The 42,639-nt window shown below is 60.0% G+C and carries 44 protein-coding genes and 2 pseudogenes; 16 read left to right on the forward strand and 30 right to left on the reverse strand.

Annotated features, from left to right (window positions below; translation table 11 throughout):
- Positions 1-17: 17 nt before the first annotated feature.
- Both VF672_RS08285 and VF672_RS08290 read right to left on the reverse strand, forming a co-directional pair.
- On the reverse strand, positions 18-611 hold the full coding sequence (locus tag VF672_RS08285) for a nucleotidyltransferase domain-containing protein (RefSeq protein WP_331103601.1): 594 nt from the start codon (positions 609-611) through the stop codon (positions 18-20).
- A gap of 161 nt (positions 612-772) precedes the next feature.
- Positions 773-1,409: pseudogene (locus VF672_RS08290) on the reverse strand (LysE family translocator).
- 314 nt (positions 1,410-1,723) lie between these two features.
- On the opposite strand from VF672_RS08290, the gene VF672_RS08295 reads away from it, so the two are divergent.
- The gene (locus VF672_RS08295; RefSeq protein WP_331103518.1) at positions 1,724-2,803 is read left to right on the forward strand and encodes a diguanylate cyclase; all 1,080 of its coding nucleotides are present in this window, start codon (positions 1,724-1,726) and stop codon (positions 2,801-2,803) included.
- Positions 2,804-2,805: 2 nt separating this feature from the next.
- Here VF672_RS08295 and VF672_RS08300 read toward each other — a convergent pair whose 3' ends face one another.
- The 9 genes from VF672_RS08300 to VF672_RS08340 form a co-directional block, all read right to left on the reverse strand.
- Positions 2,806-3,696 carry a hypothetical protein gene (locus tag VF672_RS08300; protein ID WP_331103520.1) on the reverse strand — a complete coding sequence of 297 codons (891 nt, stop codon included), beginning with the start codon at positions 3,694-3,696 and terminating at the stop codon, positions 2,806-2,808.
- A 536-nt stretch (positions 3,697-4,232) separates the two neighbouring features.
- The gene (locus VF672_RS08305) at positions 4,233-4,943 is read right to left on the reverse strand and encodes a hypothetical protein (RefSeq protein WP_331103522.1); all 711 of its coding nucleotides are present in this window, start codon (positions 4,941-4,943) and stop codon (positions 4,233-4,235) included.
- A gap of 189 nt (positions 4,944-5,132) precedes the next feature.
- Complete coding sequence (locus VF672_RS08310; RefSeq protein ID WP_331103524.1) at positions 5,133-5,405, reverse strand: LuxR C-terminal-related transcriptional regulator; 273 nt, start codon at positions 5,403-5,405, stop codon at positions 5,133-5,135.
- A gap of 393 nt (positions 5,406-5,798) precedes the next feature.
- Positions 5,799-7,118, reverse strand: a complete 1,320-nt coding sequence (locus tag VF672_RS08315) for an MFS transporter (RefSeq protein ID WP_331103526.1) — start codon at positions 7,116-7,118, stop codon at positions 5,799-5,801.
- 114 nt (positions 7,119-7,232) lie between these two features.
- Complete coding sequence (locus VF672_RS08320; RefSeq protein ID WP_331103528.1) at positions 7,233-9,404, reverse strand: TonB-dependent siderophore receptor; 2,172 nt, start codon at positions 9,402-9,404, stop codon at positions 7,233-7,235.
- Positions 9,405-9,534: 130 nt separating this feature from the next.
- Positions 9,535-10,800, reverse strand: coding sequence for a type II toxin-antitoxin system HipA family toxin (locus VF672_RS08325; protein ID WP_331103530.1), 1,266 nt, complete (start codon positions 10,798-10,800; stop codon positions 9,535-9,537).
- On the reverse strand, positions 10,800-11,135 hold the full coding sequence (locus VF672_RS08330) for a helix-turn-helix transcriptional regulator (RefSeq protein ID WP_331103533.1): 336 nt from the start codon (positions 11,133-11,135) through the stop codon (positions 10,800-10,802). The genes VF672_RS08325 and VF672_RS08330 overlap by 1 nt, the downstream gene beginning before the upstream one ends.
- Positions 11,136-11,380: 245 nt before the next feature.
- A complete protein-coding gene (locus VF672_RS08335) occupies positions 11,381-12,577 on the reverse strand; it encodes a PQQ-dependent sugar dehydrogenase (RefSeq protein ID WP_331103535.1) in 1,197 nt (398 codons plus the stop codon).
- Positions 12,578-12,618: 41 nt separating this feature from the next.
- A complete protein-coding gene (locus tag VF672_RS08340) occupies positions 12,619-12,960 on the reverse strand; it encodes a hypothetical protein (protein ID WP_331103603.1) in 342 nt (113 codons plus the stop codon).
- 416 nt (positions 12,961-13,376) lie between these two features.
- Here VF672_RS08340 and VF672_RS08345 point away from each other — a divergent pair, with 416 nt between their 5' ends.
- The 3 genes from VF672_RS08345 to VF672_RS08355 all read left to right on the forward strand — a co-directional run bounded on the left by VF672_RS08345 (position 13,377) and on the right by VF672_RS08355 (position 15,937).
- Positions 13,377-14,213 carry an AraC family transcriptional regulator gene (locus VF672_RS08345; protein WP_331103538.1) on the forward strand — a complete coding sequence of 279 codons (837 nt, stop codon included), beginning with the start codon at positions 13,377-13,379 and terminating at the stop codon, positions 14,211-14,213.
- 54 nt (positions 14,214-14,267) lie between these two features.
- Positions 14,268-14,870 carry a LysE family translocator gene (locus VF672_RS08350; RefSeq protein ID WP_331103540.1) on the forward strand — a complete coding sequence of 201 codons (603 nt, stop codon included), beginning with the start codon at positions 14,268-14,270 and terminating at the stop codon, positions 14,868-14,870.
- Between the two features lie 65 nt (positions 14,871-14,935).
- Complete coding sequence (locus VF672_RS08355) at positions 14,936-15,937, forward strand: diaminopimelate epimerase (RefSeq protein ID WP_331103542.1); 1,002 nt, start codon at positions 14,936-14,938, stop codon at positions 15,935-15,937.
- 7 nt (positions 15,938-15,944) lie between these two features.
- On the opposite strand, the gene VF672_RS08360 is transcribed toward VF672_RS08355, so the two are convergent.
- The 7 genes from VF672_RS08360 to VF672_RS08390 form a co-directional block, all read right to left on the reverse strand.
- A complete protein-coding gene (locus tag VF672_RS08360) occupies positions 15,945-16,382 on the reverse strand; it encodes a nucleoside deaminase (RefSeq protein WP_331103544.1) in 438 nt (145 codons plus the stop codon).
- Between the two features lie 63 nt (positions 16,383-16,445).
- A complete protein-coding gene (locus VF672_RS08365; protein ID WP_331103546.1) occupies positions 16,446-16,964 on the reverse strand; it encodes a hypothetical protein in 519 nt (172 codons plus the stop codon).
- A gap of 124 nt (positions 16,965-17,088) precedes the next feature.
- A complete protein-coding gene (locus VF672_RS08370) occupies positions 17,089-17,622 on the reverse strand; it encodes a GNAT family N-acetyltransferase (protein WP_331103548.1) in 534 nt (177 codons plus the stop codon).
- A gap of 82 nt (positions 17,623-17,704) precedes the next feature.
- Positions 17,705-18,718 (reverse strand): ABC transporter substrate-binding protein, encoded by a 1,014-nt coding sequence (locus VF672_RS08375; RefSeq protein WP_331103551.1) that lies wholly within the window; start codon positions 18,716-18,718, stop codon positions 17,705-17,707.
- Between the two features lie 71 nt (positions 18,719-18,789).
- A complete protein-coding gene (locus VF672_RS08380) occupies positions 18,790-19,299 on the reverse strand; it encodes a sigma-70 family RNA polymerase sigma factor (protein WP_331103553.1) in 510 nt (169 codons plus the stop codon).
- A 117-nt stretch (positions 19,300-19,416) separates the two neighbouring features.
- The gene (locus tag VF672_RS08385; RefSeq protein ID WP_331103555.1) at positions 19,417-20,196 is read right to left on the reverse strand and encodes a phosphate/phosphite/phosphonate ABC transporter substrate-binding protein; all 780 of its coding nucleotides are present in this window, start codon (positions 20,194-20,196) and stop codon (positions 19,417-19,419) included.
- Between the two features lie 14 nt (positions 20,197-20,210).
- Positions 20,211-21,152, reverse strand: coding sequence for a fatty acid desaturase (locus VF672_RS08390; protein WP_331103557.1), 942 nt, complete (start codon positions 21,150-21,152; stop codon positions 20,211-20,213).
- 121 nt (positions 21,153-21,273) lie between these two features.
- Between VF672_RS08390 and VF672_RS08395 the strand changes: the two genes are divergently transcribed.
- Together VF672_RS08395 and VF672_RS08400 are read left to right on the forward strand one after the other, a co-directional pair.
- A complete protein-coding gene (locus VF672_RS08395; protein ID WP_331103559.1) occupies positions 21,274-21,690 on the forward strand; it encodes a GNAT family N-acetyltransferase in 417 nt (138 codons plus the stop codon).
- A gap of 112 nt (positions 21,691-21,802) precedes the next feature.
- On the forward strand, positions 21,803-22,633 hold the full coding sequence (locus VF672_RS08400) for a methyltransferase (RefSeq protein ID WP_331103561.1): 831 nt from the start codon (positions 21,803-21,805) through the stop codon (positions 22,631-22,633).
- A 92-nt stretch (positions 22,634-22,725) separates the two neighbouring features.
- Here VF672_RS08400 and def read toward each other — a convergent pair whose 3' ends face one another.
- From def to VF672_RS08415, 3 genes are all read right to left on the reverse strand, one after another.
- On the reverse strand, positions 22,726-23,265 hold the full coding sequence (gene def, locus VF672_RS08405) for a peptide deformylase (RefSeq protein WP_331103563.1): 540 nt from the start codon (positions 23,263-23,265) through the stop codon (positions 22,726-22,728).
- 60 nt (positions 23,266-23,325) lie between these two features.
- A complete protein-coding gene (locus tag VF672_RS08410) occupies positions 23,326-24,336 on the reverse strand; it encodes a YihY/virulence factor BrkB family protein (RefSeq protein WP_331103565.1) in 1,011 nt (336 codons plus the stop codon).
- Between the two features lie 267 nt (positions 24,337-24,603).
- Positions 24,604-24,795: a CsbD family protein gene (locus tag VF672_RS08415; RefSeq protein ID WP_331103567.1), complete on the reverse strand. Its 192-nt coding sequence runs from the start codon at positions 24,793-24,795 to the stop codon at positions 24,604-24,606.
- A 256-nt stretch (positions 24,796-25,051) separates the two neighbouring features.
- Between VF672_RS08415 and VF672_RS08420 the strand changes: the two genes are divergently transcribed.
- A complete protein-coding gene (locus tag VF672_RS08420) occupies positions 25,052-25,432 on the forward strand; it encodes a hypothetical protein (RefSeq protein ID WP_065992698.1) in 381 nt (126 codons plus the stop codon).
- A gap of 61 nt (positions 25,433-25,493) precedes the next feature.
- Here VF672_RS08420 and VF672_RS08425 read toward each other — a convergent pair whose 3' ends face one another.
- Positions 25,494-26,330, reverse strand: coding sequence for a CvfB family protein (locus VF672_RS08425; RefSeq protein ID WP_331103571.1), 837 nt, complete (start codon positions 26,328-26,330; stop codon positions 25,494-25,496).
- Between the two features lie 370 nt (positions 26,331-26,700).
- Between VF672_RS08425 and VF672_RS08430 the strand changes: the two genes are divergently transcribed.
- The 4 genes from VF672_RS08430 (at position 26,701) to VF672_RS08445 (ending at position 29,393) form a co-directional block, all read left to right on the forward strand.
- Positions 26,701-26,880 carry a hypothetical protein gene (locus tag VF672_RS08430; RefSeq protein WP_037012170.1) on the forward strand — a complete coding sequence of 60 codons (180 nt, stop codon included), beginning with the start codon at positions 26,701-26,703 and terminating at the stop codon, positions 26,878-26,880.
- 186 nt (positions 26,881-27,066) lie between these two features.
- Positions 27,067-27,552, forward strand: a complete 486-nt coding sequence (locus tag VF672_RS08435) for a hypothetical protein (protein ID WP_331103574.1) — start codon at positions 27,067-27,069, stop codon at positions 27,550-27,552.
- 161 nt (positions 27,553-27,713) lie between these two features.
- Positions 27,714-28,457, forward strand: coding sequence for a TorF family putative porin (locus VF672_RS08440; protein ID WP_331103576.1), 744 nt, complete (start codon positions 27,714-27,716; stop codon positions 28,455-28,457).
- A gap of 63 nt (positions 28,458-28,520) precedes the next feature.
- Positions 28,521-29,393 carry a DUF6279 family lipoprotein gene (locus tag VF672_RS08445; protein WP_331103578.1) on the forward strand — a complete coding sequence of 291 codons (873 nt, stop codon included), beginning with the start codon at positions 28,521-28,523 and terminating at the stop codon, positions 29,391-29,393.
- Positions 29,394-29,410: 17 nt separating this feature from the next.
- Here the strand turns inward: VF672_RS08445 and VF672_RS08450 are convergent, their stop codons facing one another.
- Together VF672_RS08450 and VF672_RS08455 are read right to left on the reverse strand one after the other, a co-directional pair.
- On the reverse strand, positions 29,411-29,734 hold the full coding sequence (locus VF672_RS08450; protein ID WP_331103580.1) for a transcriptional regulator: 324 nt from the start codon (positions 29,732-29,734) through the stop codon (positions 29,411-29,413).
- 125 nt (positions 29,735-29,859) lie between these two features.
- Entirely contained in the window at positions 29,860-31,212 is a 1,353-nt protein-coding gene (locus VF672_RS08455; RefSeq protein ID WP_331103582.1) for a DEAD/DEAH box helicase, read from the reverse strand.
- 179 nt (positions 31,213-31,391) lie between these two features.
- Between VF672_RS08455 and VF672_RS08460 the strand changes: the two genes are divergently transcribed.
- The gene (locus tag VF672_RS08460; protein ID WP_331103584.1) at positions 31,392-32,702 is read left to right on the forward strand and encodes a mechanosensitive ion channel family protein; all 1,311 of its coding nucleotides are present in this window, start codon (positions 31,392-31,394) and stop codon (positions 32,700-32,702) included.
- A gap of 114 nt (positions 32,703-32,816) precedes the next feature.
- Here the strand turns inward: VF672_RS08460 and VF672_RS08465 are convergent, their stop codons facing one another.
- The 3 genes from VF672_RS08465 to VF672_RS08475 all read right to left on the reverse strand — a co-directional run bounded on the left by VF672_RS08465 (position 32,817) and on the right by VF672_RS08475 (position 34,607).
- Positions 32,817-33,053: a hypothetical protein gene (locus VF672_RS08465; protein ID WP_331103586.1), complete on the reverse strand. Its 237-nt coding sequence runs from the start codon at positions 33,051-33,053 to the stop codon at positions 32,817-32,819.
- Between the two features lie 152 nt (positions 33,054-33,205).
- Positions 33,206-34,072 carry a carboxylate/amino acid/amine transporter gene (locus VF672_RS08470; protein WP_331103588.1) on the reverse strand — a complete coding sequence of 289 codons (867 nt, stop codon included), beginning with the start codon at positions 34,070-34,072 and terminating at the stop codon, positions 33,206-33,208.
- 220 nt (positions 34,073-34,292) lie between these two features.
- A complete protein-coding gene (locus VF672_RS08475; RefSeq protein ID WP_065992674.1) occupies positions 34,293-34,607 on the reverse strand; it encodes a 3-phosphoglycerate kinase in 315 nt (104 codons plus the stop codon).
- Positions 34,608-34,657: 50 nt separating this feature from the next.
- Between VF672_RS08475 and VF672_RS08480 the strand changes: the two genes are divergently transcribed.
- The 3 genes from VF672_RS08480 (at position 34,658) to VF672_RS08490 (ending at position 38,938) form a co-directional block, all read left to right on the forward strand.
- On the forward strand, positions 34,658-35,584 hold the full coding sequence (locus VF672_RS08480; RefSeq protein WP_331103591.1) for a LysR family transcriptional regulator: 927 nt from the start codon (positions 34,658-34,660) through the stop codon (positions 35,582-35,584).
- Between the two features lie 776 nt (positions 35,585-36,360).
- Complete coding sequence (locus VF672_RS08485; protein ID WP_331103593.1) at positions 36,361-36,918, forward strand: peptidylprolyl isomerase; 558 nt, start codon at positions 36,361-36,363, stop codon at positions 36,916-36,918.
- 187 nt (positions 36,919-37,105) lie between these two features.
- A complete protein-coding gene (locus VF672_RS08490; protein WP_331103605.1) occupies positions 37,106-38,938 on the forward strand; it encodes an ABC transporter ATP-binding protein in 1,833 nt (610 codons plus the stop codon).
- Positions 38,939-39,141: 203 nt separating this feature from the next.
- Here the strand turns inward: VF672_RS08490 and VF672_RS08495 are convergent, their stop codons facing one another.
- Positions 39,142-40,269: a GNAT family N-acetyltransferase gene (locus tag VF672_RS08495; protein ID WP_331103595.1), complete on the reverse strand. Its 1,128-nt coding sequence runs from the start codon at positions 40,267-40,269 to the stop codon at positions 39,142-39,144.
- A gap of 278 nt (positions 40,270-40,547) precedes the next feature.
- Here VF672_RS08495 and VF672_RS08500 point away from each other — a divergent pair, with 278 nt between their 5' ends.
- A complete protein-coding gene (locus tag VF672_RS08500; protein WP_331103597.1) occupies positions 40,548-41,879 on the forward strand; it encodes a putative porin in 1,332 nt (443 codons plus the stop codon).
- An 11-nt stretch (positions 41,880-41,890) separates the two neighbouring features.
- On the opposite strand, the gene VF672_RS08505 is transcribed toward VF672_RS08500, so the two are convergent.
- The gene (locus VF672_RS08505) at positions 41,891-42,166 is read right to left on the reverse strand and encodes a hypothetical protein (RefSeq protein WP_331103599.1); all 276 of its coding nucleotides are present in this window, start codon (positions 42,164-42,166) and stop codon (positions 41,891-41,893) included.
- A gap of 290 nt (positions 42,167-42,456) precedes the next feature.
- Positions 42,457-42,639 (reverse strand): annotated as a pseudogene (locus tag VF672_RS08510) (IS110 family transposase); the annotation flags it as partial.

A 42,639-nucleotide genomic window follows, 5' to 3' on the forward strand; every position in this document is an offset into this window, starting at 1 on the left:
TTTTCCAGCGTCATAGGTCACTCCTTGTGAGGGCTCAGATCACCTTCCGAGCCGATGACGAACAGCTTAGGCTTGGCCATCAAATCGCGCACGAAGCCGCCCCGCTCTGCTAACAATTGGAACCACTCTTGCTCCGGGTACTGCTTGGGATTGATTTCTCTGCCCAAGACTTCCTGTAGTGGATAAAGGTGGGTGATGAGCTCGCCGAAATTGACCTCTCCTAAGACTAGAAGGTCGATGTCGCTATTGGCTGTTGCCTTGCCCGTGGCCATAGACCCGAAGACGAAAGCCGTTTTGATTCTGTCGGATAAGGGGGCCAAAGCATCAGCGATGGGCGTGACCAAACCGTCGGTCTTGCGCAAGATGCCGACCAGCTCGGGGAAAATGACGCAATCCTGATTTGCCTGGTACTGCATTTGGTTGCCGACCGGAGATTTGAGCAGCAATCCCGCTTCGACCATCTTGCTCAACTCGCGACTCAGCGTTCCCGAGATCGTCCCGGTCAGCCGCGCAATCTCGCGTTGATGGTACTGACGTTCGGGGTGTAATAGCAGCAACGTCAATACCATGCGGCGATAGTCAGAGAACAGGAACTCGCCAAGCGTCATCATCGCCACCGAAGTGCTGCTTTAAAGGCAGCAATTGAAGCCTTAAAGGCAGCATTTTTCAAGCGGTCAGTCTTGTTGGCCGCTGTGGACCTGATATGCTGCGCGCTCGCAGGTCATCGCCAAGGCGTCCCAAAAACGGCGCCATCCCTCGCTAAACTTCACTATCAGCGCCTGCCCTCAACTGCCATCCGCACCGCAAACCCGAACAACACCGTGCCCATCACCCAGCGCTGTACGGTCGCCCAACCGGGTTTTTTGGGTCAGCGTCAGCGCGATGGAGCCCGCCGCCATGACGACCATCGCATTAACGGTCAGACTCACCAGAATCTGCGCGCTGCCTAATACCAGCGACTGGGCGAGCACACGGGTGCCGTCGCCGACGGTGATGAACTGCGGCAACAGCGACAGGTAAAGGACGGCCACCTTCGGATTGAACAGGTTGGTCATCAAGCCCATGAGGAACAGCTGCCGGTTGCTGTCCTGCGGCAGGTGCTTGACCTGAAACGGCGAGCGGCCGCCGGGTTTCACGGCCTGCCAGGCGAGGTACAGCAAATACACCGCGCCGGCCATGCGCAGCGTGTCGTACGCGTAGGGGACCGCCATCACCAACCCGGTAATGCCGAACGCTGCGCACAGCATGTAGAAGACGAACCCGACTGCCACGCCGCCGAGGGAGATCAGCCCCGCCTTGCGCCCTTGTGAGAGGGATCGCGAGATGACGTAGATCATGTTCGGCCCCGGCGTCAGCACCATCCCGAGAGCGATAAGGCAAAAAGCGATGAGGTTTGAGAGTTCGGGCATCGTGGGCTCCTGCCGGCGTGACGAAATACGCATCCGGACAGCGCCGAACGGCCGTCCCATCTCAGCCAACCTGCGCAAAACGGTCTATACACAGATGGGTGGAAAACCGCCCATGACAGACGCGGCCTGCTGCTCTCTCGGCCCGAACCTTCAGAGGATTGAGCGGCATCGACCTCTGGCCAGGCCTGTATGGATTATTTACCGAATGGTGGCAAAAAGCCCTTCCCAGCATCACGTGGGCAAGCGACACTCTCAGGCGCAGGTCATGGCCGATGTCGCAGTCGGGATGCAGCGTTACAACCCGGTGAAGCGCGATGAACACTTCGGTCCAAAAGGGTATCTCCTTCGCCAGGCGCATGTACCTGCCGCGCAGCATCGGCCAGGGCATTGGTTTCTTCGCGGTGGCTGCAGCGCTGTACCCGTCGCATCCGCCGGTCTGGGTGTGGGTGGCGATGATCGTTCATGGCTACGTCTGGCCGCACATCGCCTATCAATTGGCCAAACGCTCGCCCCAGCCATACGCCGCCGAACGCCGTAATCTGATTTACGACTCGCTGGGCGGCGGGTTCTGGGCCGGCGCGATGGGCATCAGTCCGCTGCCTACCGTGACCGTGCTGTCGATGATGGCGATGAACAACATTGCCACCGGTGGCTTGCGGCTGTTTGTACTGGGTTCACTGGCGCAGGCGACGGGTGCGCTGGTGGCGTACACGATTTTCCTGCCACCGTTGTTTTCCCACGTGACGCAGACTCAGGTGTTCGCTTGCCTGCCGATGCTGGTGATCTACCCAATGGCCATCGGACTGGTCTGTTATCGCGTCGCGGTGCAGCTGTCGAGCAGCAAGAAGGCACTGGAAAAACTCAGCGTCACCGACAGCCTCACAGGCCTCATGAACCATGGAGCGTGGAAGGACCGTCTGGCGCTCGAATTCGACAAATGCCAGACGCAAGAGCGCGAGCACAGCGTAGCGCTGATCGATATCGACCACTTCAAAGCCATCAACGACACCTACGGCCACATCACCGGGGACAATGTCCTCAAGCAACTGAGCAAAGCGCTGTCCGCCAACCTGCGCCAGACCGATCTGGCCGGCCGTTATGGCGGCGACGAGTTTTGCGTCATCCTGCCTGATACCCCCCTCGCCCAGGCCACCGCCATCCTCGAACGCCTGCGCCGTACCGTCCACGATCACGCCCACTCAACCCTGCCCGACCTCAAGCTGAGCCTGAGCATCGGCGTCGCTGCCTACGGCCCCCACCAGACCGACGCCGGACTGTGGCTGCACGAAGCGGACATGGCGCTGTATGACGCGAAAAGCGCCGGGCGTAATCGGGTGACTCCGGCGCGCCCCTGCAGCAAGGTCGGCGCGCGTGAGGGTGCGGCGGTGGGGTGAGTTCAGCGCTTCATGCGCATCAACGTTTCGAACAACGTAGGAACACCTGTTTCCTTCAGGTAGGCAGCGATTATCTCGCGAAGCGCGCGTGAAGGCTCTGCTCCCATAGCGGCCGCCTCAGTCGCCGAGTCACGCGTCGCAAGCGCGGCACCGCCATCAGATTTCGTGCCCTTTAAGAACGGCACGGTGGCTGAAAGGTCATATATCTGCACTGAAACGTTCTTGATCCAGTTCTTTTGATCAAGGGAAAAATGATCGAACTGCCGGCCAAAGCCCGCCGCCGCTTCCCCTCTTTCAGAAAACTTGTTGACGACCTGCTCCAGGAAACGAAAATCCAGGCTGCTCATCGGGCTGTAATCGACATCCAGTGCAAAACGCAGAAAGCCGCGATCTACGGCTGTCGTACTGAGAGCACTTCCATTCAATATTCGATGGGCCGTCTTGGCGCTTTCCTCATTGAAGGAATAAGACACTTCGTGCCCTTCAGTATCAAACCGTTTGAGAGGCCGCTGCGGGATGATTTCGCGTCCATTGTCCGATTTCCGGTAATAAGCAATGGACCAGGCCAGATCGTCCACGTAGGCAAGGTCGGCGCCTTCTGCATTTGCGAATTCGTAAACTGCAGAGAGTAGATACCGATCTTCGGGTAACAGGAACAGTGTGGGAAATAACGTCGATAAGTTGGGATCGTATCCCACTGTGGCGGGCTCAACCGCATGCCCCTTGAAGAGTCGGGACATCATCAGTCCCCTTCCGCTGAGAGAGACAGGCGATTCGGGTGTTTGCTGCACATCACGAAGCGAGGCGCCTGCAGCCTCATTGATTTCGGGTTGGGCCACCTTCAGCAAACAGGCGGAGTGAACATTGATTTTTTCTGGGATTGAAATATTCATTGAAATACTCCCGAAGAGGCCGTCCTCGCCTGGGCGAAGACGGCATGAGTGCTATTCAATTACATTGAATGTGATCCTATCTTGGCCGGAGGGGCGACTATTCCTTTGTCCTCCTTCTTTTGTCTTATGACGGATGTTCACTCCCGCGCCTGGAAAAAAGCTTTCGCCTTGAAAGTCATAACTTATGCCAGACGTTCCAGGCGCGATAAGAACACAAGGGGTCTCACCTTTATACACCCGAAAACACAACTCTACTTCTTCGCCGACGCTTTGGGGATAGGATGTTGTACTCCATTCAATAGATACAACCTTACCAGACAGCTGCCTCCGTGTCTCACGACTACCAATTGAGTATACGGAAAGACCCACCCCTCCCGGAACAGTGATCCGATTCGGGGTATCCACCATTGTCACCGAATACTCCCCTGCCATTGCTGACATTGATGTAAACATCAATACCAACAATAAATACCTTACGTCCATACCAAATATCCTAATCTTCTTTTTGCGTTAACCGGGACAAGGTGCCCCGGAAATCATGGAAGCATTTCTGCCGAATTATGAATCTGGTTGAGCAGTTCTTTAGGTGTGACTGTTTCAAATATCGCAACAAGGCTGTCGCCCAATATCAGCGGCCCATACAACCCTTCTTCCCGACCCAGATGCGTTTGCTGTACGTCGCGGTAGGCCTCAGGGTAAATGCTTTTTTCGATCGGCAGCAGGCGGTCGTAATGTTCCAGCAAACCGCGAAAGACAATGCGCCGCTCAGTGACGCCGCGAGTGGTGGCGATCAGTTTGATGAAGAAATCCGAGTCGCTCTGGCGCATGGCCTCGTACGCGGCGTACCGCTCCGCCAGGGTGTACGCGCGGGACTCGTCGAATACTACGCAGCACAGGTCCTGACGCGAGCGTGAACCGAAGGGGTTGTTAACCGCGCGCCGGCGATTGCTTTGCGCCAGCGCGAAAGCCACCGCCTGTTCGGCCTCGTTCATGCGCTCCGCGCTGCCGAGGCTGGAGAGGTCATCCAGCGCGGGGGCCTGACGCCCCAATCGCTCGACCTCTGCGCTGAAGGTGGCAAACACGCCATGGGGCCCGAGCCATTGTTTGTGCAGCTCGCTCAACTGGTCTCGCGACAGTTGGCTTTGTTCATCCACCAATTGCTGAAACGCGGTTGAGGCGTCCACATCAAAGTCTGCATCGATGCACTGTTGCTTCAAGGGCTCAGACGCTGCGATTTGAAGGGTCATCGGTTCCATCCTTATTATTGGTTGTTATTTTAGGCGCGCCATCACCAGCACTTTGATTTAAAAAATAAAAAGCACTCACAGCGAAGTCTTTAGGCAGAAAGCCGCGCATCGAAAAACGAAATTCACCGCAGCGAATCACACTGACGACAGATTGAAAGTTTAGGCTATCAAATTGGGTTAATTATGCACTTACCGGTCAACGAAACAATCCGTCAGATGTAGGGGTGAAAGCAGCTTTTTCTGTCGCGGCGCCGTGATGTGCAGCGCAATGAGCTGTGCGCGGTTCTTCACCTCGTTCTTTCGCAGCAACGCCGAAACGTGATCGCGGGCCGTGTAATCACTGATCCCAAGCCGTTGCGCGATGCCCTTGTTGGTATGCCCCTGCAGCAATAGAAGCAGGACTTCCTGCTCTCGGGGAGTGGTTTTATTTAACCGCTTGCGCTTGCGTTCTTCTTCCAACATTGGCCCTCAACCATCTCCGCGACTTGCCGACCCAGGCATTACCTCTGCCTGGCTGTGACATTGTTTTTATTGATATTCAGGTTTTAATGCTTTACTCATTCACACAGTCAAGCAGGTTAATAACCGAACAACAAAAAGTAAACTTTCCTACAGATATTGCGAGTATCCCTACTCAAACACGCAGACAAACTATTCGAACACGACCCAAGTGCAGGCCAGGTGAATATATAAAAAGCGGGTCAGTTGTATAGACGGGGACAATAAACGCTGCAAATGATAATTACAATCATCTGTTACAAATCAGCGGGTCAATCTCGTTTCAAATGCTGCGTATTGTTAATCCGCGACATTGAGCCACAAGAAGGAGCGTCATTGCGACGCCCCTTCCCCCTCTCAGTGTCCGGCCTGCGCCACGCGAACATCGTCGACCTGCATGCCCTTGCGCAGACCAAAGAACAGGGCCGTCGCCAGACCGACCGCGCCCATGATCACGCAGTAGCCCACGCACACCCACGGGCTCCACGGCATCAGGGCGATCAGCGCCAGCGGCGTGGTGCTTGCCCACAGCGCATAGCTGATGTTGTAGGTCAGTGAGATACCGGAGACGCGAATGTTCGCCGGGAACAGTCCGACCATGACCGACGGCACAACGCCGACGATGCCGCAGGCCAGACCGGCCAGGGCATAAGCCAGGCCGAGCGGCAACCAGTGACTGACCAGGCTGGCATAGAGCAGGCCAACGCCGACCGGCAGCAACAGGCTGTACAGCACCACGCCGCGCCAGGCGCCAATGCGATCGACTAGCATGCCGGCCAACACGCAGCCGATGTTGAGAAAGACGATGCCGACGCTGCTCAGGGCGAAGGTGTCGCTGGGGCTCATGCCGAAGCGCTGTTGCATCACCGTAGGCGTGATGACCACCAGCGTCACGACAGCCGAGGTCAGCACGCAGGTCAGTAGCGCAGCCGGTAACAGAGATTGTCGATGCTGGCGCAGGACAGCGCGCAGTGGCAGTTCAGTCATCCCCTCCCGCTGGGCATGCATCGCCATGAACACTGGCGTTTCACTGAGCCAGCGTCGCAGCCAGACGCCGATGACCCCGAACACACCGCCCAGCAGGAACGGAATGCGCCAGGCGTAATCGAGGATTTCCGCGTGGCTGAAGACCTTCGCCAGCCAGGTCGCGGTCAGCGCGCCGATGAGGTAGCCGAAGGTCAGCCCGGCTTGCAGCACACCGAGCGCGTAACCGCGATGGCCCTTGGGCGCGTGCTCTGCCACGAACACCCAGGCGCTCGGCACTTCGCCGCCGACGGCCGCGCCTTGAAGGATGCGCAGCGCCAGCAGGATCAACGGTGCCCAGTAGCCGATTTCGGCGTACGTGGGCATCACGCCAATGAGCAGACACGGCAACGCCATCATCAGGATGCTGAGGCTGAACACGCGCTTGCGGCCGAGTTTGTCGGCGAAGTGCGCCATGAGAATCCCGCCGAGCGGGCGGGCCAGGTAACCGGTGACGAAAATCCCGAAGCTCTGCAACAGGCGCAGCCACTCGGGCATTTCCGGCGGGAAGAACAGCTGACTGAGCGTCAGGGCGAAAAATACGAAGATGATGAAATCGTAGATTTCCAGCGCCCCGCCCAGTGCCGCCAGGCCAAGGGTTTTGTAGTCTCCCCGGCTGATGGGTTGTGGGCGTGGTCGAAGAATGGCTGTCATGAAAGACCCCAAATCACAGGTTGAAACGCACTCAGGTGCGACAAAGGCGCGCAGGATAACAAAGCTGACGGATTGAGGGCGGGTCGCTGACGGCTGGCACGCTCAGCGATCCGTTTAAAAACTCACCGTCGCCGACACCCGCGCTGTACGCGGCGCGCCGAGGAACAGGTAATCGTCACCCAGGTATTCGCCCGCGTCGCGCCAATAACGCTTGTCGAACAGGTTGTCGACCGTCAGGCGCAAGACGGTGTCGTAGCCCTCGATTTTCGTGCTGTAGCGGCTGCCTGCGTTGAACACCGCGTAGTCGTCGACCTTCACCGAGCCTTCGCGGTTGGCGTACTTGCTTGAGCTGTATTGCACGCCGCCCAGCAGCGCCAATCCCTGAATCGGCAACGTGTAATCGGCTGACAGGCTGCTGCGGAGCTTGGGCACGTTGATCGCCTGATGGTCTTCGTAGAGCGCGGTGCCGCTGTCTTCCACTCTGGCGCGAATGGCCGCGACGCTGGCCGACAGTTGCAGCTGCGAGGTCACGTAGCCATTGGCGCTCAGCTCGATGCCGGTGTTTTTCTGCTGGCCCTGCTGGACGAAGGTCAGGCTGCCGTCGTCGTTGGGTTTCGAATACTGATAGGCCTGACGGGTTTGAAACACCGCCGCCGTGAAGCTCATGCGGCGCCAGTCGTATTTGATCCCGGCTTCCAGCTGGCGAGAGGTGGTGGGGGCAAGGATTTCCCCGACATTGCTGTCGAACACCGACGCCGTGCCGCCCAGCGACAATCCTTTGCTGTAACTGGCGTACAGCGAAACGCTGTCGATCGGCTTGTAGATCAGCGCGGCTTGGGGCAAGAAGATCGACCGCTCGGTGTGGCGGTTTGCGCTGCCGTCTTCGTTGTAGGCCTTTTCATCGAGCTTCACTTCACGCCCGCCGACGATTGTCTGCCAATGTTCATTGAAGCTGATGCGATCTGTGGCGAAAAGCCCGTACTGACGACTGTCCAGACGCCGTTCGGTGTGGCCCACCGACAGGTCCGACGGCGCGAAAGTGTCGGGCGTTTCATGGATGTTGCCGGAGCCGATGTATTCACTGAAATACGGGCGGGTGTCGACCGTGCGGCGCAACGCGCTGGTGCCGAACGTCAGCTCATGCTTGAGCCAGCCGGTGTCGAACAGGCCGGTCATCGACGCCTCCACTTCGTCGTTGCGCCGCGTGTCGTCCGGGCTGCGGAAGTCGTAGATGTCGTAGCCGCCGCTCGGCGTGAAGTGCCCGGTCAGCGGCTCGGCTGGACAATCGCTCTGGTAATAGCAGCCGTAGGCGAAGGCGCTGTAATCGTCGATGACCACGCGGCTGCGTGATGCGCTGAGGCTGGCTTTCCAGTCGTCGCTGAGGCGATATTCGTAACGGCCGCTCATGTTCAGCGAATCGATGCCCACCGGATTCGAACCGCTTTGATAGCCCAACAGCTTGCGCGGCGAGGCGTCGTGGGGCAGCTCGGTGCCGCCCAGCAACTGATAGCCCGGCACCGAGCGCTGCTCTTTGGTTTGGTATTCCACGTCGAGCTGCAGGGTGGACTGGTCGTTAATGTTCCAGTCGAAGGCCAGCGAGGCAAAATCCCGTTGTCCATTGGCGTGCTCGACGTAGGAGCGAATGTCCTCGTGGGCGACGTTGGCGCGCAGGCCGAACTGTTTCTCGCTGCCGAACCAGCCGCCGACGTCCGTAGCGATGTAGCGCTCGCCCTGCTCGTTGGTCGAGACCGTCACCGAGCGCACGTCTTCCGGGCGCTTGGTCTTGTAATTGATCACGCCGGCAGGCTCCGACACGCCGCTTTGCAGGCCCGACAGCCCTTTGAGCAGCTCGACCTGCTCCTTGTTTTCCAGCGCCACGTTCTGCTCGCCGGTGATGCTGCGGCCATTGATGCGGTAGCTGTTGGCGGCATTGAGTGAAAACCCGCGCACGACGAAGTTTTCGTAGTAGCCCACCGGCGCGTAGCTGTCCCCCACTGAAGCGTCGTTGCGCAGGACCTCGCTGAGCAGCCTGGCGTGCTGGTCTTCCAGCCGTTGGGCGGTGAACACCGATATCGACGCAGGCGTATCGCGCAGCGGCGTTTCACCAAAACCGCCCACCGACGCCCCGCTCGCCTGATAAATCGAGTCCTGCTCACCGGTTACGCGCAGCGCATCCAGCGTCACCGGTTCTGCCTCCTGAGCCGCCAGCCACGGCGAAGCGAAGGCGATACTCAACGGCAACAGTCGACGCGTAAGGCCGGCAGCGGGACGGGAGGGAATGATCATCGGCGGGTGTATTCCTGGTGATGGGCAGTCGGGCAATGAAAAACGCAGGCGGGTTCGGCGGCGCCTCTTTTACGTTCTGCGCTGACTTTTTACAACCGGGATCGATGTGAGGTGTGGACATCGCGAAGGGTCATTCGATACGAAAGTCTGGATGCAGAAGCCTCCAGTGCGCGCGCAAGGCATCCTGCTGCCGATCTGGCATTGGGCTGTCGGTTAGAGCACCGGGCCAAAGGGTACGCGCGCTGTCTATCGTGGCTTTCAGGTTATAGAGGACCGGTCTCCAGGGAATGTCGCCGTATTCGGCCCACTTCTGGAAGTGCTCGAGTGACATGTCATACCAGCTCCTGGCCTTGGCCATATTCAGGGCAGGCTTGGACTCATCGACAATGTAGGCCTTGGTCGTGACAATGTCGTAGGCGGGTGAAAGCTCGGCGTTTCGACCGTCGCGGTACATCATGCTCCAGTTCTTGAGGTGCGCATCGCCGTTGGCCAGCAGCACATTGACCAGCAGCCGCCTCGCCATCTGTATGGCATCCCGCTGCGCGTGGAGCGAGTTCCGGTAAACCAGCTTGCCAATCTGATCGGAGCTTGCGCTGCGGTATTTATCCTGTGCGTAAGCGAAGAATATTTGCGCAAAATCTTCGGCATGCACCCGCGCGTTTCCTGGCAGACGGTCGAACCGACGTATGCCGTAAGCATGCGTTTCGTCTGGCAGGTTTATGTTCGGCAGCGCTTCAATATCGGCCATCGGGATCAGTCTGATTTCCGGAATGTCGACACCGGCAAGCGCAGCCAGCGTCATCGCCGTGTATTCATTCAGCGGAACGAAGGGGTGAATTGTGGAAGGCGTCTTGATGATCCAGTCGCCAGGCGCCTCCGGATCCCCGGTGATGTACCGCCCATCTCTGTCGCGCATGGAAAATTTCATTTGCACCCCGGCCAGCGAGAAATGCGCCTGGCTGTCAGGGATGTCGATGACGGTAGCGTCGAGTTTTCCACGATGCTGCAGGCCCAGCCCAGGGATCTCTGCAGCGTCCATTCGCTGCGCTATCAAAGCGCCCGGCAAGTCGCGACCCAGCCATGTCAGCAGCGGAAATTCGTTATCGCGGTGGACTTTCATTGCTTGAGAGAGGAAATCCCGCAATGCCCCCTCCGGCAGGAGATTGCTCAAGACGGGATGTAGCTTATGTGCGGTGATATAGGGATGCCGTTTGGCCAATTGCTGCGCGAATGCCATCGGATCGGTGTGCGACAGCGTCAGCGGAAATCGGTCCTGATTCTCGATGTACTCCGGCGCCAGGGTAAAGACGTTTTTGCCATTGGAATACCCCGCAACGTAACCCACGCGCGCTCCCTGAAGCGTTAGCTGCAAGGCGGCGACCGTTTCATCAGCCATCAGAGATCACCCCACGGACTCTCATCGGCCTCGTTGACGAAAAGCTCTGGCCGCGCGGCATCGTTCGCCTGCGCGGCATAGGGGCGATCGCTGTTGGGTGCTGCCTCGCTGTCGAGAACTCTCTGTACAGCGGCGAGCTTTGACTTGGGAACCAGGAGCAAAGTGGCGTCGAGCCCTTCTGCGATCTGGTCAAGTGTCGTCAAACGCGGGTTACCACCCGCTTCGATCTTGCCGTACTGCTGACGGGTCACGCCCGCACGCAGGGGCATTTCCTGTATTTGCAGGCCTAACGCCAGTCGCCGCTTGCGAATCTGGTCCAGCAGGGTGGTTTTCATGGGTGCCTCACCGTCGAGCAGTGAGTATGTAATGTATATGGCTCAGGTCAAGTCTGATGAGCGTTATAAGGCTCATTTCCGTCTAGGGAGCCATATAGCCTACATCCGCCAATGGATGAGCCATATACCGCTCATTGCAACTCATGGAGCCTTATACGTGACATAACAGCGCCACCTCGTTGAGCACTTCGACAAAACTCTCACCCAAGCCGCCCGCACGTCCGAGCGGCGACGTCAGCCCTGGATTACTGCTCGACCTTCAACCCGACCTTCAACAGCTTTCCGTTTTCCTCATCGGTCAGTACGTAGACGTACCCATCCGGCCCTTGTCGCACGTCGCGGATGCGGGACTTGAGTTCGCCGAGCAGGCGCTCTTCGTGCACCACCTTATCGTCCTTGAGCTCCAGACGAATCAGGTCCTCGGAGGCCAGCGCGCCAATGAAGACGTTGTGGTCCCATGCTTTGAACGTGCTTGAATCGTAGAAGGCCATGCCGCTGATGCCCGGGGATTTCTCCCACACATGGAACGGATTCTTCACGCCCTCGACGATCTTGCCTTTGGACTCTGAAATCGGCTCGCCGCTGTAATCGATGCCGAAGGTCGAGATCGGCCAGCCATAATTGCCGGCGCGTTCGATGATATTTATTTCATCGCCGCCACGCGGACCGTGTTCGTTGGTCCACAGCGTGCCGGTCCAGGGGTTGAGCGCAGCGCCCTGCTGATTGCGGTGACCGTAGCTCCAGATTTCCGGGCGCACGTTTTTCTGGCCGACAAAGGGGTTGTCTTTGGGCACGGTGCCATCCGGGTACAGGCGCACGACCTTGCCCTGCAGTTTGTCGAGGTCTTGCGCCGTGGCTCGGTCGTTGTTTTCGCCCAGCGCGATGAACAGGTAGCCGTCGCGATCAAAGACAATGCGCGAGCCGAAGTGGTTGCCCACCGACAATTTGGGCTGCTGCTGGAAAATGCGGGTGAAGCCTTCCAGTCGGGTCATGTCCTCAGAGAGCCGCGCGCGGCCCGCCGCGGTGCCGCCGGTCTTGCCGTCACTGGCCGCCTCGGCGTAGGTGAGGTAGACCATGCGGTCCTTGGCAAAGTCTGGCGACAGCTCGACGTCCAGCAAACCGCCCTGCCCTTGCAGCCAGACCTTCGGCACGCCCGAGATCGGCGCCGACAGCTTGCCGTCAGGCATTACCCGGCGCAGGTTGCCGGTGCGTTCGGTCACCAGCATGCCCTGGGCATTCGGCAAGAACGCAACCGCCCAAGGGCGTTGCAACCCGCCGGCGACCTCGTCGACCGTCAGGGTGCCGTTTTCGCTCTGGTAGGTCGCGGCATTCCCTTGCACGGAGAAACCCAATAACGCGGACGCGCATAAGGTCGCCAGTAAGCTCTTGCAAAGAGTGCTCTTGCAAAGAGTGCTCTTGCAAAGAGGGGTGGTACGCAACATGGGCGATTCCTTGTGAAATAGAAGGGATGCGGGCAGTCGTATCAGTTGCTGCGGCGCTGGGCGTCGTTTGAGGGGCGAGCAGGTGCTTGACGGGTCGGATACCCATTGCCGATGCCACCGTTTTCAAGGGTCGGCGGACGGGGCTGGGCAGGTCCCAGGTTCGGACCACCGACTCGCGGTGCGGTCGACTCGGTGCCCTGACGGCTGTTGGGGTTGGCGCGGCGGATGGCGCCATTGTCGGGCACATTGATGGAGCGGTTGGGATAGCCGGCAGCGGCTATCAACGGCGGGGAGCCCGCAGTGGGATCATCGGCTTGCGCCAGCCCGGCGGACAAGAGCCCGCCGAGCAAGACGACGGCGAGGCGACGCGAAAAACTCTTCATCATTTACCTTCTGTGGAATGGGTAACGATTCCGGTCTTTGATAGCGATCAGGCATGTAGGTTCGCGCCGTGACGGTGGATGAGCAACGTGTAGGACCTTTCGCTTTGTAACAAGAATAGTCGCGGGTAAGGCGAAAGAGACGGATTGCACAGGCCATTCAATGCCGCGGGCTCATGCAATCCCTGCAGGAGCCGGCTTGCTGGCGAACGCATCAGTCCAGACACTTGAGTGGTAAATGGCAAATCGGGTTCGCCAGCAAGCCGGCTCCCACGAATTTGCAGCACGGCGGCGTCCTGCAGCCTGGATCAACACCTCGTCGCCTGCTGCACAATTCTTCCAGACCTGCCGTAAGCTGCGGGTTAACGTGGCCCACGACTGACTGCCCCCCGATCAAGCCACCCTTTCCGAGGCCCCAGATGTCCGATCGCAACTGGATCGAGCTCAAACAGGACGCCACGTCCGGCATCGAGACGGTGCGCGCGCATTTTGAGGGGCATGCCTATGATCCGCACTGGCATGACAGTTACCTGGTGGGCATCACCGAACAGGGTTTGCAGCAATTCAACTGCCGTCGGCAGCAGCACAACAGCACGCCGGGCAAGGTGTTTTTGCTGGAGCCTGGCGACATCCACGACGGCACGGCTCCAGAAGCGGGCGGTTTTACCTACCGAACGTTGTACCTGGACCCGCGCTGGCTGGATCGCGAATTGCGCGCGCAGTTCGAAGAGGCGCCCGATAACGCCCAGCTCAGCTTCGCCGCGACGCTGGCCGAAGACCCGCGTCTGGCCATCGCTACCGCCAATGCCTTCGAAGCGATGCACCACGACGAATTGCGCATCGTCCGCCAGACCGCGCTGGACCACCTGCTCGCCGACCTGACCCGCCACTTGCGCTGGCGCACCCTGATCAACCCCGACCCGCGCCTGCCATTGGTGGCCCAGCGGGCACGGGATTATCTGCACAGTCACTTGCACCAGGACATCGGCCTGGATGATCTGGCGCAAGCAACCGGCGTTGACCGTTTTCGCCTGAGCCGCGCGTTCAAGGCGGCGTTCGGCATGGCGCCCCATGCCTACCTGATCCAGTTGCGCCTGACCCGAGCCCGGCATCGGCTGGCGCGGGGCGAGGCGCCTGTCAGCGTCGCGGCAGCATTGGGTTTCGCCGACCAAAGCCATCTGGGCCGCTGGTTCCAGCGCGCCTATCGCATGACCCCGGCGGACTACCGCCGACGCTGCTCAATTGTTCCAGACTGAAAGGTAACGGCGCGCTGATCATGGCCCCACGATCAATGACCGCCGAGTTGCGCCATGCAAACACTGCTGCCTTTTCTGCTGTTCGCCTTCGTCGCTTCGATCACGCCCGGGCCGACAAACATTCTGGTCCTGACCAACAGCTCGCGCTACGGACTGCTGCGCACACTGCCGATCGTGCTCGGGGCCTGCGCCGGCGCGGCGTTGCTGGTGCTGATGGTCGGCACCGGGCTGGGCGATCTGCCGGCCCGCCATCGCCAGGTGCAAACGGTGATGTCATGGGTCGGTATCGGCTGGCTGACCTGGCTGGCGTGGCAGATCTTCAGCGCCCCCGCTCAAACGATCGACCCGACGCAACCGCGCAGCGGCCCGACACTGGGCCTGTGGGGCGCGGCGAGCCTGCAGCTGGTCAACCCGAAAACCTGGATGATGGCGCTGGCGGTGGTCAGCGTCTTCGCGGGCACCGACGCCGACCGCATGCTGCGGGTGGCGTGGCTGTCGCTGGCGTTTTTCCTGGTGTCGATTCCGTGCATGAGCGCCTGGGCATACCTGGGCGTCAGCGCCGCCAAGTTCTGTCGCTCGGCGCAGAGCATGAAGCGCTTTAATCAGGCGATGGCGGTGCTGTTGCTGGTATCGGCGTGGTTAACGTTGGTGGTGTGAGGGCGGGCAGCACGCCATAAGCCGGCGTGATTTAATGCGCGCTGACTTCCTGATACGGACTGGCCATGGCGCGCTTTTACGATGCACGCGGCAATATCTACGCGGTGATCTCCCCCGATGCGCTGCGCGCCCTCGGCGTTTCCCTTCCCCTGTCACCGATGGAAGCTGCCGCTCGCCGTCAGGCCTGGACCGGCCAGGCCGTCGCGGCGATCTGTGACTGGCCCGCCGGCCAGCAACCGCCGGGCAGCAAACCTCATCGCTCGGACGGACTGCTGATTGGTCCGTTTCAGGACGCCGCGCCGTTTGACGTGCTGATCGTCAACACCGACGGCACCCTCGCCGAACGCAGCGGCAATGGCCTGACCATCTTCGCCCAGTCACTGGCTGACGCAAATCTCATCAACGGCAGCACACCATTCGTCCTGCGCGTTCATCACGACAATGCTGACTCGCCCAGCCCCGTTGCAACGCAAGTGGCCCCGGCGACCGTCGAGGACGTGAACGGGTTTTGGCTGGACATCGGCGCACCCGGTTTTGGCCGGCAGGCGGTGGGCGCAACAGGCCCGGGCGTCAGCAACGTGATGTTCAACGAGCGCGAGGTCAATCGGGTCGAGCGCATGGCATCGTTGCACCCGGCGTGGCACACCAGCGTGTTTGTCAGGGTTGGCAATCCCCACTGCGTCACGCTGGTGACCGATGCCGATGACCTGCCCAGTTTCGACGACCTTTTCGACGCCGACTTGAACGCGGCCCTCACCCGCATCGCCTTCGTCGCTGGCGAGTCAGGATGCGGCGACCCCTGCCCAGGCGGGATCAATCTTCAATGGGCCGCGCGTCTGGGGCCTAACCGTATTGCAGCACGGGTGTTCGAGCGGGGCGAAGGCCCGACGGCGTCCTCGGGTACCAGCGCCAGCGCGGTCGCATCGGCCGCGTGGCTCTGCGGGTGGGTTGAGGCGGGGCTGATAGACGTGGTGATGCCCGGCGGCACCGCGCCCTTGCGCCTGATCGAGCAGCAAGGGCAGTTACATCAGGTGCAGTTATTCGGCACGGCGCAGGTCAAGGCCTGACCCCGAACTATTCGCCGATGTCCTCGTTCCACAGCTCGGGTTTGGCCGCGATGAATTGCTGCATAAGCCCGGTGCAGGTCTTGTCATGCAGCACGTCGACTTCCACGCCACGGGACTTGAGCAGCGCTTCTTCGCCCATGAACGTTTCGTTTTCGCCGACGATGATTTTGCGGAGGCCGTACAGCAGGATTGCGCCGCTGCACATCGCGCAGGGCGACAGGGTGGTGTAAAGGGTGGCTTCCCGGTAAACGCGGGCGGGCTGGCGGCCGGCGTTTTCGAGCGCGTCCATTTCGCCGTGCTTGATGGCGCTGCCTTCCTGGACGCGACGATTATGGCCGCGGCCGATGATCTTGCCGTCATGGACAATGACCGAGCCAATCGGAATACCGCCTTCAGCCAGGCTCTTCTGTGCCTCGTCAATGGCCGCTTGCATGAATGGGTCCATGGTCTCTCCTTTCCTTCGTGACGGGTATGATCGAAAAATAACGGCGCTTCGCACAGCGCATGCTCAAGGCTTGGCTTTTTTCAGCGCGTTGTCCAGCGCGGTCGACACATAGACCTTGAGCAGTTCGCTGGAACGGTCTTTCATGTCCGCGCCGACGTCGCGCTGTTTGTTGCGGAATTTGTTCGCCACTTCCGGGGCCGGGTCGGGGGCATCCAGCCCTTGCAGCTCTTCGGGCGTGAACGATGCTGAGTAGGCGGCCGCCAGGTTGCGGTCCCATTCCTGCTGATACTGGGGCTGCAGGCTTTGCAGTTCGTCCTGAACGATTTCCTGCGCCTTGGTGCGGCCGACGGTCTCGACGATCGTCGCGAAGGTCACCGTGTGGGAAGCGACTTGATAGCCCAGCCAGCCCAGACTTTCGCCCAGATGCCGGTCCTGCACGAAGGTCAGCGCGGAATCCCTGGCCACCGGCGCAGGGGCTGTTTCGCCCGCCAGCGCCACATTCTGCAGCGCCATCACGCCCACCCACATCAGCCCCACTGCCGCTTTCTTCATCGTCAAGGCTGTCGATCTGCAATATCCCATGTCCTCTCCCCGCGACTTTTTATGTGTGATCAACGCTCTGATTGCCCGCTGGACGCTAACAGTTGAGGGGCGAGGTATCCAACGAATGTCCTGCTGACGCCGTGCGCACCTTGTGGGACCGGCTTTAGCCGTGCGCCCATTGCTGCGCCGTCATGCGGTAAATCCTTACGCCCTGGCGATGGTACTGGCTATGCACGAACCCACCGAAACCGAGCTTCTTGATAACCTTCACCGAGGCGAAATTGGTGGGCTGGACAATCGCGATCAACGAGGCCAGCCGCAGCTGTTCAAAGCCGTACGCCACCGCGCTATGCGCGGCTTCAGTGCCCAGACCTCGCCCCCAGAACCCGCTCGCAAGCCGGTATCCAATCTCGATCTCGTCCCTGTCTTCGACCCGCTCAGCATTCAGACCGCAGAAGCCGACAAGGGTTGAAGTGAATTTCTCCACCACCGCCCATGGACCAAAGCCGCGTTCACGATAGGATGCACGGCACCACTCGATGAACTCGCCGGTGGCCTCCTGCGACAACACGCCCGCCACGGAATGGCGCATCACCTCCGCATCTCCAAGGATCAGCGCCAGCGCCGGGGTGTCCTCGGGGGTAAGTTCGCGCAGGATCAGGCGTTCGGTGTGCAAGGGTATAAATGAGGGGTTCATGGAGTGTCACTCCTGCATGAACGGGATTGCCTGTAGGACAAGCGGCAGTCCGCTGCTTGCCCCACGGTCTGACGGGAAACGCTTACAGAGCCGCCTTCACCTTGCCGGCCACGTCGGCCGGCACCCAGCCGGTCCAGATTTCCGGGTGATCCTTGAGGAACTGCTTCGCCACAACAGTTGGCTCCAGACGCTTCTCGCTCATATCGCCCAAGGTCTTGTTCAACGGGTCGATGGGCAGATCCACTTTCTCGAAGAAGCTCACCAGATCGGGGTACTGCTGACGGAAGGGTTCCGACACGCCGATCGCCAGGTGCGCAGCGAGGGAGCTGGAGCCGATCGGGTTTGGATTGCTGGCGTCGGCAAGGGTTTTCCAGGCGGCCTCGTTGAACGGCGGCTCTTGCAGTTTGATCAGTTTGAAGCGACCCAGCAGCGGCGTCGGCGACCAGTAGTAGAACAACACCGGCTTGCCGCGACGAATGGACGACGCAACTTCTGCATCCAGTGCAGCGCCGGAACCGGTGCGGAAGTTCACGTAGCTGTCGTTGAGCTTGTAGGCTTTGAGCTTCTGGGTGTTGACGATTTCCGATGTCCAGCCGGTCGGGCTGTTGAGGAAGCGGCCTTTGTCCGGCGATTCCGGGTCCTTGAACACGTCTTTGTACTTGGGCAGGTCCGACACCGATTTGAGGTCCGGCGCCAGCGGTTTAATGCCGCGTTCCGGGTCGCCCTTGATCACGAACTCCGGTACCCACCAGCCTTCGGTGGCGCCTTTGACGATGTCTCCCAGACCGTGAACCTTGCCCTCGGCCTCCGCCTTGACCCACGCAGGGCTGCGTCCCGCCCACTCCTCGCCGATCACCTGAATGTCGTTCTTGGCCAGCGCCGCTTCCAGACTCACCGTGCTGCCCGGCAGCTTATCGGTGGGGTAGCCGTAGCCTTTTTCCACGATGGTGCGCAGGATTTCGGTAATCAGGCTGCCGCTCTCCCACGTGATGTCACCGAAATGAATCGGCGCGGCTTTTTCCGCGCTGTGCGCCGAACCTGTCAGCGCAGCCAGTGCCAGCAGCGAGCCGCCCAGCAGTTTTTTGATTGGTGTCATGGGTGTCTCTCGTTGCTCGGGATGGGAGATGCTCAATCGGTTTGGCACAGTCGGCCGGGCACAACGCACGCCTATTCCAGACAAGCGCGACGGCAACAGGTTTCAGCCTGGTCCATATAGTCGCTCACCGAGCGCTGTGAAATGCCCAGGTGCGCGGCAATTTCAGGGTAGGTCAAACCGCCGCGCCGCGAGAGCACAAACGTTGATTTGATCTTCGCAGGGAGGCGATCGAGGCGGCGGTCCAGACGGTCAAGGGCTTGCAGCGTGGCGGCGTGGCTCTCTACCGACTCGCCGGGGACCGCGTCTTCGCGGGACAACCTTTCCAGGTAGTCGCGCTGCTGATCGCGGCGCCGCCAGTGCTCGTACACCAGGCGCTGGGCAATCGTGGTGAGCAGTGCGCGGGGGTCGCGGATCGGCACAACGTTGGGCGAGGCCAGCAGTTGCAGAAAGGTTTCGGAGGCGATGTCTTCGGCGCTTTGCGTGGAGTCCAGCAGCCGACGCACGCGCAGGCATAGCCACGCATGGTGCTGCATGAACAGTTCGCTTAGGTAATGGCGATGCGTAACGTCGGCGTCAGCCATAAGACATCCCCTGCCCTGATGTTTTTATCGTCGGGAGTTTCCGAAAGGGCATGCTAGCAAGCGCGGTTATGCAGTAAAAATACTTAAAAGTGATCTTTATAGACCGAATATGAATAACTAAAGCGACGGCAAGCCCTGCGATATCGCCTGCTGCTGGTAATCCAGCAGCACCTGATAATCGGCCTCGACCGCTGGCAACACCTTACTGATGGCCAACACTCGCGCCACCTCCGGCAGGTCGCCGAGTGCATGATTCATGGCCTGACGAATCGCGGCTACGTCACTGCCCATGCGGGTGATGTAGGGCAGGCATGGGCCTTTCGCGGTGCGCGCAACCACCTTTATGCCAGCGACTTCCGCACTGGCGTCGCGGGCCAGATAATCGAAGGTCACGCTGTCAATCGCAGCCAGATCGCCCTCGCCCGCCTTGAGTGCGGCGAGGCTGGCGCGGTGGCCGCCGGTGAGCGTGACCTCGGCGAAGAATCGTCCCTGCTGCTGAAGCGGCGCCAAGGCGTGGCGAAACAGATTCATGCCGGAATTGGAATCCCGCGAGTTAAGCAGGCCATGGCTGCCCCGGAACTCGACGAGCGTCTGGCGCAGATCCTCCTCGCGGGCAACGATAAGGCTGCAATGATTGCCCTCCGCGCTGTGGGGCAACTGATACACCGGACGCCCCACCACCTGCACCTGGCCGCGCAGTGCCGTCATCAGCGGGTAGCCGCAGGTTTGCGTCAGCAGTAATTGCGGTGATAACCACAACGCCGTCAGGTCCGGCGCGGCTGCATCGAGGCGCTGTACGCCGAGGATTTGCAGTACTCGATGCAGCCACTGTTGCTGCGCCTGCTCAATGCGCGGCGGGGCGACGTACATCAGGAGTTCGGCGAAGCCTTGGGGCATGTTCCGGTTCCACTTCAGACGTAGGGATGTTGAGGACTGTCGATAGGATTGAAGCTGTAGCGGCGAAAGAGTTCAGCGTAACCGTCCACCAGAAACCCACCGCTGCGTGCCAGCCACTGCTCGCGACGCGCCCGATACACGGTCGGCATGTGATACCACGACAGGCCGGGCAAGTCGTGGTGCACGAGGTGCAGATTCAGGTTCAGGAACAGCCAGGCCCAGGGCCACGAGGCCTCATTGATCACAGTGCGCTCCTGCGGCTGCTCGCCGGGACGGTGCTCGTAGTACGAACGCATCATCGACACGGCCAGCGCTGGCACGCTGCAGAAGAGTACGTAGTGCACGCTCGAGATCGCACTGAAGTGTTCGATGAACACGAATATCAGCACCAGAAGGCCGCCGTGGGTCGACCACATCGCCCAGGCCTGACGGTCGCCACGCAGCAATCGCCGGGTTTCTCCGACGATCAGACTGCTCAACGCCAAGGGCACGCCAAATACCAGACGGCCCGGCGGGGTCTTGTCGAGCCAGCGCAATACACGCATCAGTCTGCCGGTCTGTTTCCAGTGCAACTGGCTGAGATAACGGCTCTCCGGGTCCCGCCCGGGAACGGTGAGGTCCTCATCGCAGTGGTGCCGCAAGTGGGTATCGCGATAAAGCGTGTACGGGTACCAGACCGCAAATGGCGCGTAACCCAGCAGCTTGTTCAGCCGCAACGAACGCGTCGGATGGCCATGCAGCACTTCATGTTGCACCGACATCCACAGCACCAGCAGCGGGATCATCAATAGCGTTGTTGGCCAGGCGCCGAGGTGCGGGCTGGCGATCAGCAGCGCCGGCCAGCCTGCATACACACCGATCAGCAACAACCAGGTCGGCCACTCCGTGCGGCCCGTGAAGCTTGCGCGCAGCTGCTTGATCTCGTCGCGCTGCGCGTCGTCCAGATAGTGAGGCATTGCCGGTTCCTGCATTCGGGCTGATAACCGGTTGTGCAACGACGCAGGAAAAACTTGTAGATCGATTGGTTATGACGGTAGAACGATGCGCCCATCTGCCCTGACCTGACGCCCATCGCACATGCCCGACATTCGGTTTTTACCGCTTCCCGAACTCCAGCGCCCGTTGGCGGACAAGTTCTACCGCGCCCATCATTCGGCCATGCGTGCCAGGGGCGAGGCGCAGGTGTGGGTGGCGCGCAAGGCGCAGATTGTCGGTGCTCTGTGCCTGACCCCCGTCGCCGGCGGGCACTGGCTGACGGGGCTGTTCGTTGAGCAGGCCGAACGCGGGCGCGGCGTCGCGGCCGGTTTGATCGCGGCAGCACTCATCGGTGCTGAAGGACATGTCTGGTTGTTCTGTGAGGCCGAGCTGGTCGGGTTCTACCAGCGGTTAGGCTTCGTTGAGGCGCTGGAACTGCCGCAGGCATTGGCCGGACGCCTGGCGCGTTATCGGCAGACCAGGCCATTGGTCGCGCTGGTGCGTTTGGAGGATCAGTAATCCCTGCGCATGCTTAGATCCTTTCGTGCGGTGGACCGAACCAAACGTGCCATCCGGGTCCGAGCCTTGCGTGCTAGCCTCGCCGGTCATTTCTTGATCAAGCAGGATGCACATGAAGCCGGCGCTTATTGTTTTATCTCTCACCGCCCTTTTAGGGACAGGCAGTGCAATGGCAACTGAGGCTGCGCCTGCGTCCACCGTCAGCCACGAGCAGTTCGCCACCCTCCTCGGCGGCAACTGGCGGGTGCCGCAGAACGCGGCGCGTGATCAGTACCGTCACCCGGAGCAAACGCTGGCATTCTTCGGTCTGCGCCCGGATCAAACGGTGATCGAAATCACGCCGGGCAACGGCTGGTACAGCGAACTGCTGGCGCCGCTGCTCAAGGACAAGGGCCGTTACGTCGCGGCGGTCGTCGACCCCTCCACCAGCGATTACGCAAAGAAATCCGCCGACAGTCTCAAGCAGAAATACACGGCCGACCCCACCCATTACGGCAAAGTCGAAGTTGTCGCGTATGCGCCCCAGGCGCCTGTGTTCGGCAAGCCAGGCTCGGCAGACACCGTGCTGACCTTCCGTAACGTGCACAACTGGGTCGACGCCGGCAACGAAGCCGCGACCTTCAAGGGGTTCTACGATGTGCTGAAACCGGGCGGCACTTTGGGCGTGGTCGATCACCGAGCCAAACCCGGCACCACTGCCAAAGACAACGAGAAGAATGGCTACCTGCCGACGGACTACGTGATCAAACTGGCGCAGAACGCCGGGTTCACGCTGGCGGGTGAAAGCGACATCAACGCCAACCCGAAAGACACCAAAGACTACCCCGACGGCGTCTGGACGCTGCCGCCAGCATTGGTCAAAGGTGAACAGGACAAAGCGAAGTTTCTGGCAATCGGCGAGTCGGACCGCATGACACTGCGGTTCATCAAATCCGCGAAATGAACCGAGCCTGCTCACGGGCAGTGAATACGCCGCGACTCTTCAACCACCGCCGAGCCACCGAGCTTGCTCGTGCAGAGGCCAGTGCGTCGGCGTTATTCGTCCGCGTTCGGGTCCATGCCCGGGAATAGCACTTCGATGAAGCCGAACCGGCTGAAGTCGGTAATCCGTGACGGATACAGACGGCCGATCAGATGATCGCATTCGTGCTGGACCACTCGCGCATGAAACCCGCGGGCTTCACGCTGGATGCGGTTGCCGTCAGGGTCGAAACCTTCGTAGCGAATGTGCTCGTAGCGATCCACCACACCGCGCAGACCGGGAACTGAAAGGCAGCCTTCCCAGCCCTCCTCCAGCGTCTGCTCCAGCGGGGTGATCAGCGGATTGAGGAGGATGGTCTGAGGCACGGCCTCCGCGTCGGGATAGCGATCACTGCGCTCAAATCCGAAGATCACCAACTGCAGATCGACGCCAATCTGCGGCGCGGCCAGGCCGACACCACCCACGCTTTCCATGGTCTCGAACATGTCCTCGATGAGCTGTTTAAGCTCACGGGAACCGAACATCGATTCAGGCACGGGCGGCGCGATGCGCAGCAGACGCTCGTCGCCCATTTTCAGAATTTCGCGGATCATTGCAGGGCCCTTGCAGCGAGCAGAGGCGCCGCAGTTGGACGCTCTCTGCTTTGATCGTTATCAGAACTTGTCGGTTTTCAACACCGGCGACGTCGGGGTGTAGTCGTTATCATGGTCGTGGTCATGGGTGTGGTCACGGCCGAGCCCGGACACGTGCTGCTTGATGTGCACCGTCTCAACACCCGCCGTGCCGTCGCGTTCACCCTCTTCTTTCTCGCCCTTCTCCTTGCCCTCGGCGGACATGTGCTCGATCACCGCGTTCATCTCCGCTCCCAGCAACAGCACCGCCGCCGAGATGTAGAAATACAGCAGCAATACAATGATCGCCCCGATGCTGCCGTACATTGCGTTGTAGTCGGCGAAGGTTTTCACGTAATAGGCAAAGCCCAGCGACGCAACGATCCATACCACGACCGCAAGCATGGAGCCCGGCGTGATGAAGCGGAAACTCTGCTTAACGTCGGGCATCACGTAATACATGATCGCCACCGCCACCATCAGCAGGAGGATGATCAGCGGCCAGCGCAGGATCGTCCACAGGGTCACGATGAAATCTTCCATGCCAATTTGCGCGGCGAGCCAGTTCATGACCTGCGGGCCGGTGACCATCAGCGCGGCAACCGTGAGCAACATCCCGGCGATGCCGACCGTATAGAAAACCGAAAGCGGGATACGCTTCCAGGCCGGCCGTGCTTCGACCACGTCATAGGCTGCGTTCATCGCACTCATCATCAGCCGCACGCCCGCAGACGCGGTCCACAGCGCAATGACGATACCGATCGACAGCAAGCCGCCCTTGGACTGTTGCAACTGGTCGATGACCGGATTGACCTGGTCGAGGGCTTGCGGCGGCAAGACCAGCTCGGATTGCAGTCGCAGCCAGCTGAAAAAGTCCGGCAGGTGCAGGAAGCCGATCAATGCGATGAGGAAGAGCAGGAACGGGAACAGCGAGAACAGCATCTGGTAGGCCAGTGCCGAGGCGTAGGTCGACATCTCGTCATCGAGAAACTCTTTGACCGTTCTGACCAGCACCGTCTTGATGCTGAGCTGGCGCAAGTGCGGGAATATCATGGCGTCTCCTTCGCGACACAGATGTAGCCAAAGCACGATTATTGATTCAGGTGTTCTACACGCGGTATGCATACGAGCAGGCAAACGCGTTGAAATTCCGTGTGTTGTCCCAACGGGCTGGCTTTTTACAGGGTGCCCGAGGGTGTTGGCTACAAATGATGTGTTTCAGGCAGTCGGCGACGCAAACAATAACGGCCATCAAAGGATGGCCGTCACGGTGTTGCAAATCAGTTCGCCTGGAACCCAAGGGCTCCGTGCGCAAGGGATTCAGACCTTGTCGACGCCTTTTTTGACGGCGTCTTTCGCGTCGCCAACGGTCTGTTGCGCTTCGCCTTTGACTTCCTGCGCTTTGCCTTCGGCACGCAGTTTGTCGTTGTCGGTGACTTTGCCGACGCCCTGCTTGACGTTGCCTACTGCTTCATTAGCCAAGCCTTTAGCTTTATCGCCGGTGCTGCTCATAGGGTTCACTCCAGGGTGGGATTAGAATGTCAAAGCTGACACAAGAACTGACCGGAGCGTCGAATCAGAGGTTCAATTATTTCGCGAGTGGGTTGACCAGCCCTGATGGGCGGGATTTTCCCATGCGTCCGCAGGGATACGGTTCGGGTGAAAAGCAGGCCTTTATGTTTCTTCGAGAACCCCGGAGAATGCGCGACCAAACCGGCCGCGCTCACAGCGCCGGGCCAGGTTGACGAGACCGTGATCCAGGAATGTTATGAAACTCGATAAGCAGCAGGCCATCGCGCGCCGCAACGAACAGCTTGGCGGCGCCGTGCTCGGCACCAATAACACGCACTTCGCCGTACTCGACCCCAAGCGCAATATCTGGTGGTTCGATTTGCCCATGAGCCGTCTGGCGGTCGGTCAGTACGAATGGCTGCATCTGCTCCTGCACACGCCGAGCACCGATGAGCTGATTCACTTGAAGGTGACCACCAAGTTCCTGCGTGATCAGAAAGACGCAGTGGTGGTTCGCAACGAAGGCAAGCGCAAATCCACCGTGAGCCTGGAGCTCTCGGCCGACAAGGATTCGTACTTGAAAGACATGCGCCCGAACGGCGCGAATCTGAGCTTCGCCAGCTTCGTACAGAAATGATCTGACGAGGTCATCCCTCAACCGCAGCGCAGGTTATCCGGCGCTGCGGTCGAGTGTCACGTCAGACCAGCTCGATCCGGTCGGCGTGAATGATGATCTGGCCCTGTTTGTACAGCGCGCCGATCGCCTTCTTGAAGTTGCCTTTACTCACGCCGAACAGGTTGCTGATCACCTGTGGGTCGCTCTTGTCGCTGACCGGCAGCACGCCGTTGTTGTCGCGTAGTTTGCCAAGGATCTGCGCGTTAAGGCTGCTGGCCAGCTGTTCGCCGACCGGCTGCAGGCTCAGGCTGATGTTGCCGTCGCTGCGCACTTCCTTGATGAAGCCTTTTTCCTGTTTGCCCGAACGCAGGAACTTGAACACCTCGTTCTTGTGAATCAGACCCCAATGCTTGTTGTTGATGATCGCCTTGAAGCCCATCGCGGTTTCTTCCGCCACCAGCAAGTCGACTTCCTGTCCGACTGCATAATTGGCAGGCACCTTGTCGAGGTAACGATCCAGACGCGTCGTTGCGGTGATGCGGCGCGAGTGCTTGTCGAGGTAGACATGCACCACGCAGTAATCACCGGCCTTGAGGGGCTGTTTCTCTTCCGAGTAAGGCAGCAGCAAATCCTTCGGCAGCCCCCAATCCAGGAAGATGCCGATGCTGTTGACTTCTACCACTTTGAGGCTGGCAAACTCACCGACCTGAACCTTGGGTTTCTCGGTGGTGGCAATTAACTTGTCATCGCTGTCCAGATAAATAAAGACGTTGAGCCAGTCTTCATCTTCGCTGGGAATATCTTTTGGAATATATCGATTGGGCAGCAGGATTTCGCCGTCTTGTGCCCCGTCCAGATATAAACCGAAGTTAGTGTGTTTAACCACTTGCAAACTGTTGTAGCGCCCGACTAAAGCCATGTCCAGATACCCTCGTTACGTGGGCGGCATTCTACCCGAATTCGGGCGGGCGTTCCGGATTGGCATCTGGTCCCGGTTCTGCCGCCCTGAAAATCAATGGGTATGCGAGCGCCCCAGCGTACCCGGTCGCGGACCGAAGCCATTCGTCAGGTCGCCAAGGCCAGTCGGCGCAGGGCGTACCAGCGGTTTCCAACCGGCCATCCATTTAAACAATGCAGCTAAAACAGTCATTTAGACGGGAACTGTCTAAAACTGAATGGCAGACTGGCGCACCTTTCACACGCCTGGCGACCGATAATTACCGAGCAATTTCCGGCCATTTCCGATAGGATGGCCGGCCGTATTAAATTTATATAGGTCAATAGCAGCCATGCGTGTAAAAGCATCCAACTCGAAAGCCAAGCCAGCTCCTGCCGTTGAGACCAGCGATTCGATCAACGCACAAATTGCAGCTTTCCTGAAATCCGGTGGCGAGATCCAGCAGATCGCCAAAGGCGTCAGCGGCCAGACCTTCGGCCCGTCCAAACAGATCTCCCTCGGCAAAAAGTAAATTTTCTCCCGCCTCCGCGGTCGACATCCAGGCGCTTTGATCACAAAGCGCCAGGTCTATCGCTCCCTCGCTGCACAAAGCTCTGCTTTACTCTCGTCACATGCCTGTCCATTCATAGCATTACGCATGGCTCATGTGAAAGAACGGACGATGCCCTGATCTGCTGACGTCTCTGCGGAAACCGATATGAACAAACGGATGATCATCGGCGCCCTGCTAAGCCTTGGGCTGACCGGCTGTGCGACGCACAGCTGTGACACTTCGGTGGCGGGCAGCACATGCCGCGCCGACTATCTGCTGTACCAGAACGACATGCTCCAGGCGAAGCTGCTGATCAACGAGCGCCGCGCCGAAAACGACGAGCTTGCGTCCGCCCTGCTTGAGCGGGCAGCGCGTGAAGACACGACCGGCGAGGCGGAGTTTTACCAGGCGATACTGCTCGTGCGTCAGAACGCCAGCCAAAAGCAGGTCGACGAAAAGCTCAATGATTCCGCCGATCGCAACTACCCGCTGGCCATTGCGTTACTGGCCCAACGGGCCGGTGTGCACGATCAGGAAAAGGCCGGTGCCTACCGTGCCAGGTACGAAAAGCTCGATGTCGCCACGAGCGGTTATCCCTCTTTCCCGCAAGCGTTGATCGTCGTCAATGAGCTGATTTCCGCGTCGAACTGATCGCGACGTTCGGCGCATCTGCATTGAATCGACCAATGGTCGCGAGTTATCGCCATTCGGCGGTATCCTTGCAACGCTCTAGTTCGCGGTTCTCGTCGGGCCATTCGGCTTCCGGACAGACACCTTCGACCCACTCCTACGAAACCTGAAAGGAGTGAAGCATGCCCTATGCTCGCTGTTTCACCCGTTGGACCGGTGCGGTGTTCGCCTGCGCCACCCTGATGCATCACGCCGCCAGCGCCCAGGTCATCGAGCGCGAACTGGGCGACTTCAGTCTCAAGCTCGGCACCACCCCAAGCCGCACCATGGCCCAAGGCCTGGTGACGCCGACCGGTGGCGACTCTAAATTCCATGGCGGACTCGACCTGACCCACGACAGCGGCTTCTACTTCGGCCAATGGTCACCCAGCACAGGGCTGACGTCCGACACTGCGCTGGAAGTCGATTCCTACATGGGATTCAAAAAGCCGTTCGACAAAACCCTCGGTTACGAGCTTGGCGTCATCCGCTACAGCTACCCGAACACCGACCAGCTCGACAGTCACGAGCTTTATGCCGGTTTTCGTATCTTCGACAGCCGCATCGGTACGGCCTTCAGCACTGATGCGGGCCGGCAGGACAGCAGCCTGTTCCTCGACCTGGGCAGCGTGATTCCGCTGGGCCTGGACCTGCGGATGCAGTACGGCAACCACCAGCTCGATTCACCGTCGATCATCGATGGCGGCGGCGTGGTCAATGCCTACAGCGACTGGTCTTTCAATGTCTCCCGGCCGTGGCTGGGGATGGACATGAACCTGATGTACAGCGGCTCAAGCCTGACCGGCGCCGATTGCAGCGCCTACAGCGGCCATAACCCTCAGTGTGAAAGCACCGTCACGCTCAAGGTCGTGCGCGCGTTTTTCTGATGAGTTGAACCGCAATGGCCCGACTTGCTCTATAACGGGGAGACGAACCGGCAAGGAGCTGTCATGGGCATTGTGTTGAAGACCTTCATTACGCTGTGGCTGAGCCTGGCGCTGTTAGCGGGGTGCAGTCAGATAGGTCTGACGTACCGGCATCTGGACTTCATCATTCCCTGGTCGCTCAACGACTATCTGGACATGAACGCTTCGCAGAAAGACTGGCTCGACGAGCGCTTGAAGGAGCACTTGAGCTGGCACTGCACCACCCAGATCCCCGGTTACCTCGACTGGCTGGACCGTCTGCAAGGGATGGTCGAGACCAACCAGGTCAATCAGGAGCAGCTCAAGGCACGCACCGCCGAAGCGCGGCAGGCCATCGCCACTCTCTCCAAAGAAATCACGCCGTCGGCGGTCGAGTTGCTTCGTCAGCTGGACGATCAGCAAGTGTCCGAAATGCAAGCGGCATTCGCCAAGGACCTGCGCAAGCATGAGGCCGAGTTCGTCGACCAGCCGCTGGACAAGCAAATCAGCGAGCGCGCTCAGCGCATGGAGAAACGTCTGACGCCCTGGATGGGCAAACTGAATGCCGCGCAGCAGGCGCGCGTGATGCAGTGGTCCACGTCGCTGGGCGAGCAAAATCGCCTGTGGATCGACAACCGAGCTCACTGGCAGTCACTGTTGCTCTCAGCCGTGAAACAGCGTCAGGCCGCAGATTTCGATCAAAGGATTGCCAGCTTGTTGCAGGATCGCCAGACCTTCTGGACACCCGAATACCGCGCGACGTACGACCACACCGAGCAGGCTGCGATTTCTCTGATCGCCGATCTGATGGCGCAGAGTACTGACGATCAACGACAGAAGTTACTGGCGAAGATCGCCGACGTGCGCAAGGACTTTACGGACTTGAGTTGCTACAAGAGCATGAAAAAAGCGTCCTGATCAGGACGCTTTCAGTATCAGGCGATTTGTGCTTTGGAGGCGACCTCATCGAAGGTCGCCGGATCCAACGCATCGGCCTGCTCATTCAGAACCTGACGCGGATGGTCATCGCCCGGAATGCTGCTGTCGATCAACGCCAGCAAGCTCGCGCCACGGGGGGTGAGGCCCAGGTGCTCGCCTCCTCCGGCTTCGCTGCTGGTCAGCGTCTCGAGAAACCCGCGCTTGAGCAGCAACGCTTGCAGCTCTGCGCCCGGCGCATTCAGTGAACCGGCGTTTCCGGCGCTGTTTTGTACGTCATGCAACAGGCGCTCGATCAGGTCCCAGTCGTATCGGTCAGACATGTTTCAACCTCCAGTGGGCCAACAGGGCAATACCCGTGACGTCCGGTCATCGGGCTTGATGCTCAGTGGTTGTGACCCAGCGGAACGCCAGCCGTTCAGCAGGCTGAACGGCTGGAGGAAGGGGCTTATTCAGTGACAGGCGGACGCGTAACGCGCTTTTTCAGCGGCGCCATCCCGTCCTGGCTGACCAAAGGCTCGGCCTTCGGGCGGTTTACCGATTTGCGCTTGGTAGGGCCCTTGGCGACGGCCTTCTTTTTGTCGCCCTTCTTGTCACCTTTGCCATCGGTCTTTTTCTTCTTCACGCCGACAGCCTTGCCCGACGCCTTGACCTTCTTCGGTCCGGTGTAGGTGCCTTTGACTTCCTTGATCGTGCGGCGCTCGAACTTCTGCTTCAGGTAGCGCTCGATGCTGGACATCAGGTTCCAGTCACCGTGGGTGATCAGCGAAATCGCCAGCCCTTCGCCACCGGCACGGCCAGTGCGGCCAATGCGGTGAACGTAATCGTCACCGGTGCGCGGCATGTCGAAGTTGATGACCATGTCCAGGCCGTCGACGTCCAGGCCACGGGCAGCGACATCGGTGGCCACCAGAATCTTCACCCCGCCCTGCTTCAGACGATCGATCGCCAGCTTGCGGTCCTTCTGGTCTTTGTCGCCGTGCAGCACGAACGCCTTGTACTCGAGCGCCACAAGGCGACCGTAAATGCGGTCAGCCATGGCGCGCGTGTTGGTGAAGATGATCGCTTTCTGGTAGGTCTCGTTGGCCAGCAGCCAGTTGAGGACCTGCTCTTTGTGTACGTTATGGTCGGCGGTGATGATCTGCTGCCGGGTGCCCGGAGCCAGCTCGCTGACGCTGTTGACCTGCAGGTGCTGCGGGTCTTTGAGCACTTTGCCGATCATCTCGCGCAGGCCCGAACCGCCGGTGGTGGCCGAAAACAGCATGGTCTGCTGACGGTTGGCGCATTCGCCGGCCAGGCGTTCGACGTCTTCGGCGAAACCCATGTCGAGCATGCGGTCGGCTTCGTCGAGGACCAGCAGTTCAACCTGCTTGAGGTCCAGGTTGCCAGCGTTGAGTTGCTCCAGCAGACGGCCCGGCGTGCCGATCAGAATGTCCGGCACCTTGCGCAGCATCGCGGCCTGGACCTTGAAGTCCTCACCGCCGGTGATCAGGCCGGCCTTGATGAAGGTGAACTGCGAGAAACGCTCCACTTCCTTTAGCGTCTGTTGCGCCAGCTCACGGGTCGGCAGCAGGATCACGGCGCGAATGTCGACACGCACCTTGGCCGGGCCCATCAGACGGTTGAGCATCGGTAATACGAACGCGGCAGTCTTGCCGCTGCCGGTCTGCGCCGTCACCCGTAGATCGTGTCCTTCCAGCGCCAGCGGAATGGCCGCTGTTTGCACAGGCGTAGGCTCGACGAAATTGAGTTCGGCCACGGCTTTTAGCAGGCGTTCGTGCAGGGCGAATTGGGAGAACACGGGTGTTACCTCGGCGTAATACAAAAAAACAGTCGCATAGGGTACCGGTTTAAGCCCGATTCGCCGAGCCTCTTTAGCTCAAAGGGCCTATTTTGTTACCGGATTTGGCCCGGACTGCCTTCCCTTTCACAACAATGCTCTAATCGCGCCCCGCATTTTTGTCAGGAGATCCAGCCCCCATGGACAGCCCTTCGCTTTGGCTACGCGCCCAGGAAATCTGGACGCTGCTGGAAAACCAGCCGATGCTGCGCGCGATCACCGGGCTGCTGATGCTGCTCATCGCCGCCTTTGTACTCGGGCGGCTGGCGCGATGGGTGACGCTCTATGCCATGAAGGCGCTGAGCCGCCAGCCGGCGCTGTTCTGGCTCAGCGATTTTCTGCACAACAAGGTCTTCCACCGGCTGGCCCAGGTCACGCCGTCGCTGGTGATCCAGTTCGGCCTCAATCTGGTGCCGAACCTGAGCGCCACCGCAAGCCACGTCATTGGCAACATCGCGCTGGCGTTCACTATCCTCTTTCTCATGCTCACCGTCGGCGCGCTGCTCAACGCGCTGCTGGACATCTACGCGCGCACCGAACACGCCCGCACCCGCTCGATCAAGGGCTACGTGCAACTGACCAAAATGATCCTGTACGTGTTCGCCGGAATCATCATCGTCGCCACGCTGATCGACCGATCACCGTTGTTGCTGCTCTCCGGGTTGGGCGCGATGTCGGCGGTGATTCTGCTCGTCTACAAAGACACGCTGCTGTCCTTCGTGGCCAGCGTGCAATTGACCAGCAACGACATGCTGCGCGTGGGCGACTGGATCGAAATGCCACAAGTCGGCGCTGATGGCGATGTGGTGGACATCACCCTGCACACCGTTAAGGTGCAGAATTTTGACAAGACCATCGTGTCGATCCCGACCTGGCGCCTGATGTCCGAGTCGTTCAAGAACTGGCGCGGGATGCAGCAATCCGGCGGACGCAGGATCAAGCGCAGCCTGTTCATCGACGCCAGCGGCGTGCGCTTTGTGTCCGATGAGGAAGAACAGAAGCTGACCCAGGTGCGTCTGCTGACGGATTACATGGGCCGCAAAAAAGCCGAGCTCAAGGCGTGGAACGAGGCCCAGGGCAACGTCGCCGAGCTGTCGGCCAACCGCCGCCGCATCACCAACATCGGCACCTTCCGCGCCTACACCCTGGCCTACCTGAAAAGCCACGCCGATATTCACCCGGACATGACCTGCATGGTCCGCCAAATGGAAACCACGGCCCAGGGCGTGCCACTGGAAATCTACTGCTTTACCCGCACCACCAGCTGGGCTGACTACGAGCGCATTCAGGGGGATATCTTCGATTACTTGCTGGCGGTGCTGCCGGAGTTCGGGCTGGGTGTGTATCAACAGCCGAGTGGGGCAGACTTGAAAACAGGCCTGGCGGGCTTATCGAATGTTCGAAACCAACGGGAAGATGAACTGCCGCCCGCCCCTCCACGCTCACAATGAAGAAGTGCGTAGCGAGTTGTTATCGGCCTGTTAACTTCAAACAACAAAAAGCCCGGCAGTTGCCGGGCTTCTGTTATTGCGATTCAGTAATACTGCCTTATTACAACCAGGCACTTACTGGTAACGCTGATAGCTGGAACCGAACTCTTTGCGGTTTTCAGCAACGATGACGGTGCCGGAAGCCTGGTCGGCGAAGGGCTTGACCGCGTCTTTGCTGGCGACCTTGCTGTCCAGGACGGTAGCGCTGGACGCATCGACGATGGCGCGTTGGCTAATCTGCTCTGGGCTGGCGAATGCAGAACCGGCGGCCAGGATGGACAATGCGAAACCGAAGGCGATGGACTTTTTCATGATGTAGATCTCCAAGTAGTTGCGGGTAAGTTGCTTAAGTTGTTTCGTTGGGGCCAATCTATTCGGTTGCCCCCGACATGAAAAACCACCCATGAAGATATCTAACATCACCGTCGCTGATGTCGTTAACGCGAGCGTCTACCCCGGCTGTTTCAGAGAACGGCTTGGCGTTGAAACAGACCGCGCCGACTGATCCACACCGATGAAACAATAACCAGCCCGCCCAAAAACAGCTTGCCCAGGTCTTCGTTCTGCCCCCAGATCAACAGATTGATCAGCAGCCCCATGGGCACGTGCAAGTTGTTCATCACCGCCAGCGTGGCGCCGTTGACCCTGCATGCCCCTTTGTTCCACCAATACATGCCGAGGGCGGTGGAGCACAGGCCGAGGAACAGCAACACCACCCACTGCTGAGGCGCATCCGGCAGATGCTGCGCGTTGCCGAACAGTAGAAACGCCGGCAACGCTACGGCCAGTGCGCCGAGGTAAAAATAGCCGAAGCGGCGGTAGTGCGGCAGATCGCTGGGGTGACGGGCCACCAGGTGTTTGTAGAGCACCTGCCCCGCCGCGTAAGTGAAGTTGGCCAACTGCAGCAACAGGAAACCACCGAGGAAATTCGGATCAACCCGGTCGTAACGGATGATGACCGCGCCCAGCACCGCCACAATGGCCGCCAGCAGGCCCCAGGGATTGAAGCGCCGATTGAGCGCGTCTTCAATCAGCGTGACGTGGAGGGGCGTGAGGATGGTAAACAGCAGCACTTCGGGGACCGTCAGCACGCGGAAGCTCAGGTACAGGCAGACGTAGGTGACGCCGAACTGCAATGCGCCGATCAGCAGCATGCCGCGCATGAAGGACGGCTCGACCTGACGCCAGCGCGTCAGCGGAATGAACACCAGACCGGCCAGTACGACGCGAAACAGCACGGCAAAGTAACTGTCGACGTGCCCGGCCAGGTAAACGCCGATGAGGCTGAAGGAAAACGCCTGAATCAGCGTCACGAAAAGTAGATAGCCCATGGTTGCCCCTTTTTTGAAGGCGGCGACCTTAGCCGGTTGATCTTGGCGTGTCTATTTAGCAGGCCGGCCGATTCGCGGATTGCGGCGTTGAAAGGTCAATCCATTTGCCATGGCAGCGGCGGGCATCTCGATCAAAGAAGTCGATTATCGACCGAAACCCATCCAGAAATTTGTTTTATCGACGGCAGCGCAGTACGCTCCGTCGACGCTGATGCGTGGGTTACAACGGCTCGCAGCTCAGGGAGATGCGCAGCTTGACGATGTCGCGGGTGAATTTTGCGGTGACTTCGGTGCTGCTTTTCGGCGCGACCTGGACCCGGCGCGTACGCGGTGCTTCCGGCCCGTTGCGAAAGACCACGCTGCACTTGGCCGGGACATCGCCAAAGTTGTTCAGGGTGATGTTGCCGATGTCGTAGGCGACGTCATGACTGTTGTAATCGACCTGCACGCCCTTGATGTCCTTCTCCACGTCGATGGGGTAGGCGAACGCGCTCAGCGGCAACATCGCCAGCAGCACACAACAGATTCTTTTCATGGGGCAGTCTCCATTCGGAAACCGCCAGCTTAGGACAACAGGAGCGAGAGATGAAAGCGCCCCGCGTGACCCTTGACCAATGGCGCACGCTGCAAGCCGTTGTCGACCATGGCGGCTTTGCTCAGGCCGCCGAAGCGCTGCACCGTTCGCAGTCGTCGGTCAGTTATACCGTCGCCAGGATGCAAGACCAGCTCGGCGTTCCGCTGTTGCGCATCGACGGCCGCAAAGCCGTGCTGACAGAAGCGGGCGAGGTGTTGCTGCGACGCTCGCGGCAACTGGTCAAGAATGCCAGCCAGCTTGAAGACCTGGCTCACCACATGGAGCAAGGCTGGGAGGCTGAGGTGCGTCTGGTGGTCGACGCCGCGTACCCGAACGCGCGACTGGTGCGGGCGCTGACCGCCTTTATGCCGCAAAGCCGCGGATGCCGGGTGCGGCTGCGTGAGGAAGTGCTGTCGGGCGTTGAGGAAGTGTTACTGGAAGGTGTCGCCGATCTCGCCATCAGTGGCTTCAGCATTCCGGGGTATCTGGGTAACGAGATGAGCAAGGTCGAGTTCGTCGCCGTCGCGCACCCCGGCCATGCCCTGCATCAGCTGCAGCGCGAGTTGAATTTTCAGGACCTGGAAAGCCAGCTGCAGGTGGTGATCCGTGACTCGGGACGCAACCAGCCACGCGACGTCGGCTGGCTCGGCGCCGAACAGCGCTGGACGGTCGGCAGCCTCGCCACCGCCGCTGCTTTCGTCAGCAGCGGGTTGGGCTTTGCCTGGCTGCCGCGCCACGTCATCGAGCGGGAAATCAACGAAGGCGTGCTGAAGATTCTGCCCCTGGACAAAGGCGGCAGCCGGCATCCGACCTTCTACCTGTATTCCAGCAAGGACAAACCGCTCGGGCCGGCGACGCAGATCCTGATTGAGCTGATTCAGAGCTTCGACACCGCGCCGCTGGATGCGCCCTTCCCCGCGCCACAGCAGATGCTGTGAATACTCACTGATACCGCGTACTCCTGTGGGACCGGCTTTAGCCGGGAAAGCGTCAGAGGCTACACCGCAAGATTGCCGGCGCCCACGCTAGCCTCTTCCCGGCTGAAGCCGGTCCCACTAACAACCGCGTTTACCCTGTGGGACCGGCTTTAGCCGGGAAAGCGTCCGGCGTCACGCCGCAAAATCGAGGGTGTTCAGGCTGGCCTCTTCCCGGCTGAAGCCGGTCCCACTGACATCGCGTATACCCTGTGGGACCGACTCCAGCCGGGAGAGCGTCAGGCGTCACACCGCAAAATCGAGGGTGTTCAGGCTGGTCTCTTCCCGGCTGAAGCCGGTCCCACTAAAACACCGCGTACTCCCGTGGGACCGGCTTTAGCCGGGAAAGCGTCCGGCGTCACACCGCAAAATCGAGGGTGTTCAGGCTGGCCTCTTCCCGGCTGAAGCCGGTCCCACTGACATCGCGTATACCCTGTGGGACCGGCTTTAGCCGGGAAAGCGTCAGGCGTCACGCCGCAAAATTGAGAGTGTTCAGACTGGCCTCTTCCCGGCTGAAGCCGGTCCCACAAAAACACCGCGTACTCCTGTGGGACCGGCTTTAGCCGGGAAAGCGTCAGCCGTCACGCCGCAAATTTGAAGGTGCTCCATCCTGCCCATTCCCGGCTGAAGCCGGTCCCACAAAAACGACGAACGCCACACCCCTACTGTCCAAATCCCGGTAAACGTGCTTCCCTTACGACCTGTTTTTTCGCAGTCGACATCAATTCAGGACTCTGCCCATGCTGAAGAAAATCGCCCTCTCCGCCGCTGCTGTGTTGTTCGCGAGCAATCTGATGGCCGCTCCCGCGCCTCACGTCGTGCTGACCACCAGCTTTGGCGATGTGGAAATCGAGCTGAACCAGGACAAGGCGCCCGTCAGCACGCAGAACTTCCTCAAGTACGTCGACAGCAACTTCTACAACAACACGATTTTCCACCGTGTCATTCCGGGCTTCATGGCTCAGGGCGGCGGCTTCACGGCACAGATGCAACAGAAACCCACCAACGACCCGATCAAGAACGAAGCCGATAACGGCCTGAACAACGTCCGCGGCACCGTTGCCATGGCGCGTACGTCGGACGTCAACTCGGCCACCAGCCAGTTTTTCATCAACGTGAAGGACAACGCGATGCTCGACCACGGCGCCCGTGACTATGGCTACGCGGTGTTCGGCAAAGTCGTGAAGGGCATGGACGTCGTTGACCAGATCGTCAACTCGCCGGCCGGCAACAAGGGCGGGATGCAGAACGTGCCGCTGGACCCGATCCTGATCAAGACGGCAAAGCGCGTGAACTAAGCGTATCGAAAGCGCAAAAGCCGGGCGCCTGCCCGGCTTTTGCATTTTCGGGACCCGGCGACTTGAATCAGCGTGAGCAATCACGCTCTCCTGCGGTCTGATCCGATGACCGTCGTCGAGCAGCTCCCGAGCCGCTGTACCCCCCTCATTGAAAGGAGAGCCCGCTCAAGCGTGGGCGTGAATGCCAATGCTCTATCGCCGTTTTGAACAGCTGATCGATATCTTCCGCGAAGCCCCCACTGCCGCCCCGCCCAACACCGTCACCTCGTTTTACCTGTATTACCTGCGCCAGGTGTGGCCCACCTTCGCCGCACTGCTGGTGGTCGGACTGGTCGGAGCGCTGATCGAAGTGTCGCTGTTCAGCTACCTGAGCCGCATCATCGATCTGGCCCAAGGCACGCCAAACCCGAATTTCTTCCGCGAGCATGCGTTCGAGCTGACGTGGATGGTCGTCGTCGCGCTGGTGCTGCGACCGATCTTTGTCGCCCTGCACGATCTGCTGGTGCATCAGACCATCAGCCCCGGCATGACCAGCATGATCAACTGGCAGAACCACAGTTACGTCCTCAAGCAGAGCCTGAATTTCTTCCAGAATGACTTCGCCGGGCGCATCGCCCAACGCATTGTCCAGACCGGCAACGCACTGCGTGATTCCGCGGTGCAATCGGTGGATGCGTTGTGGCACGTGCTGATCTATTCGATCAGCGCGCTGGTGCTGTTCGCCGAGGCCGACTGGCGCTTGATGATTCCGCTGCTGAGCTGGATGTTCGCGTTCATCCTGGCGCTGTGGTACTTCGTGCCACGGGTCAAGGAGCGTTCGGTCATCTCTTCCGATGCGCGTTCGAAACTGATGGGCCGCATCGTCGATGGCTACACCAACATCGCCACGCTCAAGCTGTTTGCCCACACCAATTCCGAGCAGCAATACGCCCGCGAGGCCATCAGCGAACAGACCGAGAAGACCCAGCTGGCAGGCCGCGTGATCACTGAAATGGACACCGTGATCACCACGCTCAACGGGATTCTGATTGTGACTACCACGGGGCTGGCGTTGTGGCTGTGGACGCAGTCTTTGATTTCCGTGGGCGCCATTGCGCTGGCGACCGGTCTGGCGATTCGGATCGTCAACATGTCCGGCTGGATCATGTGGGTGGTCAACGGCATCTTCGAGAACATCGGCATGGTTCAGGACGGCCTGCAGAGCATTGCGCAGCCGGTGGGCATCACCGACCGCGACGCTGCGCCGAAGCTGGCGGTCAGCCGTGGCGAGGTGAAATTCGAAGACCTCGACTTCCAGTACGGCAAGGGCAAAGGCGTGATTCATGGCCTGAACCTGAACATCAAGCCAGGCGAGAAGATCGGTTTCATCGGACCGTCGGGCGCCGGCAAATCGACGTTGGTGAATCTGCTGCTGCGTTTGTATGACGTTCAGGGTGGACGGATCCTGATCGACGATCAGGACATCTCCCACGTCGCTCAGGAAAGCCTGCGTTCGCACATCGGCATGATCACGCAGGACACGTCGCTGTTGCACCGCTCGATCCGCGACAACCTGCTGTATGGCAAACCTGACGCAACCGACGCTGAACTGTGGGAAGCCATGCGCAAAGCCCGCGCCGACGGGTTCATCCCCCTGCTGACGGATTCCGAAGGCCGCACCGGGCTGGATGCCCATGTGGGCGAGCGCGGCGTGAAACTGTCCGGTGGTCAGCGCCAGCGCATCGCGATCACCCGCGTGCTGCTCAAGGATGCGCCAATCCTGATCATGGACGAGGCGACGTCAGCGCTGGACTCGGAAGTGGAAGCGGCGATTCAGGAGAGCCTGGAAACGCTGATGCAAGGCAAGACGGTGATTGCCATTGCTCACCGGCTGTCGACGATCGCGCGCATGGACCGGCTGATCGTGCTGGAGAACGGCGTGGTCGCAGAGAGCGGGACCCATGCCGAGCTGCTCGCGCACAAAGGCTTGTATGCACGCTTGTGGGCGCATCAAACCGGAGGCTTTGTTGGCGTGGATTGATCGCGCCACTTTGGCGATTCAGGACCTGCGCGAACTGTGGGAGCCGGCTTGCTGGCGAACCCGTTCTGGCATTCGCCACTGAGGTGGCGGAATAATCGTGTTCGCCAGCAAGCCGGCTCCTACAAGCGAATGTGTCTGTTCAGGGCACCGATGGTGTATTCCGAACCGGGCTCGCCGACAACTAAAGCCTTGGAAGCTTAGCGCTACTCAACCTGCCGATACGGCAACGCGCTGCGCGCTTCCTCGGCGTAGGCCAGAATCCCCGCCCGTTCCTGGGTCAGAAAATCCGCCACCGCCTCCCGCAGCCCCGGGTGCGCCAGGTAATGCCACGAGTGGGTGATGACCGGCTCGAAGCCGCGAATCAACTTGTGCTCGCCCTGCGCGCCGGCGTCGAAGCGCTTGAAACCGTGAGCAATGGCGTAATCCATGCCCTGATAGAAACACGTCTCGAAGTGCAGCCGATCAAACTCGGCCAGGCAGCCCCAGTAGCGGCCGTAAAAGCTGTCGCCGCCAATCAGGCTGAACGCCATGGCCACCGGGCGTCCCCCCTGTCGCGCCAGTACCACGCGAATCGCTTCAGGCATGCGCTCGGCCACGAGGCTGAAAAATTCCCGCGTCAGGTAAGGCGTCTGCCCACGCACTTCGTAGGTATTGGAGTAGCAGGCGTACACAAAATCCCAGTGCGCCTCGCTCAGCTCGTGCCCTTCAAGCCAGTCGAACTCAAAGCCCTGCCCCGCCACTTGCTCGCGCTCTTTGCGCATTTGCTTGCGCTTGCGCGAACTCAAGGCATCCAGGAAATCCTGAAAGTCCCGATAGCCGCGGTTTTGCCAGTGGTACTGACAGCCGATGCGCTGCAGCCAGCCGGGCTGTTCGGCGAGCAGCGCGTCGGCCACCGGATCGGTGAAATTGACATGAACGCTGGACAGCTCCTCGCCCTGGGCATAGCCCGGAAGACAGGCGAGCAGCTCGCGGCCGTCCTCGGGCGTCTTCGCCAACAGCCGCGGCCCGCTCACGGGGCTGAACGGCACGGCCACCAACAGCTTGGGGTAATAGGCCAGACCGGCGCGACGGCAGGCGTCCGCCCAGGCGTGATCGAATACGTACTCGCCGTAGGAATGCCACTTGCGATACGCCGGCAGCGCGGCAATGAGTCGCTCGCCTTCGTACTGCAGCAGATGCTCGGCGCGCCAGCCGGAACGAGGCCCGAGGCTGCCGCTGTCTTCGAGCGAACTGAGGAAGGCATGGCGCAGAAACGGCGAGTCGCCGGGGTTCAAGGCGTCCCACTGTTCAGGCGCAAGATCAGACAGCTTATCCAAACGGTGTAACGACATCAGCACCCCCACTTCTGTGCGTTGCAAGCGTGGCGAGTATCACCGATTCCGAAACATTTCACATGACCTACCTGCAGCGAAGGCTCTAGCCCGCCGCTTTGCTGCATTCAAACCGTCATCGATATGCCATCACTTTGCCACTGTTTAGTCATAAACGGCCGCAATACTGGCGCCTGTTTTTAGAGCGGCAGCTTCTAAGCGCTCTCCCTTTCCCCGTCCGTCATTGGTCGGTTGTTCCCGGATGATTCGGTCATCCATCCTCAGTCACGGAGATTGATATGCGTCTTGCTTCCACGAAAACTGCGGCAGCCCTGTGTGGTGGTGTGCTGTTGGCCATGAGCGTTCCGGCCAGCGCCGCAGTCGACGCGAAACTGCTCGACATGCTCAAGGCCAACGGCTCGATTTCAGCGGCTCAGTACGCCGAACTGCAGACCGAGCTGAGTAAAGATCAGCAAGCTCAGCAACAGGCCCAGCAACAGGCGCAAAAAGCCACCGCCGACCAGATCGCCGCCGCCACCGCGGCCAAGTCCTCCGAGCTGTCTGCCTTCGAGCAGAAAGTGGCATGGGCGGCCAAGACTCAGTTCAAAGGCGACGTTCGTGTTCGCCAGGAGACGGTCAAGATCGACGACCAGAACAACAGCCAGGACAAAAACCGTCAGCGTATCCGTGTGCGTCTCGGCGCCTACAGCGAGATCAACCCGCAGGTCAGCACGGGTATCCGGATCGCCACCGGGGGCGACAACAAGGCCAACTCCACCAACGTTGACCAGAACGACTACTTCACCAAGAAAGACCTGTGGCTGGATCAGGGCTTTATCGACTACCACCCAACCGCCATTCAGAACCTGCACGTGATCGGCGGCAAAATGGCTCAGCCGTGGGTGAGCGAAGGCGATGTGATCTGGGACAACGACATCAACCCTGAAGGTCTGGCCGCGACGTACAGCCTGCCGATCAACAAAGGCTTCGAGCTGTTCGGCAGCGCCGGCACCTACACCCTCAAGGACAACATCAGCGGTGAAGGTACGCAGTTCAAGAACGACCTGCGTTTGAACGCGGCTCAGTTGGGGACGCGGATCGCCATCACCGACAACGTGAAAATGACGGTCGGCGGTTCGGTCTATAACTACGAAAACTCCAACGACTGTAACCCGGCCGCTGCCAGCACCAGCACGACGTTCTGTGGCTTGAGCATCAACGGCAACAACACCACCGACTTCCGTCTGTACGAAGGCTTCGGTCAACTGGACCTGACCGGCCTGGCAGTGCCGGTCGGCCTGTACGGTCAGTACGTGGTCAACAGCGCCACCAACAGCGACGAAGACACCGCCTGGCTGGCTGGCGTGAAAACCAAGGTGTTCGGTTTCGGTCTGGACTACAACTACCGCGATACGCAGCGTAACGCTGTGGTGGGTGCATTCACCGACTCGGACTTTGCCAACGGCACGACCGGTTCGCGGGGTCACAAGCTGAGCGTGTCCTACGACATCGACAAGAACTTCGCGGTCGGTGCGACGTACTTCCTGACCAAAGCGGACTTCGCCACGTCTGCGCTGCCACGCGATCAGGACGCCAACACGCTGCAACTGGACGTACTGGCGAAGTTTTAAGGGGGACGGCTTCACGCCGCACGTTGCAAGCTAAAGCTAAAAGCGGCGTGCTCCTGCGGCTCGAAGCCGCTACAGACTTCAAGCCCGCCGTTGCCTGTCGGATCCCCATCATCCGTTCCGACAGAGCAGCGCTGGGCTTTTTTTGCGATGCCATACGCCGAATTATGCAGGAGCGTGGCTTGTCCCGCGATCGGCTGCGAAGCAGTCGTTAAACCTTGCGACGCCCATGCTTGCTGACATACCGCATTCAACGTGTTGCTGCCGCTGCGCGCCAGATCGCGGGACAAGCCACGCTCCTACGGTGGGTCGGTGTCGAAGCAGGAAGACGGGGCGGTGCGCATATCGGCGTGCGGCGAACGCGAAATCCAGCGGCCTGCGCAAAACCTGTGGGAGCCGGCTTGCTGGCGAACGCGGTGGGTCACGCGAAGGTGATGGCACAGGCAGACCGCCTTCGCGAGCAAGCTCACTCCTACAGGGGATCGGCGTCGAATCGGGAAATCGCGGCGGTGCCCATATCGGTTTGCGGCGAACGCAAAAGCACAGGCGCACGCAAAACCTGTAGATACTCTGTTCTTGGTCAAGCTTTTTGCAGGTGTTCTTCGCTAAAAAGCTTGGCCGTATCGAAGTTTTCGCCGTTGCGCATGCATGCCCACAAACCTGTCAGGTATTTACGCATTACTGCGCAGATCGCCTGCATTTTGCGCTTGCCGCGGCCAACCAGCCCCTCGTAAAAACCCTTCACGTAGGGATCGCAGCGGAT

The sequence above is a fragment of the Pseudomonas sp. genome (genome assembly GCF_036387035.1).
Taxonomy (GTDB): domain Bacteria; phylum Pseudomonadota; class Gammaproteobacteria; order Pseudomonadales; family Pseudomonadaceae; genus Aquipseudomonas.

Bases quoted from the DNA above. Each gene is read 5' to 3' on its own strand.
- VF672_RS08285 (WP_331103601.1), bottom strand. From the start codon at position 611: ATGATGACGCTTGGCGAGTTCCTGTTCTCTGACTATCGCCGCATGGTA.
- VF672_RS08295 (WP_331103518.1), top strand. From the start codon at position 1,724: ATGAACACTTCGGTCCAAAAGGGTATCTCCTTCGCCAGGCGCATGTAC.
- VF672_RS08300 (WP_331103520.1), bottom strand. From the start codon at position 3,696: ATGAATATTTCAATCCCAGAAAAAATCAATGTTCACTCCGCCTGTTTG.
- VF672_RS08305 (WP_331103522.1), bottom strand. From the start codon at position 4,943: ATGACCCTTCAAATCGCAGCGTCTGAGCCCTTGAAGCAACAGTGCATC.
- VF672_RS08310 (WP_331103524.1), bottom strand. From the start codon at position 5,405: ATGTTGGAAGAAGAACGCAAGCGCAAGCGGTTAAATAAAACCACTCCC.
- VF672_RS08315 (WP_331103526.1), bottom strand. From the start codon at position 7,118: ATGACAGCCATTCTTCGACCACGCCCACAACCCATCAGCCGGGGAGAC.
- VF672_RS08320 (WP_331103528.1), bottom strand. From the start codon at position 9,404: ATGATCATTCCCTCCCGTCCCGCTGCCGGCCTTACGCGTCGACTGTTG.
- VF672_RS08325 (WP_331103530.1), bottom strand. From the start codon at position 10,800: ATGGCTGATGAAACGGTCGCCGCCTTGCAGCTAACGCTTCAGGGAGCG.
- VF672_RS08330 (WP_331103533.1), bottom strand. From the start codon at position 11,135: ATGAAAACCACCCTGCTGGACCAGATTCGCAAGCGGCGACTGGCGTTA.
- VF672_RS08335 (WP_331103535.1), bottom strand. From the start codon at position 12,577: ATGTTGCGTACCACCCCTCTTTGCAAGAGCACTCTTTGCAAGAGCACT.
- VF672_RS08340 (WP_331103603.1), bottom strand. From the start codon at position 12,960: ATGAAGAGTTTTTCGCGTCGCCTCGCCGTCGTCTTGCTCGGCGGGCTC.
- VF672_RS08345 (WP_331103538.1), top strand. From the start codon at position 13,377: ATGTCCGATCGCAACTGGATCGAGCTCAAACAGGACGCCACGTCCGGC.
- VF672_RS08350 (WP_331103540.1), top strand. From the start codon at position 14,268: ATGCAAACACTGCTGCCTTTTCTGCTGTTCGCCTTCGTCGCTTCGATC.
- VF672_RS08355 (WP_331103542.1), top strand. From the start codon at position 14,936: ATGGCGCGCTTTTACGATGCACGCGGCAATATCTACGCGGTGATCTCC.
- VF672_RS08360 (WP_331103544.1), bottom strand. From the start codon at position 16,382: ATGGACCCATTCATGCAAGCGGCCATTGACGAGGCACAGAAGAGCCTG.
- VF672_RS08365 (WP_331103546.1), bottom strand. From the start codon at position 16,964: ATGGGATATTGCAGATCGACAGCCTTGACGATGAAGAAAGCGGCAGTG.
- VF672_RS08370 (WP_331103548.1), bottom strand. From the start codon at position 17,622: ATGAACCCCTCATTTATACCCTTGCACACCGAACGCCTGATCCTGCGC.
- VF672_RS08375 (WP_331103551.1), bottom strand. From the start codon at position 18,718: ATGACACCAATCAAAAAACTGCTGGGCGGCTCGCTGCTGGCACTGGCT.
- VF672_RS08380 (WP_331103553.1), bottom strand. From the start codon at position 19,299: ATGGCTGACGCCGACGTTACGCATCGCCATTACCTAAGCGAACTGTTC.
- VF672_RS08385 (WP_331103555.1), bottom strand. From the start codon at position 20,196: ATGCCCCAAGGCTTCGCCGAACTCCTGATGTACGTCGCCCCGCCGCGC.
- VF672_RS08390 (WP_331103557.1), bottom strand. From the start codon at position 21,152: ATGCCTCACTATCTGGACGACGCGCAGCGCGACGAGATCAAGCAGCTG.
- VF672_RS08395 (WP_331103559.1), top strand. From the start codon at position 21,274: ATGCCCGACATTCGGTTTTTACCGCTTCCCGAACTCCAGCGCCCGTTG.
- VF672_RS08400 (WP_331103561.1), top strand. From the start codon at position 21,803: ATGAAGCCGGCGCTTATTGTTTTATCTCTCACCGCCCTTTTAGGGACA.
- def (WP_331103563.1), bottom strand. From the start codon at position 23,265: ATGATCCGCGAAATTCTGAAAATGGGCGACGAGCGTCTGCTGCGCATC.
- VF672_RS08410 (WP_331103565.1), bottom strand. From the start codon at position 24,336: ATGATATTCCCGCACTTGCGCCAGCTCAGCATCAAGACGGTGCTGGTC.
- VF672_RS08415 (WP_331103567.1), bottom strand. From the start codon at position 24,795: ATGAGCAGCACCGGCGATAAAGCTAAAGGCTTGGCTAATGAAGCAGTA.
- VF672_RS08420 (WP_065992698.1), top strand. From the start codon at position 25,052: ATGAAACTCGATAAGCAGCAGGCCATCGCGCGCCGCAACGAACAGCTT.
- VF672_RS08425 (WP_331103571.1), bottom strand. From the start codon at position 26,330: ATGGCTTTAGTCGGGCGCTACAACAGTTTGCAAGTGGTTAAACACACT.
- VF672_RS08430 (WP_037012170.1), top strand. From the start codon at position 26,701: ATGCGTGTAAAAGCATCCAACTCGAAAGCCAAGCCAGCTCCTGCCGTT.
- VF672_RS08435 (WP_331103574.1), top strand. From the start codon at position 27,067: ATGAACAAACGGATGATCATCGGCGCCCTGCTAAGCCTTGGGCTGACC.
- VF672_RS08440 (WP_331103576.1), top strand. From the start codon at position 27,714: ATGCCCTATGCTCGCTGTTTCACCCGTTGGACCGGTGCGGTGTTCGCC.
- VF672_RS08445 (WP_331103578.1), top strand. From the start codon at position 28,521: ATGGGCATTGTGTTGAAGACCTTCATTACGCTGTGGCTGAGCCTGGCG.
- VF672_RS08450 (WP_331103580.1), bottom strand. From the start codon at position 29,734: ATGTCTGACCGATACGACTGGGACCTGATCGAGCGCCTGTTGCATGAC.
- VF672_RS08460 (WP_331103584.1), top strand. From the start codon at position 31,392: ATGGACAGCCCTTCGCTTTGGCTACGCGCCCAGGAAATCTGGACGCTG.
- VF672_RS08465 (WP_331103586.1), bottom strand. From the start codon at position 33,053: ATGAAAAAGTCCATCGCCTTCGGTTTCGCATTGTCCATCCTGGCCGCC.
- VF672_RS08470 (WP_331103588.1), bottom strand. From the start codon at position 34,072: ATGGGCTATCTACTTTTCGTGACGCTGATTCAGGCGTTTTCCTTCAGC.
- VF672_RS08475 (WP_065992674.1), bottom strand. From the start codon at position 34,607: ATGAAAAGAATCTGTTGTGTGCTGCTGGCGATGTTGCCGCTGAGCGCG.
- VF672_RS08480 (WP_331103591.1), top strand. From the start codon at position 34,658: ATGAAAGCGCCCCGCGTGACCCTTGACCAATGGCGCACGCTGCAAGCC.
- VF672_RS08485 (WP_331103593.1), top strand. From the start codon at position 36,361: ATGCTGAAGAAAATCGCCCTCTCCGCCGCTGCTGTGTTGTTCGCGAGC.
- VF672_RS08490 (WP_331103605.1), top strand. From the start codon at position 37,106: ATGCTCTATCGCCGTTTTGAACAGCTGATCGATATCTTCCGCGAAGCC.
- VF672_RS08495 (WP_331103595.1), bottom strand. From the start codon at position 40,269: ATGTCGTTACACCGTTTGGATAAGCTGTCTGATCTTGCGCCTGAACAG.
- VF672_RS08500 (WP_331103597.1), top strand. From the start codon at position 40,548: ATGCGTCTTGCTTCCACGAAAACTGCGGCAGCCCTGTGTGGTGGTGTG.